The following is a 53,269-nucleotide window of genomic DNA, read 5'->3' on the forward strand; positions in this document are numbered from 1 at the left end:
ACTCACGCCGTACCTCAGAGCGTTTCAGCTTCGTCGCCGAGTCTACCGAAAATCAGGAGAAGAAGCTCTGAAAACCATCCTCGACGCTGCACTATGACTCACCAACAATCTCCGCCACAAGAGCGAAAACCGAATCGCCCGTGGACTAATCCCCGCCGCCGGTGACTGTGGTGGGACGGTCGGTGGTGAGCAGGACCTCCTGTGTGACCGAGCCGAACAGCACCTTGCCGGCGGGCGAGCGTTTGCGACCCCCGAGGACGATGAGGTCGACGTCGAGGGCCTCCGCCTCCTGAATAATGTCGTCGGACACCTCGCCGCTGTCTTCGAGGAGCTGGTAGTCGACACCGGCGTCGTCGAGAGTTTCCTCCGCGCGACGGACCGACGCGACACGCTCGGCGGAGTTGAATCGCTGCAACTCCGCGGGCAGCTCCTCCGAACCTGCCCCCTCGGTAAAGACGAACAGGAGGTGTGCTTCGACCTCTTCGGCAGCGTTCGGAAGGCCGGCAACGAACGATGCTTGTCTGCGTGCGCGATCCTCGTTGTCGTCGATCGGAACAAGTACACGAAACATGTATTATTAGTTGTAAGAATGGATGTGTTCGGCAGTTCGCGTCAGTCGTCGTCGGTCTTCACGTCGGCCGAGAGTCCCTGTGCCAACTCAATCTCGGGGGCGTTGTTGAGCGTCCACGCCGTCCGCTCGGTGACGGCCTCGATGACTTCGCGGGCCGAGGGGTAGCCGTTCCCGGACTTCTTGACGCCGCCGAACGGCAACTGGACCTCCGCGCCGATACACGGGAGATTCCCGTAGGCCAATCCGAGGTCGGCGTGGTCGCGGTAGTAGTTGATCTGCCGGTAGTCCTCCGAGATGATCGAGCCCGCCAGTCCGTAGGGGGTCGCGTTCTGGAGTTCGACGGCGCGCTCGATATCACCCTCGTACTCGATGAGGGCGACGTGGGGGCCGAACACTTCCTCTCGGATGCATTCGAGCGACTCGTCGTACCCGATCTCGTAGACGAACGGGCCGGTCCAGTGGCCATCCTCGTGGCCCTCTGGGATCTCGTCGTCGTCGAGTTCGCCGCGGTCGACCAGAACGTTCGCGCCCTCCTCGCGGGCGCGTTCGTTGCCGGCCAGCACCTTCTCCTTGTGTTCGGCCTCGATCAGCGGGCCCATGAACGTGTCCTCGTCGAGCGGGTCACCAACTGCCACCCGTTCGGCAGCCTCGACGTAGCGTTCCTTGAACTCCTCGTACACATCGGTGTGGACGATCAGCCGCTCGGCCGACACACAGCGCTGGCCCGTCGTTTTGAAGCTCGACAGCACAGCCGCCGGCACGGCGAGGTCGAGATCCGCCTCGTCGGTGATGACGACCGCGTTTTTCCCACCCATCTCACAGGCCGCGAGTTTGCCGGGCGTGCCGCCGACCTGATCGGCGATCTGGTGGCCGACCTCGGCCGACCCGGTAAACAGCACCGTCGCCACGTCGTCGTGGTCGACGATGGCGGCTCCGGCGTCGCCGTATCCCTGCACCATGTTGAACACGCCGTCCGGAATTCCGGCATCGACCATGAGTTCGGCGATGGCCTGCGCACAGCGTGGCGTCTGTTCGGCGGGCTTCCAGACGACCGTGTTGCCCTCGACGAGCGCGACTGCCATGTGCCAAAACGGGATGGCGATGGGGAAGTTCCACGGCGTGATACAGCCGACGACGCCGCGGGGTTTGCGGCGCATGTAGGCGTCTTTCGAGCCGATCTCGCTCGGCACCACGTCGCCGTGTGGATGTCGACCGTTGCCGGCGGCCCACTCGACCATGTGGGCGGCCTCGACGATGTCGGCTTTCCCCTCGTTGATCTCCTTGCCACACTCGCGGGTGACGAGTTCGCCGAGTTCGTCGGTGCGGGCCTTCAGTTCCTCGTAGACGTCCCAGAGGTACTCCGCGCGGTTGGGGTACGACAGGTTCCGCCACTCGTCGGCTGCCTCGTCGGCCGCGGCGATCGCGCGGTCGACGTCCGCCTCGGTCCCGCGTGGGAACTCGCCTAACGCCTCGCCCGTCGCGGGGTTGGTACTGACAAACGTCTCGTCGCCGTCGATCCACTCGCCGTCGATATAGTGTGCAAACGTCTCCATACACAGTGCTAGAGACTATATCGGTGAATAGGCCAGCCCGACCATGGAAGGGGGTTCGCGGTAGCCCGGGAGGCATACGGTATGCGGGGTTGCTGCTCGACCACCGCCCGGTAGGCGATCGATGCGGCAACAGCTACGACGAACAGTCTCAGTCGGCGGTGGCCTCGGCGACCCCGAGTTCCTCCAGTGCGACCTCGATCACCGTCGCCTCGACGAGATCGCGAGTCTCGGTCATGGGGTCGTCGGCTGACTCGAGGACCTCGCGACTCCGTTCGCGGAGCCGGGCTTCGAGTTCGGTCTGGTTCGGTTCCTTGGTCTCGTTCAACAGCGCCTCGAAGTCCTCCCGGAGATCGAAGGAGGCGTAGGCGACGTTACACCGCGAGAGCGGATGGTGGCCCATCTCGAGGGCGAGATCGGCGACGAGCTCCCAGTCGTCGGCACAGAACTGGAGGGTTACCGGGCTGACGATGTCCTGCCACGCGATCGGGCCGCTGTTTTCCATCAGCGTCACTGCTCGCGGCGGGACCTCGATCCGGCTGTCGGTGTTGGCCTGTCCGCAGAGACAACAGGGGGTATCGGTTCGCCCGGTGAACATACGATCAGTAGGGACTCGCTGCCTATGGTCCTTGCGTCGACCTACCGGCTCGTGGCCTTCTCGAAGCGATCCGGCGGCAGCCGCAGGTCGTCGAGGTCGGGACGGTGTTTGATGTTGTAGACGACCTGTAGCTCGTCGGCCGTCGGCCGCCCGTTGCAGGACAGCCGGATTCCCTGGTCGAGCATCTCCTCGGAGAGGATGTGGTCGACCAACTGCGAGAGTTCGCCCTCCAGCAGCGCGACCGCGCAGTTCGCACACGCCCCGCCCCGACAGGCGAACGGCCACGCGAAACCGCTGTTTTCGGCGGCCTCGAGGAGGGTTTCGTCGCCTTCGACCTCGAAGGATCCGTAGTCGGCCTCCGGGAGGTCGACCGCGGCGGCCTTTTCGAAGAGGTCGTCGTCTTCGAGGCTCCAGCCGTAGTCGTCGAACACCTCGTAGTTGAGGAAGTCGACGGTCGTCGGCTCCGGCTCGGGTGCGGTCTCCTGTTCGGCGACGACGGTCTCACCGTCGAGCTGGTCGGTGGCGCTGGCCTCCGAGAGTTGTTCGTAGGCCCGCTCGACCCGTTTGAACGCCGCCTCGCTCCCCCCGAGATCCGGATGGCACTCCTTGACCCGGTCGCGGTAGGCCTGTTTGATCTCCTCGGCGTCGGCATCCGAATCGACCCGGAGAATATCATACGGAGACGCCATAGGGAAGAGTTCTGTTGGTCCAAACGAGGGGTTGAGGTAACCTTAACCCGTCGACTTCCGGCGTCGGCGGTGACAGTCATACCATTTAGGCACCCCCGCCGCGAGCCACCAGTATGAGCTACGCGGACGCCGACGGCTGTGCGATCTACTACGAGCGGACCGACGCCGCCCCCGACGCCGAGACTGTCGTTCTCATCGGCGAGTTGGGGTTCGGCGCGTGGCAGTGGGGCTGGCAGTACGCTGCCCTCGCCGGACTCTTCGAGACGATCGTCTACGACCACCGCGGCTGTGGCCGCTCGGATGCGCCGTCGCGGCCGTATTCGATGCGCGATCTGGTCGGCGATCTGGAAGCGGTCATGCGGGACGCAAACGTCCGCCGCGCCCACCTCGTGGGCTGTGGTCTCGGCGGCTGCGTCGCGCTGGCGGCGGCCCGTCACACCAGTCGCGCCGAGCGCCTGACGCTGATCGGCACCCCGGTTTCGGGTGCGGCGTTCGAGGCGTCCGACCTTCAGGCGGATCCTGCCGATACCGACGCGCTCCGGGATTCGACCGACGGGTTGCTGTCGACCGCGTTCCGCGAGGCCCACCCCGACGTCCCCGACCGGATCGTCGACTGGCGGGCCGAGGAGGACGCCGATCCCGAGGCACAGGCCGCCCAGCAGGCCGCCATCGAGGAGTTCGACGCCGAGCCGCTGTACGAACTGACGCGACCGGCGCTCGTGGTCGGCGGGGGGAGGGATTCGGTGGTCGACGCCGCCGAGAGTCGGCGGCTGGCCGAGGAGTTACCCCGCGGCGAGTATCGCGAATACCCCGAGGCAGGCCACCTCCTGACCGTCGAGCGGTCGGCGGCACTCAACGACGAGTTGGTCGGCTGGCTCGGCGAGTAGCGCGTCGACGAGACCGGCAGCACCCGCAGGCGACGCAAGCCATTTCGTTCGGAGGTTCCTACCCGGTCGTAATGGAACGGTTACGGTTCGGGCTCCTACAGGCGGCCCAAGACAATCCAGACACGACGCGGAACTTCAGGCGCGAACTCGACGCCGACCTTGTCGAGTTCGACGTGAACAACGGCGAGCTCCCGCCACACACCGAGTTCGACGCGCTGGTCGTCACGGGATCGCGGGCCTCAGTCTACTGGGACGACGAGTGGATTGACCCGCTCGTCGAGTACGTCGCCGCGGCCGCCGCCGACGGCGTGCCGATCCTCGGGGTCTGTTACGGACATCAGGTGCTCGCCGAGGCGCTGGGCGGCCGCGTGGCGGGGATGGACGACTTCGAGTTGGGCTACAATACGGTCGAGCGGATCGGCGACGACCCGCTGTTGGCGGGGATCGACGACCGGTTTACGGTCTTTACGAGCCACGGCGACACCGTCGTCGACCTCCCGCCGGGGGCGGAACTGATCGCCCGCAACGACCACGGCGTCCATGGCTTCCGCCGGGGGGACTGCTGGGGCGTCCAGTTCCATCCCGAGTACGATATGGGGACCGCCCGCCGGATCGCCGAGAGCAAACGCGAGCGGCTGGGTGATCCGCAGGTCGACCGTGTCCTCGAAGGGATCTCGCCGGCACAGTACGACGCCGCCTGTGAGGCCAAACGGCTCTTCGAGAACTTCACGGCGTACGTTCGACAGCGGGCCGACGGGCGGGCGATGCCGGAGCCGACCGCCTGAATCGCTACCGCGGAGTCGCCTTTTTGTTCCGGCGGGACCGACGACCGGTATGACAGTTCTCGTTCCCTACGACGGCTCCCGACCGGCACAGCAGGCAGTCGAGTACGCGGTCGACAACTGGGGCGACACGCGGATCGTCCTGTTGCGCGTCATCGAGTTCGCCGACGGCTCGCTGGAGGCGGGCCTCGATCTGATCAAAGAACGGCTCAAAGAGTCCCGCGAGGAGGGGGCCGCCGAGTTGACCGACGAGCTGTTGGAGACACTACACGACGTCGACTACGACGTCGAGACCGTCGTCGGCAAGCCGGCCCGCGAGATCGTCGGCTACGCCGAGGCCAACGACGTCGAGGGGATCGTCATCGGCAGTCACGGCCGAACCGGGGCCTCGCGGGTGCTGCTCGGCAGCGTCGCCCAGACGGTCGTCCGCCGGGCTCCGGTCCCAGTCACGGTCGTCCGGTGACACAAACGGGCGTTTGAGCCTTCCAAACAGGAAGGGTCACCCACACTCGAGTATCGGGTGACAGTCATGCAGCGACACAGACGAATCCTGATCGCGCTGGTGGTCGTCGGTGCCGTAGCGACCATCGGTGCGGTCACAGTGACCGCACAGAGTAGTTCATCGACGAGTGCCGCGACCGCCGGCGAGCCGGTCGACCCCGGCAACTACACCCGGCTCTACGTCGAGGACGGCTACCGGAACGTCGAACTCAAACCCGGCGAGAGTGACACGGTCACAGTGACCGTCGAGAACGGCGAGGACGAATCGGTCGAACTCTCGCCGCAGGTCGCCTCGCCGCCGCCGCAGTCCCAGCGCCCGGTCGACCCCTCGTGGGTCTCGATCGACGCCGGCGACACCAGCCTCGACGCCGGCGAGTCCCGCGAGTTCGAGATCACCGTCGACGTCCCCGACGACGCCGAGATCGGCGACTACCGCGGCGTCATCGCGTTCACCGACGAGACGGTTCGGTACCCCGGTCGGCCCCCACAGCCGGTCCACAGCGTCTCGCTGAGCACCACCGTCTGGCAGGAGCCGACCGTCCAGATCGACTCCGAGACACACGTCTACACCCAGCTACAGGCCGGCGAGACGTTCACCCGCGAGATCACCGTCTCGAACACCGGCGAGCAGGCAGTGCCGGTCGCCCCGCAGTTCGAGGCCGAGAACCAGCGTCGAGGCCGGCCCACCAGCCGCGATACCCTCGATCGGTCGTGGGTCTCGATCGACGCGCCCAGCGAGGTCGGCCCCGGCGAGACCGACACGATCGAACTCACCGTCGAACCGCCGGCCGATGCCGACCGTGGCGACTACCGGGGCACCGTCGACCTCGGGATCACCGACCCCACCCGCGCCGACGACAACAACTACTGGCAGCAGGTCGACCTCAACTTCCAGCTGTGGACCGAACCGGACGAGCCCTTCGAGACGAGCTTCGACGTGAGCGAGTCGGCGACCAACGCCACGCTCGAACTCAGTGCCAACCGGCCGCGAACGCCGTCGGCAAGCGGGACCACTGACTTCGACGTGACGTTCGTCGCCCCCGACGGCAGTGAGGTCGACGCCGAACGGAGCCGGGTGACCGACTCGGGCCGCGTCGGCCTCGGCGCACAGCGTCGGCCGACCCAAGTCGACGATACCTACGCCGCACGCGGCAGCCAGCAGACGTTCACCTACGAGCTGTCGGATCCCGAAGCCGGCGAGTGGTCGGTCCGGATCATGCCCGAAAACACGATGGACTTCGAGTACGAGATCAGCCGCAGCGAGAAACCCTGATCCGACATCGGACCGCGTTTGGCCGCTCCCGCCGACTGATCGATAGCTCGTCGGTCGACTCCCGCCGACGAATCAGCGGTTTTTAGGCCGTCTTCGCCAACTCGTAGTCAATGAGTCACGACGAGTTCCCAACCGACGACCCCGCGGTGGTGACCTGTGGGCTGCCGTACGCCAACGGCGACCTGCACGTCGGCCACCTGCGGACCTACGTCGGCGGCGACGTGTATTCCCGCGCGCTGAAAACCCTCGGCCAGCAGACCGTCTTCGTCTGCGGTTCCGACATGCACGGCACCCCGGTCGCGGTCAACGCCGAACAGGAGGGTGTCTCCCCCGAGGAGTTCGCCCTCGAGTGGCACGAGACCTACAAGGAAACGTTCCCCCGGTTCGACGTCGACTTCGACAACTACGGCCACACCCACGACGCGACGAACGCCGAGACGACGAAATCCATCGTCCGGGCGCTCGATGAGGCGGGTCACGTCTACGAAAAGGAGATCATGGTCGCCTACGACCCCGTCGAGGACCAACACCTTCCGGATCGCTACGTCGAGGGGACCTGCCCGTACTGCGGCGAAAAGGCACGCGGCGACGAGTGCGACGAGGGTTGTCAGCGCCACCTCGAACCCGGCGAGATCGAAGAGCCGGTCTCGACGATCACCGGCAACCCCGCCGAGTACCACGAGCGCAGCCACAAGTTCTTCGCCGTCTCGGCGTTCGAAGACTACCTGTCCGAATTCTTGGACCGCCTCGAAGGCACCTCCAACGCCCGGAACCAGCCGCGGGAGTGGATCGAATCGGGGCTTCAAGACTGGTGTATTACGCGGGATATGGACTGGGGGATCGACTACCCCGGAGAGGGGGACGACGATGGCGAGACCGACCTCGTGCTCTACGTCTGGGTCGACGCCCCGATCGAGTACATCTCCTCGACCAAGCAGTACACCGAGCGCGTGGGGAGCGACACCTACGACTGGGAGGAGCCGTGGCGCGAAGACGGCGAGATCGTCCACGTCATCGGCCGCGATATCATCCAGCACCACTCGATCTTCTGGCCGGCGATGCTCAACGGCGCAGGGTACAACGAGCCACGAGCCATCATGGCCTCCGGTTTTGTCACGCTGGGCGGCAAAGGGTTCTCCACGAGCCGCGACCGGGCAGTGTGGGCCGACGAGTACCTCGACGAGGGGTTCCACCCCGATCTGCTCCGCTACTATCTGGCGACGAACGGTGGCTTCCAGCAGGACGTCGACTTCTCGTGGGACAAGTTCCGCGACCGGGTCAACACCGAACTCGTCGGCACGCTCGGCAACTTCGTCTACCGTTCCCTCCTCTTTGCGGCGCGCAACTACGGCGGGACGCCCGACGCCGAGGTCTCCGAAGAAGTCGACGACCGCATCGCCGAAGCCGTCGACGAGTTCACCGACGCGATCAACGACTACTCGATCCGTGAGGCGGGCAACGCCGCGATCCGACTGGCGCAGTTCGGCAACGAGTACATCCAGCGCAACGAGCCGTGGAAGCTGACCGATGAGGACCCCGAACAGGCCCGACAGGTCATCTACGACTGTGTGCAGATCGCCAAAGCACTCGCGGTCATCTTCCAGCCGATCGCTCCCGAAACCTGTCAGCGGCTCTGGGACCAACTCGGTGAGGACGGCGAGGTGGCCAACACGACCGTCGACGCCGCCCACGAAGCGCCACAGGGAAGCTTCGAGGAACCCGACGAACTCTTCGAGAAGATCGAAGCAGAGCGCGTCGACGAACTCAACACGAAACTCGAACAGCGCGTCGAAGCAGCGACTGCAGACGAAGACGACGAGGACGAATCCATGACCGAAGACACCGACGACGACGCGGACGCACAGCCAGCCGATCTCGAACCGGTCGTCGAAGACCGGATCAGCTTCGAGGAGTTCCAAGACATCGACCTCCGGGTCGGCGAAATCAAAGAAGCAGAGCCCGTCGAGGGCGCGGACAAGCTCGCCAAGCTCCAGGTCGACATCGGCGTCGAGGTCCGCCAACTGGTCGCGGGGATCAAACAGCTCCACGACCTCGAGGAGCTACCGGGCACCCGCGTCATCATCGTCGCCAACCTCGAAGAGGCCGAACTGTTCGGCGTCGAGTCCAACGGGATGCTGCTGGCCGCCGGTGACGAAGCGGATATCCTGACGACTCACGACGACTCGGCCCTCGGGACGCGCGTTCAGTAACCCGGTTCAGCCCCACTTTTCGACGACGGCCTCCTCGACCGGCGCACCCTTCAGCGAGAGCACCGCCACCGCTTCGCCGAGCGCCGCCTCGTCGGCGACGTCGACGGTCGTCGTCTCGGGGTCGCCGCCGTCGTCGGCGTACTGGATCGTGAGTTCGTGGTCATCGGCGTCGACGCTGACATCGGTCATATCGTAGATGTCGACGGTCGATGGTCGGCTCATGAACGGCAGACAGAGCGCGCCGAGAACGCTGAAGAGTGCAGCTACCGAGATCACGTCGATGGTCGACAACGCCCCACCGGAGCCGATGACGGCGTTAGTTACCTCCCGTACTGGGCCGAGTAGACTAATAGCGCTGACGCCGACGCCGAGGGCCCGAAACAGCGCGTGCCAGTTGCGCCGGGTGTAGTTTCCGACTGTGAGACCGCGGAGGGTAGTGCGCCGCCGGAGGCTTCCGTCGACGACGCGGGCGACGCCCGTGGCCGTTCGAAAGCTCCAGACGCCGGCCTGCTTCATGCGGAGGCATCGCCGTTCGTCCCGCAAAAACCCTCGCGTCGGTTGCTGGCCGTGAGACCGACCGCCCTCGACTGTCGCGGCCGTCGACTCTCGGCCAGAGGATTTATTAGTCGGTTCGACAACCGATGAATGTACGCGACGGTGTGCCGCACACCAGGCCCCCGCTGGCAGCCCTGCCCTCTCCCCCCACCTCCCGTTGCTGTCAGTGGTGTCGTTGGCTACCGTCGGGTACCCGCCGTTTTTCGAGGTCGGTCCCGGTAGGGATTTGTACCCTCCGACGTGTACTGTGACACATGATGGCACAACCTCTTGGTGACGGCGCGTGGACGGCCGTCGTCGCCGGAATCGACGGACGTCGACCGCCGGGAGCAACACACTTATCCCCGGACCGAACCGACGCGTCGACCATTCCCGCGAGCAAACTATGAACGAAGTCCAACTGGAGGTGGCGAAAGCCTACCCCAACGATTCGGGACGCGGAATCGCTCGCCTCGACCCCGACACCCTGCTGCATCTCAAACTGTCGCCCGGCGACATCATCGAGATCGAGGGCGGCGAAACGACCGCCGCGAAAGTCTGGCGGGCCGACCGACAGGACTGGAACACCGACACCGTCCGTATCGACGGCTTCACCCGGCAGAACGCCGACGTCGGCATCGGCGAGCGCGTGACGATCCGTAAGGCCGAAGCCGAGAAGGCCGACAAACTCGTGCTCGCACCCCCCGAGGAGGCGAGCGTCCAGTTCGGCTCCGACGCCGCGGGCATGGTCAAACGGCAGATCCTCAAGCGACCGGTGGTCGAACGCGACATCGTCCCCGTGATGAGCAGTACGAACCACCCCTTCATGCGCTCGCCGGGACAGGCGATCCCCCTGATCGCGGTCGAAACCGAGCCCGAGGGCGTCTGTCTCATCACCGAGGATACCGAGGTCGAACTCCGCGAGGAGCCCATCTCCGGCTTCGAAAAGACCGGGGGCGGTATCACCTACGAGGACATCGGCGGCCTGCAAAACGAGATCCAGCGCGTCCGCGAGATGGTCGAGCTGCCGATGAAACACCCCCAGATCTTCAAGAAGCTGGGGATCGAGCCGCCGCAAGGTGTGCTCCTCCACGGCCCGCCGGGCACCGGCAAGACGCTGCTGGCGAAGGCGGTCGCCAACGAGACGTCGGCGAGTTTCTTCTCGATCGCCGGCCCCGAGATCATCTCGAAGTACTACGGGGAAAGCGAACAGCAACTGCGGGAGATCTTCGAGGACGCCAAAGAGGAGTCGCCGTCGATCGTCTTCATCGACGAACTCGACTCCATCGCCCCGAAACGCGAGGACGTCACCGGTGAGGTCGAACGCCGGGTCGTCGCCCAACTGCTGACGATGATGGACGGGCTCGAAGCCCGCGGGCAAGTCATCGTCATCGCCGCGACCAACCGCGTCGACAGCGTCGACCCAGCGCTGCGTCGACCGGGCCGGTTCGATCGGGAGATCGAGATCGGCGTCCCCGACGAGGTCGGTCGCAAGGAGATTCTCCAGATCCACACCCGCGGGATGCCGCTGTCCGACGACGTCTCGTTGGACCACTTGGCCGACGAGACCCACGGCTTCGTCGGCGCGGACATCGAGAGCCTCACCAAGGAGGCCGCGATGAAGGCGCTGCGCCGCTACCTGCCGGAGATCGACCTCGACGAGGAGGACATCCCGCCGAGTCTGATCGACCGGATGATCGTCAAGCGCGACGACTTCAGCGGCGCGCTCAACGAGGTCGAACCCAGTGCGATGCGGGAGGTGCTGGTCGAACTCCCGAAGATCACCTGGGACGACGTCGGCGGGCTGGAATCGCCGAAACAGCAGGTCAAAGAAAGCGTCGAGTGGCCACTGACCAGTCCGGAGAAGTTCGATCGGATGGGCGTCGAAGCGCCCAAGGGCGTGCTGCTGTACGGCCCACCCGGCACCGGCAAGACACTGATGGCGAAGGCCGTCGCCAGCGAGACGAACGCCAACTTCATCTCGGTGCGAGGGCCACAGTTGCTCTCGAAGTGGGTCGGGGAAAGCGAGAAGGCCATTCGTCAGACCTTCCGGAAGGCCCGGCAGGTCAGCCCGACGATCATCTTCTTCGACGAACTCGACAGCCTCGCGCCCGCCCGCGGCCAAGACATGGGCAACAACGTCTCCGAACGGGTCGTCAATCAGCTCCTCACGGAGCTCGACGGCCTCGAAGAGATGGGTAACGTGATGGTGATCGGCGCGACCAACCGGCCGGATATGATCGACCCCGCCCTGCTTCGCTCGGGGCGGTTCGATCGCTTGGTGATGATCGGCCAGCCCGACGAAGAGGGCCGCGAGCAGATCCTCAAGATCCACACCGGCGAGACACCGCTTGCGCCCGACGTGAGCCTCCGGGAGATCGCCGAGATCACCGACGGCTACGTCGGCTCGGACCTCGAATCCATCGCCCGCGAGTCGGCCATCGAGGCCCTGCGGGAGGACGACGACGCCACCGAAGTCGAGATGCAGCACTTCCGCAAGGCGATGGAGTCGGTGCGTCCGACCGTTACTGACGACATCATGACCTACTACGAGGAGGTCGAAGAACAGTTCCGCGGCGGCGGCCGCGACCAACTCGGCGAACGCCGCGACGGCCGGATCGGCTTCCAGTAAGGCCGTCGACGGTCGTTTTACGGCAGTAGACGAGTTAGTAGATCAGTTCGTCGTTGTTCTCGATCATATACAGCGCCCGGGCGGCGATGTTGACCGAGTGGTCGCCGATGCGTTCGATGTCACGGATCGTCAGCAGGAACCGCGAGACGTCCTCCATGTAGGCCTCGATCTCCTCGTCGCCGTCGAGCTGGTCGTGTTCGATCAGCTCGCGGACGACCGTGTCGCTGGCGACCTCACAGAGGTAGTCGAGGTCGTCGTCGCGCTCGTCGACCGCGTAACACTGCTCGCGGTCCTCGTCGGCGTAGGCGGCCATCGACTCCGCCAGCATTTCGAGGGTGACGTCACCGAGCTCTTGGAGGTCGACCTCGGGGAACAACGACGTTTCGCCCGCCTTAGCGTACTCGCCGAGATTGGTGGCCAGATCGGCGATGCGTTCGAGATCGGTGATGATCTTGAACGAGGCGGCGATGAACCGGAGATCACCCGCGACCGGCTGCTGGAGGGCGATCAGGTCGGTACACTGCTTTTCGAGATCGAGGTACATCTGGTTGATTTCGGCGTCACCCTCGATGACCGCCTCGGCTACCGCCTCGTCACCGGTTTCGAGGGCTTCGAGGCCCATCTCGAGCCGTTCGGCGACCGTCTCGCTCATGTCGACGACGTCGGCCCGCAGATCGGCAAGCTGCGATTGATACTCGTTTCGGGGCATATCCCCCTATGTGGAGAGCCGATAGAAAAGAATTGCCCACGGCACATCCGTCACGAAAATAGATAACACATACTCCGGAAAAAACCAGCCGGCCGAGGGGTTAGCCGAACTTGCCGGTAATGTAGTCCTCGACGCGCTGATGCTCGGGGTTCTCGAAGATCTTCTGGGTGTCGTCGAACTCGACGAGCTCGCCGCCGGTGAGGAAGACGCCCGTCTTGTCGGAGATGCGGGCGGCCTGCTGCATGTTATGGGTGACGATGACGACGGTGTAGTCCTCGGCGAGATCACTGATGAGGTCCTCGATCTTCGAGGTCGCCACCGGATCGAGCGCCGAAGCCGGTTCGTCCATCAGCACGACCTCCGGGTCGGGGGCGATAGCGCGAGCGATACAGAGCCGCTGTTGTTGGCCGCCGGAGAGTTCGAGGCCGGACTCGTCGAGTTGGTCTTTCACCTCGTCCCACAGCGCCGCCCCGCGGAGCGCCTCCTCGACGATCTCGTCGGTCACCTCCTGATCCTGTACGCGGAGCCCGTAGGCGACGTTGTCGTAGATCGATTTGGGGAACGGGTTCGGCTGCTGGAACACCATGCCGATCTTTCGCCGCAGCGCGACGGGGTCGACGTCGTCGTCGTAGACGTTCTTGCCGCCGAACAGCAGGTCGCCGTCGACGCGGGCTGCAGAGATCAGGTCGTTCATCCGGTTGATACACCGCAAAAAGGTGGACTTCCCACAGCCCGAGGGGCCGATCAGGGCGGTGACCTGCTTTTCGGGGATCGGCATCGAGACCTCCCGGAGGGCCTGTTCGTCGCCGTAGAAGACGTCGATGTCTTTCGACTCGATAATGGGTTCTTCGATGAGTGATCCCGACGCCGACCCGGTGGCAGCGGCGAGGTCCGAGCCGGGTGTCGGTGACGATACTGCCTCGTCGGTCGCCTCTGGATCAGTGTCGGGTTCACTCATGAACGTATCACGGTGTTATTTCGACCGCAAATAGCTGTTGCGGAACCGTTCGACCCAGCAGACCGGTTGTTTTCCTGTCAGCTCCGGTCTGACGACGGCTCGTCGTCCCCGTGAGTCGGCTCCGGATCGTCGCTGTCGGCCGATCTCTCGGCGGGGCTGTCGGTCGACGCCGCGTCACTGCTGTCGACCCCCTCCGGCGGCTGCCGGTCGGCGAGGAGGTCGAGCGTCGGGTCGGCATCGCCGAGGACCAACAGCCCGTAGTACCGCACGTAGCTCCGGACGGGTGCGGTCACCAGCGCGACGAGATACTGATAGGCGAGGATAGCGACGAAGAGGACAACCACCACCACCGGCTCGAAGGCCGCGTGGAGTTCGGTCAGCGCCGTCGCGAGGAAGACGAAGGCCAACAGGCCGATCACCGAGACGACGAACCCGATCCCGAGCAGCACGACCCAGAGGGTGATCCCGACGACCCACGCCACAAGCAGGAACGCCAGCCCGCCGCTCCAGTGGCCGGCCATCGCACCGCCCAGCCGCCGCCACCCGTCGATCGGTCCGCGGCCCTCTTGGAGCATGATCGGCACCACGAGCCCGTTGGTGAGGGTGTCGACGGCAGTTGCGCCGACGACGGCGACGAACGCGACGCTCCCGATGGCGACCCACTGGAGGCTCTCGACGGCGGCGGGATCGGAGACGCCGCCGGTGAGCAGCCAGCCGACGCCTCCCGCCACGGCGATGGTGGCCAGCCAGACGACCGTCCGGAACACCAAGAGCCGGACGCCCGGCCGGAGGTTCGTGCGGACCGACGCCCACAGCGGGAGCCGCCGGGTCCGCAACGAGTCGACGAAGACGAACTCGAAGACGGCCGCGAGGAACCCGAAGACCGCGTAGATCGCCACGCCAGCCGCGACCGCCGCGGCGACGGCATCGAGCGCGCTGGGAGCGACCTCCTCCGAAAGCAACTCTGGGTTGACGGGGACGTTCGAGAGGACGTTCCCGGCACCGATCCCCCCGAGGAACAGCACGACGATCCCGAGTTTGAGCCAGCCGCCGGCCCCCAGCGCGGCGAGATACGTCCGCGTGAGGCCGCCGGCCTCGGTGATGTTACGTTGGAGCGACATCTATCGGCGTCCGAGGTGCGGGACGGTTCTGTCGACCGGATCGGTCGGCCGGGTCGGTGCGAACTGGACGGTGCCCGTGGCGTCGGCCATCGGGGACCAACCGCCGGACAGGCAGGCTGCACGTAACTCCATACCGACACGTCGACCGACCGGCAGGTAAGTCACCCCGCCGGTTTTCCGGACCTGAAACTGGGGTCGCCGCCGGCCGGCGTCGACGCCACGACTCGAACCATTGAAATCCCTGGTTGGTCAAGGGTCGGTATGGTTCCGCTCACATCCACACCGCTGCCGATCGGGCCGACCGCGGGCGTCGTCCTCGTGGTCAGTATCGTCGTGACGCTGCTGTGGGTTCGCTCGGTGTTCCAGTAGGGCCTCACGGCTCGACGCGCCGGTCGACGTCCGTGGCGGCGTTCGAACACCACCGACCACAACGGTTTTACAGGCCGGATATGTGAACACAGTTATGAGTCCCCAGCGACAGGATCCCGACCCGGTCGAGGATCGCCTCGAAGCGGCGCTGTCGGCCGCCGAAAACAGCCAAGTGAAGTATCACATCCGGGAAGCCCTCCAGTTGACCGACGAGTACCGCTGACCCGAGAGCCGAGGCCGGCGTGTTTTTGCGTCCCCGGCCGGAAGCAGAGGTAATGCGTCTCGGCATCCTCGATACGATCGGGCTGGCGCTGACGGTGATTTTCGCGTTCCCAGTGGCGAACTTCGGCGTTAACCGACTGCTCGCCGGCGAACCGGTCACCGGGGTCGCGCTGATCGGCGTCGCAGTGGCGATGGTCGCCGTCCCTCACTACTTCACCGACCCCCGGACCGTGCTCCGTCGACTCCTCGGCGGACTACTCCCCGCCCGGTTGCGGGACGACCCTTCGACGCCCGCCGAGGTCGACGAGCCACCCGAGCGGTGATCGACGCGTCTGGAACCGCTGCCGAAGCCACCGCTCGGCCGGCAAGCTACGTCTCGACGAACTCGATCAACACGCCGCCGGTCGACGCCGGATGGAGAAACGCCACCTCGTGGCCCCACGCACCGGGCCGGGGCTCCTCGTCGACACGGTCGACGCCGAGTTCGCGGGCGCGGTCGAGCGCCGCGGTGATGTCGTCGGTGCCCAGCGCCAGATGATGAATACCGGGCCCGTGACGGTCTAGATAGTCGGCGATCGCTCCCTCGGTATGGGGTTCGAGTAGTTCGAAGTAACTCCCCTCGACGTCGAGAAAGACCACGTCCATCCCCTCGAACTGCTCTTCGTGGACGACCGGCGCGTCGAACAGCTCCGCGTAGCGCGTGGCGAGCCCCGAGGCGTCGTCGGTCGCGATCCCGGCGTGGTGGAAACGCATACCGACCTCTCGACCGCCGGGGAACTAAAATCACCGCGCCCGGAGCAGTCATATATCCAATACAATTAGTAGCCTTCGCCGAATGTCGGTCGACATGATCGTGACGACGACGGATACGGTCCCCGGTCACAAGGTCACAACGACCCACGGCATCGTCCGTGGCTACACGGAGTTGAGCACGGAGTCCCGCGAGCGCGCCGAGAAACGGATGAAAAAGGAGGCCCGGGCGATGGGTGCGGACGCGATCGTCGCCGTCCGGTTTATGACCGGCAGCGACAGCGATGGTGCCGACGAGGTGCTGGCCTACGGGACGGCCGTCTCGCTGGGCTGATCCGGCCGAGCTGCGGTCGTGGCCCGCTACCGGACTCGACTATCAGCCGCGGCTCTGCCGGCTACACGCCAGGCTGATACTCGCCGAACTCCTCGCGGAACACGTCACAGATCTCTTGGACCGTCGCGTAGGCCTTGACGGCCTCGATGGTCGGCGGCAGGACGTTGTCGTCGCCGGCGGCTGCAGCCGCAACCGCTTCCAGCGCCGCCTCAACGGCCGCCTCGTCGCGGTCGGCCTTCACGTCCTCCAGCCGGTCGACCTGCCGGGCTTCGTCGGCCTCGTCGACCGTCTCGATATCCATCTCGGGGTCGTCGTCGACTTCGAACTCGTTGACGCCGACGATGATCCGCTCGCCGGCTTCGATCTCCTGTTGGCGCTCGTAGGCGACGTCCTGGATCCGCTGTTGGACGTAGCCGGTGTCGACCGCGCGGAGCATCCCGCCACGCTCGTCGACCGTGTCGATGATCTCGCGAGCGTCGGCTTCGACCTCGTCGGTCAGCGACTCGACGTAATAGCTCCCCGCCAGCGGATCGATGGTGTCGGCCGCGCCCGACTCGTGGGCGAGGATCTGCTGGGTCCGGAGGGCGGTTCGGACCGATTTCTCGGTCGGCAACGAGAGGGCTTCGTCCTTGCCGTTCGTATGCAGGCTCTGGGTGCCGCCGAGCACCGCGGCGAGGGCCTGGTAGCCCACCCGGACGACGTTGTTTTCGATCTGCTGGGCGGTCAGGGTAGAGCCACCCGTCTGAGTGTGGAACTTCAGCTGTTTGGATTTCGGGTTCTCCGCGCCGAACCGCTCGTCCATGATCGTCGCCCACAGCCGTCGTGCGGCCCGGAATTTCGCTACTTCCTCGAAGATATTGTTGTGCGCGTTGAAGAAGAAAGAGAGCTGTGGGGCGAACTCGTCGACGTCCTGGCCGGCTTCGATGGCCGCTTCGACGTACTCGATCCCGTTAGCGAGCGTGAAACCGATCTCCTGAGCGGCGGTCGACCCCGCCTCACGGATGTGGTAGCCCGAAATCGAGATCGTGTTGAAGTTCGGCACCTCGTCGGCGGCGAAGGCGAAGGTGTCGGTGATCAGCCGCATCGAGGGCTCCGGCGGGTAGATGAACAAGTTGCGGGCGATGTACTCCTTCATGATGTCGTTTTGGATCGTCCCGCGGAGTTGAGCGCGGTCGACGCCCTGCTTGTCACCCATTGCGATGTACATCGCCAGTAGGACGACCGCGGGGGCGTTGATCGTCATGCTGGTCGAGACCTCGTCGAGCGGGATCCCCTCGAAAACGGTCTCGAAGTCGGCCAGCGTGTCGATGGCGACCCCGGCTTTGCCGACCTCGCCGGCGGCCATCGCGGCACCGGAGTCGTACCCCATCTGCGTCGGGAGGTCGAACGCCATCGACAGGCCGGAAGAGCCCTGATCGATCAGGTACTGGAACCGGTCGTTGGTCTCGCTGGCGGTTCCCATCCCGGCGTACTGCCGCATCGTCCACAGCCGCCCGCGGTGCATCGTCGAGTAGACCCCGCGGGTGTAGGGCTCTTCGCCCGGAAAGCCCAGATCCTCGCCGTAGTCGAGATCGGAGATATCGGCCGGGGTATAGATCCGGTCGACCGTCTGACCGCCGGTATCGGTGTCGAAGCGCTCGCGTCGCTCGCCGAACCGGTCGAGGGTCGGCCCCAGCGTCTCGGCGTCCCACTCGGCTTTGGCCTCGCGGATCGCCGCGAGGTCCTCCTCGTCGAACATGTGCCGACCCACGCGGCGTGGCCTGTTAAACCCAGTTACGGTCCCGCCGCGAGCAGCCCCTCGTCGGTGCCGCCGTCGGCCCGCTCGCCGTCGACGGCGTCCTCGACGACGAGCAACTCGAAGGCCGCCTCCGAGCCCGCCCCGGCGGCCTCGGGGTCGACGTAGCCGATCGCAAACGCCGAGTAGACCGTCCCGCCGGCCGCCGAGAGGTCGACCGACGCGACGGGCTCGTCGCCGTCGGCCGGCAGGATATCGAGGGTGTAGTCGCCGGCCGGCACCGTCGCGGTCCCCGTCTCGCCGAAGGCGAGCCCCGAAACGAGGGGATCGGTCGACCCGCCGGCCGTCTCGTTGCCACCGCCGTCGGCGGGCTGAGGACTGACGTCGACCGGGCCGGCGTCGGGCGAGGCATGGAACAGCCGGAGCCGGCTGTCCTCCTCGCCGGGGTCGGCGATGTCGTCGTCGAGGATCTCGACGGTGAACCCGGTCTCGGGGCCGCCGGCCGCCTCGCCGAAGGCGACGGCGGTGGCGGTGCGGTCGGCCTCGACAGTGATCTCCTCGTCGAAGACGACCGTGTCGGCGTCGCCGGCGGCGGTAACCTGCAGTTGGTAGGTGTTCGGTTCGACCGCCGCGTAGGGACTCACCTCGCCGAAAGCGAGGTCCTCGACGACCGCCTCCTCGTCGAAGTAGACGTCGACGTTCGGCGCGTCCGGCGAGGCGTGGACCGCGCGGAACGCCCCCTCGCCGCTCGGTTCGTCACCCTCACCACCGTTGCCCTCGTCGCCAGTGTCGTCATCCGCACCGCCGTCGGTGTCGTTGCCCGGTTGGCCGTTGCCGGTCCCCTGATCGGCACAGCCTGCCAATCCCCCGATAAAGAGGGTCGCCCCCGCCGTTTTGAGTAGCTCTCTACGTGGTGTGTGGCGCATGCGTGGCTACTACTCCGGAGACACGTGTAAGATTTTTTTCAAAAATGGAGACTATCAGTTCGGCCCGGCTGTCGACGGCGGTCGACGGGCTTCGCCACGCTTTTCGTCGTGCCCCGAGATCCACTAGGTATGTTTGGAGGCGGCGGTATGAACCCGCGGAAGATGCAACAGATGATGAAACAGATGGGGATCGACGTCACCGAGCTCGACGCCGAGACGGTCACCATCACCACGGCCGACGGCGAGCAGCTCGTCTTCGAAGCCCCGGAGGTCACCCGGATGGACGCCCAAGGCACCCAGACCTACCAGATCGTCGGCGAGCCCGAGACGACCGACGCCGACGCGCCGGCGGTCGAGGGCGACGCCGAAGCCGAGGAGGGCATCCCAGAGGACGACGTCGAGCTCGTCGCCTCGCAGGCCAGTGTCTCGAAAAGCGACGCTCGTGAGGCGCTCGAAGCCGAGGACGGCGATCTCGCCGCAGCGATCTCCCGTCTCGGGTGATCCTCCTCACACACGGCGATCGGGAGTACCTCCGTGCGCCGGGCGAGGAACTACAGACCGACCTCGGCGTGCTGACCGTCCCCGAGGACGTCGAGTCGGGCGACACCATCGAGACGCATCTCGGCACCGAGTTCGTCGCCCGCGAACTCCGCGGGCCGGACCTGTTCAACCACCTCGAACGCACCGGCGCGCCGATGATGCCCCGAGACATCGGGCTGGTCGTCGGCCATACCGGCGCGGCCGCCGGCGACCACGTGCTCGACGCCGGCACCGGCACCGGCGTGCTATCGGCGTATCTCGGCCGTCTGGGTGCCGCTGTCACCACCTACGAGCAGGATCCCGAGTTCGCTGAGGTAGCACGCGAAAACATGGAGACGGCGGACGTCACGGAGCAGGTCGACGTCCGGACCGGCGACATCGTCGACGAACTCGACGAACTCACGGCGGGCGAACCGTTCGATCTGCTGACGCTCGACACCGAGGACGCCCCCGAAATCGTCGCCTCGGCTCCCGAGTTGCTGGCCGACGGCGGCTTCCTCGCGGTCTACTCGCCGTTCGTCGAGAACTCCCGGAAAACGGTGGCCGCCGCCGAAGAAGTCGGCCTCTCGGAGATCGAAACGGTCGAGACGATCCAGCGGGAGATGACCTTCGACGACCGGGGCTCCCGGCCCTCGACCGCAGGCGTCGGCCACACGGGCTATCTCACGTTCGCCCGGAACAGTTAGGCCACGACGCCAGACTCTTTGTCGCAGCGGTTCTACTCGACGTACGATGTCGACGAACGACACCAGTAGTGGGGCCGAGGAGACCGAAACGTGGTCGGAGCTCGCCATCGGGCTCTACGAGCGACTCACGGGCCGGGGCGCGGAGATCACCTACGAGTTCGACGAGATGCGGATCGACGTCCCCGATCGGATCGGCGAGGACGCCGACCACGCCGAGTGGCGGCTCGACGGCACCGTCAAGATCCGGGCCCGCGAGCGCGACCCCGACCAGTGAGCAGCAGCCAATGAGCAACGGCGGGCTCCTGATCGACGCCGAGTTGACCGTCGACCTGGCGGGAACGACGCTCCGACTCCACACCGAAGACGACACGTTGTACGTCGAAGCCCCAGACTTCGCCGCGCTCCGCGAACTCCGGGCGACGACCGACAGCGACGCCGTCGCGTCGCTCCGCGCGCTCGGCGTCGAGGGCCCGCTGGCCGTCGCAACGCCGGTGCTCGTTCGCGTTCGCGGGGTACCGGTGGCCCGCTACGACCCCTCGCTGGGTGGCGGCTGGCTCGCCGACCGGTTGGGGATCGACCCGTTTCGGGTCGACCTCGCGGGCGTCCTGCAGGCGGCGATAAGGCGGCGCTAACACGGGGTCGGAAGCGTCTGACAAAGGGTTATACCGTTTCGTTGGTGAACCAGTAGCAATGACAGACTGTACACGCCGTCGGCTGCTGGCGCTGGGCGGCGCGATCACGGCCGGTGCGGTGGCAGGCTGTTCGGGAGCGGACAACGCCGGGACGGCCGCCGAGGGTGGATCGGCCGAGGCGGGGACGGCCCTCGAAACGATCACGCTGGAGAACCTCGACGACACCGCCCGGACGGTCGACGTCATCGTTCAGTGGGGCGACGAGATCGAGTACTGGGAGACACACGAGCTCGGCGCGATCGACGATACCGGCGACAGCAGCCTCACCCTCGAGGAGGGCTGGCCGAGCGATCCCGGCGAGTTCCAACTGACCGTGCGACTCAGCGACGACGACACGCGGGCCGGTGTCTCGTCGACGGCCCTCTCCGAACGGGACTGTCTGGATCTGGTCGTGTTGGTCTCACGGGAGGGCGAGCTGTCGATTCTAACCGACGTGAGTGGCGGCGAGTGTGCGACCGACACGGCAGACGACGGGAGCGGCTCCTGACTCGGCGGCCGATTAGCCAACCGGTCGACGAGCGTGTTCGACGCCGGTTACTGGTCGCCACAGCCGTTGATCAGTGCCACCAGTTCCTCGCGGTCGGCCGTCGGGTCGACCTCGTCCCGGAGTTCAGCCACCAGCCCGTCGGGACCGGCCTCCGGCGAGCCGGCCGGGTACGCACCCCCGGCGACGAGGTAGTCGTCGTCGGCCCAAACGGCCACCAGCGCCTCGACCGGAACCACAAGCGGGTCGCCCGTTTCGGCAGCCGGGTCGACGCGGAGCCGCGCCCGATACCGTTTCCGGACGCCCGCAGAGCCCGCGATCCGGAGCCGTCCGCGCTCCTGGTCGGTGATATCGGTGAGGCCGCGATCGGCGAGCCGGTCGACGAACGCCGAAAAGACCCGCGAGCGGAGCAGCGAACTCAACATCGGGTTCGGCGGTTGGGGCGGATCGAGCCGTACTCGACTACTGAAAAAGAAGCGCCACGGGTGATCGAGACCGGTCGCCTCGCGGATCCGCTCACGCTGTGTCCGTTCCTCGTAGACGACCGTGTGTGTCTCGACCGACACTATCGGCGTCGAAAACGGTGCCTCGATCGTCCGATCGGTCTGCCGCCAGTCGGCCAGCCGGGAGTCGTCGACCGGTGGCGGCGGGATCGGCATCTAATGGTCGTCTTCCCGCCACTTGTGTTCGCACTCGGTACAGACGAAAAACCGCGTTTCGGACTCGTCGGCCGCCCGGATCTGCTGCATATACCAGTAGGCCCGGTCGTTGTCACAGTTCGGACACTGGGCGGTCGTCGTCGGCAGCCCCTTATCCTCGGCATCGCTGACGTCGACGATCTCGGTGTCCTCTTGACCCTGCGTGGTGACCATCGCGGCCTCTTTGGCCTCGTCGCGCAGTCGCTCGAACCCACAGGAGCCACAGACCCATTTGTCGCCCTCGGTCTTCATCATCGAGCCGCAGTCGTCACAAAACTCCATTAGCGGATCGAAAGACGACTGCGATACTTAAACAACGGGGTTCGGGACCGGTCAGGCGTCGCCCTCGGACTGTCCCGGCTCGCCGACGGCCTCGATCGGCATCACGTTGTTGAGTTCGGTGTCGAGATCGTCGGCCGAATCGAACTCCGCTCGGTCGCAGTTGGCGATCAGTTCGCCGAGATTGGCCTCACCGTCGGCGAGGATCAGCGTCACGTCATCGAACTCGGCGGCAGCGGTCTCCCGGTCGAGCGGGTAGTCGACCCGGTCGAGGGCGTTTTTCACACGGTTGATTTTGATACGGGTAGTCACACTATCCCTCACGGTTCCACACGACTTAGCCCCTCTGGAGGATTCCCTGACAGTATCACCGACGAGTCGAACCCGGAACGCCGATATAGGCCGGCGCGGAACAGTCGGCCGATGAGCCTCACGGACGAGGAGCTAGATCGGTTGGGCGACATCGTCGAACTCCAGCCGACGAAGAACAAGGAGCTACAGGACCGGTGGGGGCTCGACAGCGGCAGCGAGGTCCATCAGTATCTGGAGGGCCACCTCAAGGAGTACTACTTCAGGGACGACGACAGCCTCATTCGGTCGACCGCCGAGGCCGTCGAACTCACCGGCGTCGAACCGGGTGTCGAACCCCCCACAGAGGGACAGGGCACCGACGAGCCGCCGAGTTCGATCCGCGTCTCGCCGCTCGAAGCGCAGGTGTTCGAGACCGTCGCCGGCCCCGCCGACCGCTCCGAGAGCGTCGTCAGCGTCCTCAACGGGTTGCGCGAGGTCTACGACATCGACCCCGAAGCCGGCGAGGTCCGGCGCGCCCTCCAGAGCCTCAAACGCAAGGGCGTCGTCGAAGTGATCTACCGCACCGTGCCGACGTTCCGGCGCTGTGTCGAGCGGGATGCGGTCGACGTCGAGACCACCGACGAGTAGCCACCGACTACGGCAGCGTAGGCAGCGACTACTCTCGATTCCAGCGCTCCGCGCGGTCGGCCAACAGCCTCGAGATTCCCTTCCCCGGCCCGCCCTCGATCGGCCAGCCGCGGGTGCGCCACGCCGGCGGCTCGGGCTCGAAATCGTCGCAGCCACTCCCACAGACCAGCGAGGACTGGTGTCGACCTTTGGCCGCACACCACGGCAACAGGGCGCGTCCCGCTCGACGCAGCTCGAAGTACCGACAGTCGGGCCGCATCGTCCGGTCGTAGTTGCGCCATCCCCGACCGTAGGCCCGCTCGGCGAGTTCGAGCCGCCGGGGGTGTCTGTCGTCGGCCTCCTCGACCGCCGAGAGCCGCGTCGGATACCACTCGACCGCGGCGCTGGCGACGTCGACACCGCCCTCGAAATCGGTCGTCAGAATCCCGGCCTCGACCGGCAGCGACTCCAGCAGGGCGGGCTCGACCCGTCGACCCGTCCGTTCGGTGGCAACCCACACCTCGTCAGCGAGGCCGGCCTCGACGTCGTGCTGTAGCTGATCGGCCAACTGCCGGGCAGCGCTGGCGTCGAGATCCGGCTTGTTCTCGACGGCGATCAGTCGGTCGACCCAGTCGGGAAACGGCGCGATTCGCCTGATCTGTATTCTATTGCCGTCCCGCCGCGTGTCGACGATTCCGCGGTCGTCGGCGCGGTGGATCGCCTCCCGGACGTAGCGCCACGGGTAGCCGGGCTCCGGAAGCACGTCGCGGTAAAACGTCCACTCCGCGGGGGCGTGGCGGACGATATGCAGAAGGTCGGAATCGAGTTCGCGGTCGCCGAACTGCCGGCGGGCCGCCAGCGCCTCCGAGGTGGTTTCGACGACGACGGTATCCCAGCGTCGCTGTTTGGTGCCGAGTTGGCGGGCGATGAGGAAGGCCGGCGTCTCACCGTCGGGTGGCCACCCGAGTTCGGCCCACCGACAGACCTGTAGTTCGTAGACGAACTCCGAGCGACCGGTCGACACGGCCTACACGTACTCGCCGTCCTCGTCTTTCAGGTCTTCGAGGTACTCGTGGGCCGCTTCGAGGATCTCCCGGGGACCGTCCTGCGTAATGGTGTTGAGCGCCTGCTCGTAGTCGCGCCACTGGAGATCGCGATGCTCCTTGGAGAGTTCGGCACTCGCCTCGAAGGAGTGGGCGATAAACAGGTGGACCGTCTTGTGGATGGTCTTCCCGTTGGCCTGAAACACGTAGTCGTAATCCTCGCGGAAGCCGTTGATGAGCCTGAACTCCTCGATGCCGGCCTCCTCGGTTACTTCTCGAATCGCGGTTTGCTGGAGCTCTTCGCTTCCCTCGACCCCGCCCTTGGGGAACTCCCAGTCCCCCGGTCGGCTTTTGAGGAGCAAATACTCCCGTCGGCCGCGGGTGTCGCGGAAGAGGATCGCCCCAGCACTGGTCGCCTCTACCGTCATTAGCATCGGGTATGCGAGCCCGTGTTAAGAGGGTGTCGGAGGCTGTACTAGTCGACGGCCGTGAGTACCACGGTGCCTCCGGATCCCTGTGGCGATCCGCGACCATGACGGCGGCCGTAGGCAGTCACTACTCGGCAGTAGTCGGCTGCGACCCGACAGTAGCCGGCCACTACCCCGGGCTATTGGCGGTCGACCCTGCGTGAGAGCGACTCCCACGCCAGCCAGCGGTAGATGCGTTTTTAGTGTTCGCGGTCCCAGTCGGTTGTAGTCATCATGGCGTTCGTCACGAAACTCACCTTTCAGTCGGGCGACCGGGCCGTACTCGAAGACACCGTCACCGACCTCAAGGAGATGGTCGAGCGCAAGGGTGCCGAGTGTAAGGGGCCCCACACCTCGCCGGCCGAACGGATCCGCGTCCCGCAGTACCGCACCCTCCAGCCGGGGTCGACCTTCGAGGGCTGGGATTACACCGTCTACGAGCGTCGCCTCGACATCCACGGCGCGGATCACATCGCCCGCGAGATCGGCCACCGAGAGTTCCACGATTCGATCCACGTCGAGATCGAGGTCGAACGGAAGAAACCGCTCGGCCACAACCAGAACTAACCGGACGAGCGCCGACCGCAGTCAGCAGGCCTTTATTTTCGCTCCCCGCGTCGACGCGGTATGCACGATCCAGCAGTCCATCCCGACGACGACCTCCGGGCCCTCCGCCGTGATCTCCACCGCCACCCCGAGCCCGCGTGGTGTGAGTTCTACACCACTGCCCGACTGATCGAGGAACTCCGGGCCCGCGAGGTCGACATCCAGTACGGCCCCGCGATCCACGCTGCCGACCAGCGACTCAACGTCCCCGAGGCGTCGGTCCGAAACGAGTGGCTCGACCGCGCCCGCGAGGCCGGAGCCGACGCGGAGACGTTGGAGGAGATCGGCGAGAGCTTCACCGGCGCGGTCGCGGTCGCCGAACGCGGGCCGGGGCCGACGATCGCACTGCGGGTCGACATCGACGCCCTGCCCATCACCGAATCCGAGGGCGACGACCACCAGCCAGTCAGCGAGGGGTTCCGCTCCGAGAACGAGGGCTACATGCACGCCTGCGGCCACGACGCCCACGCGACCATCGGGCTGGGCGTTCTCGATGCCGTCCTCGATAGCGACTTTGCGGGCACGTTCAAACTGATCTTTCAGCCCAGCGAGGAACAGATCTCCGGCGGCAAGCCGATGGCCGAGTCCGGGATCCTCGACGACGTCGACTACCTACTGGCTCTCCACATCGGCCTCGATCACCCTTCCGGACAGGTCGTCGCCGGCATCGACGACTTCCTCGCCGTCACACAGTTCCGCGTCGACTTCGTAGGCAAGTCGGCCCACGCCGGGGGCCGCCCCGAGTCGGGGGCGAACGCGGTGCAGGCGATGGCGGCGGCGGTCCAGAACCTCCATGCGATCCCCCGCAACTCCGACGGCGCGACCCGGATCAACACCGGGCTCGTCGGCGGTGGGACGGCCAACAACATCGTCCCCGAACACGCCTTCATCGACGGCGAGGTTCGCGGCGAGACGACCGAGTTGATGGCCTACATGTGGGACCACGCCCAGCGCGTCATCGACTCGGCGGCCGAGATGCACGACTGCGAGGCCGACATCCAGATGCTCGGCGAGGCCCCAAGCGCCGAAAGCGACCAGCGGTTGGTCGACATCGTCGGCGCGGTCGCCCGCGAGACGCCGGGCGTCGAAAGCGTCCTCGACCGCGACAGCCTCGGCGGCAGCGAGGACGCCACCTACCTGATGCAGCACGTCCAGAACCACGGGGGGCTGGCGGCCTACGTCGGCGTCGGCACCGACCACCCCGGCGGCCACCACACCCCGACGTTCGACGTCGACGAACGCGACATCGCGGTCGGGATCGACGTGCTGTCGGCGTCGATCCGCGAGATCGCGGCGAGCGATCCAAACAGGTAACGAGACAGTCGATCGATCCGACCGGTACGAACAGGGAAGCGTGGTCGGCCCGAAGGGCAACCGAATGTCCTCCATGGAGCGTCTGGAGTCGGCCGACTGGCTCACCCTGTCGGCCGACGAACGAATCGAGTGGACCGGTCGACCCTCGCTGTTCACCATCGCGCCACAGTTGGGCCTCGCGGTCGCGGTCGGCGTCGGCGGCGCGCTCGTCGTTGGGGCGGTCGGCGCGGCCGTCGATGGGCCGCTGCCGGCGGTCATCCGGCTGCTGCCGCTACTCGGCGCGAGCGTGTTGCTGGCGGTCGTCCTGCTGCGGTGGTACCGGGTCCGGTACGTGATCACCACCACGCAGGTCTACATCAAGCGAGGGTTCCTCTCGCTGGACGTCGACCGGATCCGGATCGCCCGCATCCAGAACACGCAACTCTCCCAGTCGCTGGTCGAGCGGCTGCTGGGCTACGGCGACGTGACCGCCTACACCGCGGGCAGCGACACGCTGAACATCGAGTTTCGGGCCGTCCCTACCCCCGCGCGGGTCGACGAGACGCTGTCGCGGCTGTTGAGCCGCCCGGAAAACGAGCCCACGGGAGTCCTCTAGGGGGGCTGCCGGGGACACACCTTTTTGCGCTGGCCGGTTGTACTGTGTGTATGAAACTCATTGTCGTTGGCTACGGTCGCGTCGGCTCCCGCACCGCCCGCGTGCTCGCCGAAGAGGGGTACGAGGTCGTCGTGGTCGACAACGACCCCCTCAAGGCCGAACGTGCCAGAAAACAGGGGCTAACGGTCGTCGAAGGCGACGGGACCGACGAGGCGGTGCTCCGGGAGGCCGGCATCGAAACTGCCGACGCTGTCGGCGGGATCACCGGCGACGTCGAGAGCAACCACACCATCTGCCAAATCGGCAACGAGTACGGCTGCCGGACGGTGATGCGGATCAGCGAGGACGTCCCCGCCGAACGCTACGAGACCTACCGTGCCGACAGCGACGAGGTGATCTACCCCCAGCGGCTCGGCGCAGCCGGGGCCAAAACCGCCCTGCTGGGCGGAAGCCTCAACGCCATCGGCGACCTGACCGAACAGCTCCAGTTGACGGTCGTCACCGCCGACGACGATGCCCCCGTGGTCGGCAGCCGGATCTCCGAGATCGAACTGCCGGAGACGGCCCGGCTCTACGCCCACGGGGCCGACGATGAACCGATGACGATCCCGCTGCCGACAACTACGGTCGCGGCCGGCGACCGACTGGCGCTCGTGGTCGACCCCGAAGCCGTCGACGAGGTCCGCTCGCGACTGCTCGGCGAGCAATGAGTTGGGCCGACTGCTTTGCGGCCGTCCCCGACGTCAGCGTCGACGAAATCCGCGAGGCGCTCGCGGCCCGCCGTGCAGCCGGCGACGCCGGAAGCGACGCCGACGAGGGGGCCGTTCGTGAGCCGGCCGAACCGAGTCCGACGCGGATCGTCGCCGACGCGGACGTGCTGGCGGCCGACGTCTGTCTCGACGGCGAGGCGAGAGGCGCACTCGAACCGGTCTACCGCCACTCGTGGACGACACTCGTCGCCAGCGACCCCCTGATCGAGGACGCCGCGGCGGTCATCGAGTCGGTCGCCGACCGGTCGCTGGCGGCCGACTGGCGCGACTGCATCGACGACTGGCGCGAGCCGGTCGACCAGCCGGCCGGCGATCACCCGGCAGTAGCCTCGGCCTACCGAGGTGGGGCGATGCATCTGCTGTCGTTCGACGAGGAGCTGACGGCCTCGGGAACGGGGGTGGCGCTCCACGAGCGGTTCCCGGTCAGCATCCGCCAGCCGGACGCCTTCACGCTGCTGTTCGACCCCGAGAGCCTGTATGCGTCCGAACGCACCGACGCGTATCCCGGTCCGGACCGCGGGCCGCGGGGCTCGACGTAGCTGTACCACCCAAACGGCCGTTTGACCCTTGCGAGGCTCTTTTAAATCGAACGTCGTACTGACAGTATGCGCCGACGAACGCTGCTGGCGGCGATCCCTGCGGGGGCGGTTTCGGTTGCAGGCTGTCTGTCGACCGGCTCCGAGGGAGCCGATTCCGAGTCGGCCGACGGCGACGACCGTCGCTACGAGGAGTGTAATCGCGAGATCGTCCCGTACGACATGTTGCCCGACCCGATTCGGACGGAGGTCGACGCGGCCCGCGAGGACGGGTACGAAGCCGCCCGCATCTATCTGGCCGAGGCGATGGACATCGAGGGGTCGTACGTCTCGGTCGACGGCACCTACTACGACCCGTCGGTGACCGAGACGGACGACCGCAAGCGGCTGACACTCCGGGCGGTCGAACCCAAAGCGCTTCCGACGGAGCGGCCCGTCTACGTCGAACAACTCCGCGACGGCGAACGAACCATCACCGTCTCGCTCACCGCCGAAGACGGGACGACCCTCATCGATGCGACGCGGGACCTCCACCCCGGCGGCGAGGTCGAGTTCGGTACGGTTCGACGTGTCGGGAGCCACGACCTCAGGGTCACAGTCGGCGACGAAGCCGAGGCCGAACTCTCCGAGTCGGTCACGATCAACGAGTCGCGGTTCGATATCCGCGTCGTTATCGAGGACACGGAGAGCTACGTGACCGGAGCTGTCGCTGATATCGGTCGCTGTCAGTTCGACGAGTAGGCCGCGAGACGGCTGCGTCGACCTAGAGGCCGACGTTCAGTGCGTAGGGCCACGGGACGCTGGCGGCGACGAGGAAGGCGACGGCGGCGCCCGTCCCGTAGACGTTTTTGAGGAACTGGGTTAGCTCGGTCTGGACGTCCTCCTCTACGGCCCAGAAATCGTGCATCGTGACGCCAGAGGCCAGCAGGAAGACGGCGAGCGCGCCCGCGCCGATCGTGGGGTAGATCCCGGCGACAACCGAGAGCCCGCCGAAGACCAGCAGCCCGCCGCTCAGTAGCACCGAGGCCCGTGGGGCTGGCAGCCCTTTGAACTCGGCGTAGCCCGCCATCGAGTCGGTGTCGGTGAAGTGGTTCAGACCGGTAAAAGCGAGGACGCCGCCGAACAGCAGCCGCGCGAGCAAAAACAGTTCGCCCGCGCCTGCAGCGTCCAACATCAGGCACTCACCGCCGAAAATGTCGTGTTTACGATGCGATTCTGCCCGGTTGTAGTACGATAGTACATCGTGCGTCGACCGTTAGGCAGCCACTAATATATCGTTTCCCGGACATAAATGCCACCAGCTTACCCTTGTGTCACCGACTCAGAGGCGAAAAACCGTGGAAGATTACTGTCGGTCGTGCCACTCGGCGAACGACGCCAACGCGCGGCCGCGATGGGAAAGTTCGTTTTTTGCCTCGGAGCTACGTTCGGCGAACGTCGACCCGTCGTGTTCGAAGATAGGGTCGTAGCCGAAGCCGCCGTCGCCCCGCGGTGCGACGATCGTCCCCGCGACGTCGCCGACAAACAGCCGCACCGGGAGCTCGCCGTCATCGACTCGCCCTGGCCCCGTCGGGTCGTCGACAGCGCCACCGTCGCAGTAGGCCATCACACACCGGAAGGCAGCGCTCCGGTCCTCGACAGTTTGGGCGAGTTCCCAGACGGTCTCGACGCCGAGGGTGTCCTCGACGTACGCGGAGTAAGGGCCCGGAAAGCCGTCGAAGGCGTCCAGAAACAGTCCCGAATCGTCGACGACGACCGGTTCGCCGACCTCACGGTAGGCCTCGCGGGCCCCTGCGGCGGCGATCGGCTCCAACGAAGCGTGCTGGATCTCGGTGTAGTCGTAGTCGTAGTCGGTGATCGTTTCGTCGCCGAGATACTGGCGGGCCTCCCGGAGTTTGCCGGGATTGGTCGTCACGTAGTGGAGCATACGCGTCGGTTCGACCGGCGGGCCAAAGCGCCGTCGGTTCGGCGACCCGACGCGCGTCTCGCGGCTCAGTCGTCGACGATGACCTCGACGGGCTCGTCGGCCTCGGAGACGTCCTCGGCGTCGTCTTCGGAGCCCGAAGAACGCTCCTGGTAGTAGAGTCCGCCGGCGACCAGCAGGACGACCAGCGACCGCCAGTTGGCGAGGTTCAGCGTGTAGCCGACGCCGAACGGTTTCTTCACGAGCATCCCCTTGCCGGGCTGCCAGTAGGCCGACAGCATGCGGCCGATCGAGGGCCGCTCGAAGTTGTACGGAATGCCGAAGATCTGACCGGTGTCGGATTTGTCTGCCATACTACCCCTAACAGGCTTTGGCGTAATGAAAATTCGCCTTCTCAGGCCGGCGGCTCGTTGTCGACCGCGTCCGTCTCGTCGCTCGTCCCGTCGCCCGCGTCGTCGACCCCGCCTGCCTCGGCTTCCCCGCCCTCGCTATCGGTCGGCCCGTCTTCGGCGTCGACCCCCTCGTCGTGGCTCCGACGTTCGATCTCGCCGGTCTTCGAGAGCACGCCCGCCTCGCGGTCGTACGCGACCCCGGTGAGGTTGTAGGCGGCGACTTCGAGGAGGTCGGGGGAAAGCTGGTTGGCGTCGACCTGTCCCCGGTCGTCGAGAACGGTCCGGAGGCGGTCTTCGAGCGCGGCGAAGCCGTCGACCGCCGCCGCCCGCCGCTCGGCGGTGTCGGCGGCCTCGGCCACCGCCGTCGCCCGGTCGGCCCACGTCTCCGCGAGGGTATCGATCCCCTCGGCGGTCGGCAGCGTCGTCACCGAGGCGTCCTTGAGGATCGCCGGCGGCTCGTCGAACGCCGGCGGGACCGCGACCTCGCTGGCGTCGATCCGGCGGCTGTGCTCGCTGGCCGCCGTGACCGCCGTCGACAGCGCGTCGGTCGACAGCTTCGAGAGCCACTCCCGGAGGGCCCCGACGTCGGGCTCGGTGTAGATGGGATCGAGACTCGACAGCGCCATCTCCGCGGCCCCGAGCAGATCGGGGTAGGGCTCGCCAGCCACCTCGAGCACCGGGTGGTCGGCCGCCTCGCCGACGAACTCCCAGACGCCGACGAAGCCGGGATCACAGAACGTCCGCCGGAGCCGTCGGCTGACGGGAGCGACCTCCGGGGCCCGGTTGTCGGTCGTCTCGGGGACCGACAGCGGCGGCCGCTCGTCGACCGCCTCGGGGGAGGGGTCGTCGGCCAGCTTGGCGACCGCGACCTCCGCGTCCAGCAGTCGGCGGGCGAGTTCGCCGAGTCCGGCGGTCCCCGCGCGGTTGCCGAGAACGTTCAGCCGGTCGGCGACCCGCTCGTAGTGGTCCGCGGCGGCCTCGGGATTGCCCGCTTCGACCATCCCGTCGGCCGTCGAGAGATGCCGGCGGAGTCGGGCGACCGACCGGCCGATCTCGGCGTGCTGGTAACGGTCGTCGGCGAGATCGACCGGCGGTACCGTCGCGTCGATCCGGGTCCGAGTCTCCCGGAGCGTCCGCAGCGTCCGGATGATCGTCCGCCGGGCGTCGGTGTCGACGGTCGGCGGGGGCTGGGCGCCGTAGAGGTCTTCGACGGCGGCGATCACCACCGCCGCGGTGTCGTGACAGACGGCTTCGAGGGCGGTGGCGATCCGGTCGGCTTCGGCGGCGTAGGTCGACGCGTCGGCCTCGACCGTCCGGTCGCCGTCGGTCGTCGCCGGCTCGTCGTCGGGGGCCGCGCGCTCGGCGGTCGCAGTCTTGGCGGCGTCAGTGGCGACGTCGTAGGCCCGGCGGTAGGCCTCGATCGCCCCGACGTAGGCCGTCAGCGCGCGCTGGTAGTTGCCGTCTTCGAGCGCCCCGTCGCCGGCCTGCACCGAGTACCAGCCGTCGGCCGCCGCCGCCCGGATCGTCGACAGCGCGGTGTCGAACCCTTCGCTTTCCTCGCCGATGAGGCGTTCGAGCATCTGCTGGATGTACTGGTACTGGTCGAGGTCATCGGGGTCCTCGGGCGGCGGCTCCTCGGCCAGCAACTGGTCGAGCCGGGCCAGCAGCGGGGCCAGCGCGTCCAACAGTCCCTCGCCGGTCTCCCGCCGGCCGCGGACGATCGCTGCGGCGACCGACCCGATCGTCGGCGCGGCGAGTTCGAGGGCGGCGTCGACCCGCGAGCGGGCGGTCTCGGGATCGTCCTCGCGGCCCGCCTCCTCGGCGGCCGACAGCTGGAGGGCTGCCCCGGCGGTCAGCCCCTCGCGGACGACCGCGCCTTTGAACCGGCCCCAGAAGGCCTCCATCCGTCCGGTGAGTTCCGGTCCGCCGTCGGTCAGTGTTTCGAGCCGCTCGGCGGCCTCGATCACCAGCCCGTGGTCGGCCACCCGGTCGGCCGCGCGGTTGACAAGGTCGCTGGCGGCCGCCAGCGACCCCTCCTCGCCTGCGGCGGCTGCGGGCTCTTCCTCGCTTCGCGCTTCGTCGGCCGACTCCTCGGGGTCGCGCCGGGACCCCCCCTGTCGACGCTCCAACCATCCCCGGATCCGGCTGCCGAGCTGTGAGACCCGCTCGACGTACCGGTCGCGGAGCGCGACGAGCCGGTCGGCGTGGCCCGCCGCGAGCGTCGTGAGCCCGAGGCTGAGCAGCCCGCCGCCGGCGAGCCCGACCGGGAAGCCGGCCGGCCCCCCGTAGCCGAACAGCGCCACCGCCCGCGAGCCGAACGGGACCGTGATCGCCAGCAACGCGATCACCGTCGCCTCGACCCCGAACCGGGTGGCCACACTCATCGAGTCGTCGGCCGCTCGGGCCGACCCGGCCCGGAACAGCGCCGCGACTCGGCCGGACAGCGGGATGACAACGCCGGCGGCCAGCCCGGCGACCAACAGCGCCAGAAACAGCACCGCGTCGTCGACGATCAACAGCCCGACCCCGCCGCCGACGACGGCGAGGCCGAGGCCGCCGACGGCGGCGAACGAACCGAGTTCGTCGAGCGAGACCCCGCTCACCAGCAGCCACGTGGCGAGGATTCCGACGGCGTACCCCAGCGCCGCCGTCGAGATCGCCGGCAGCCACCGGGTGGCCACGACCGTGATCGAGACGGTCGAGACGATCACGCCCGTCGAAAGCGTGACGGCTGCGGTCGGCAGCCGGACCCCCGAGAGGCGGGTGGTGGCGGTGTAGAGCCCGCAGACGGCGACCCCCGCCAGCAGCCCGAGGGCGACGGTCGTGTAGGCGATCATCGTGATCCAGACCGCCGTCGCCGCCAGCCCGCCGATGACGACCCAGACGGCCCCTTCGATGCGCCCGGTCATACTAGAAGACGTCCGTACACCAGCCCCGGTAGACCGCGACCAGTAGCTTCCACTGGCCGCTGTCCGCGTTCGACTCGTTGCGGGTCACCACGGCGTACCGTCCCGGTTCGTCGACCTCGATGATCTCTTCGAGTCGGTCTACGTCCTGCCGCCGGAACACGGGTTCGTCGGCTCCGTCGAAGACACCGACCGCCGCCGCCGGGCCGTCGAGCCGGCGGAACTGGAGATAGAGCCGCTGGCCGGCCGCGACCTCGGCGTCGTAGACGCGCATCTCGCCGGCGGCGACGCGCTCGGTGCCGTCGAAGACGCTCCGACACTCGCCCCCGCCGACACAGCCGGCGAGGGCTGCGGTGCCGGCCGTAGCGGTAAGCAGCGAACGACGGGAGACTAAACGACGGCGCATACCGACTCACGACGGCCGACCGACTTAACCCTCCGACATCCAACAATCAGTTCTGATACTCGATCAGCGGTAGCGACCGCGGTCCTCGACGGCCGCCAGTCGGTCGACGACCGCCTCGTCGCCGGCCTCGCGGTAGCCCGCCAGCATCGCCCGTTCGAGCGGTGCCGGGTCGTCGGCGGTGGCCGCGAGGCTCTGCCGGAAGACGTGGAGGTCCATCGCGTGGTCCTCGACGTGGCCCGTGTGGAAGCCGAGACCGAAATCGATCAGCCACGTCCGGTCGCCGATCCTGACGTTTCGCGTGGTCGGATCGCCGTGGACGAATCCCGCGTCGTGGATCGCCGCAAGATGGCGGCCGACCGCCCGAACGGGCCCCGTCGAGAGGGCGGCCGCCAGATCGGTCTCGCCGACGTGTTCGAACCGGATCGTCGACTCGGCGGTGTCGACGTCCCACACCAGCGGTGTCGGCACGCCCGCCCGGCGGGCCTCGGCGGTGAGTCGGGCCTCGGCGGTCGTCCGCTCGGCCCGGAGCGTCTCGTCGAGTGCGGGGTGGCGGTAGGCCTTCGGCAGCCGACGCTTGCGGACGTACGTCGACGGCAGGCTCACGTCCTCTTCGCCGGGGTCGACCACGTCGACGACCGCCTCCGCGCCGCGTTGGGTGACCGTTCCCTGATCCAATCCACGCGCGACCGAGGGCTCGTCGTCTCGCCACGTCACCGGCACCTGATCGGGCCGGAAGTTGGGGTCGACCGTCGACTCCGCGATGGCGAGGGTATCACCGGCGGCGAACTGTTTGGCACCCAGCACGGCGATCATCCCGGCGTTGTCCCGGAGGAATCGCGGCTCGGGGGCGTGGAACGCCGCACCGCGGGACTCGCACATCGTATCGAGCATCTCCCGAAGCCGGGCGTTCTGCCCGACGCCGCCACCGAGGACGAGTTCGTCGGTGCCGGTGAGCGACAGCGCGCGCTCGGCGACTTCGGTCAGCATCGCGAAGACGTGTTCCTGCAACGAAAAACAGATATCGTCGATCGCCTCGCCGTCGTCCGCCGCCTGCTTGGCGGCGCTCATGATCCCGGAAAACGAGAAGTCCATCCCCTTGACGACGTACGGGAGGTCGATGAACTCTCCTTCGGCGGCCGCTTCCTCGACTTTCGGCCCGCCGGGGTGGCTCCAGCCGATGTGGCGGGTGAACTTGTCGATGGCGTTGCCGACGCCGGTGTCCATCGTCTCGCCCAGCACGCGGTACCGACCGTTGTGGAACCCCAGCAGGTGGGCGTTCGCGCCCGAGGCATTGAGGCAGACCGGCGACTCGAAGCCCGACTGGTGTCGACCGATCTCCAGATGGGCGACCATGTGGTTGACGCCGACGAGCGGGACATCCAGCGCTTGGGCGGCCGCCCGCGCGGCGGTGCCGACGGTCCGCAGACAGGGGCCGAGTCCCGGCCCCCGCGAGAAGGCGACGGCGTCGACGTCGTAAGGGGCACTGGCGCCCTCGGGGGCCGTCTCGGCGGCGTGGCGCAGGGCGCGGTCGACGACCTGCGGCAGGGCCTCGCCCATGTGTTCGGCGGCTTCACGCGGGTGAAGGCCGCCGCTGTCGGGCTGGTAGGGGTCGCTTTCGATAAAAACGGACTCCTCGGCATCGTCGTACACGGCCGCGCTGGCGGCCCACGCGGTGCCTTCGATGCCGAGAACGCGCATTCGGCCGGTTAGGCTTCCTCGACTTCGGCCTCGGGCTCGTCGATCTTGTTGCGGTCGAGCATGTGTTCCTGTTCGACCTCGCGGGCGAACTCGGGGGAGTCGTAGACCTTGGCGTAGCCGACCGTCTTGCGCATGCCGAAGGCCGTATCGAGTTCGTGAACCACGACCTCGTCGGAGTCCTTGTCGAGTTTGGCCGCGAGGCTGTCACGGACCGACAGCCGGGAGGGCGTGGTCTCGTCGTGAACCGTCTCGAACCGGATATCTGTGCGGTGCAGCATCGGATTGTCCTCCTCCGAAATGATGGTAACGTCCATGGTCAGTTGCTCATAACTCCACGGGAACGCTGTAAAAGGATTTCGAAGCCCCCGCTCGCCGGCAGGCGGACCCTCAGTCGACGATCGCCAGTGCGCTCGCGGTGTCGCCGTCGAAGCGGGAGAGCAACGACCGGGCCTCGTCGGTGGCCGCCGCGGTCACCGCGACGTGGACCATCCCGTCGCCGGGCTGCCCGTAGACGACGCTCGCCCCGCGGGGGGCGGCGACGATCGCCGGCAGCGTCGCCAGATCCTCCTCGCCGTCAACGACGAGTCGGATCGGCTCCGGGGAGTCGATCGCTGCGGCCAGCGCCGACAACAGCGCCCGCGAGAGCGTTCCCGGCGGGTTCTCGATTTCGCGGGTGGCGGCATCGGGATCGGCGAGGGTCGAGGCGGTGGTCTCGTCGACCACCTCGCGCTCGGTCTTCCCGTCGACCACCGCCACATCGGGCTGGCGGTCGGCCGCCAGCAGGTGGTGGGTGACGACATCGCCGACAGCGATAAGTGGCGGCTCGTCGGCAGGGGCGTCCGTCACGGCGGCATCCGCCGCGGCCGAGTCGACCGCTGCCAGCAGCTCGTCGGTGTCGGTGTAGACGGGCCCGAACGGCTCTTTAAAAGCATCGCGGAGCGAGTCGGGCAGCCGGAGCACGGCTATCGGACCTTGAGGGCGTAGCTGCCGGGCTCGGTGACGTTCATCTCGGTGGCGATCTCGCTTTCCTCGGGATGGGGGATGATGACGTACCCCGCCCAGTCCTCCGTGAGGCTCGAGGAGCCGCAGTTGACGCAGTTCTGGACGTCGGCGTCGTTGACGTAGTGGCACTCACGGCAGGCGAGCCGTGATTCGACCATTTAGCTCCCCTCCGAGGTGGCTTCCTGGCTCCGCTTTCGGCGGTCGCTCTCCAGCCAGTCGTGTTTGCCGAGGCCGGGCTGTTTGGCCGTCAGGCCGATCTTCGAGTCGCGGGGATTCCGCTCGTCGATACTTTTCGTGACGATTCGCACCCGAACGGGGTCGTCGACGCCGAGGGTCTGGTTCGATTCGGTCGAGGCCAGCTGCTGATTCTCGCCGTCATAGGCGAGGTATTCGTCCGAAATCTGGGAGACGTGGAGCAACCCGTCGACGGGGCCGATCCCGACGAACGCGCCGAACTCGACGACCTCGACGACCGTCCCGTCGACGACCTCCTGCATGTCGGGGTCGAAGGTGATCGCGTCGAACTCCGCTTCGTAGTAGACGCCGGGACGGTTGGGCAGCACCGTTCCCTCCCCGATGTCGTGTACCTCGGCGATACTGACGACACTGCCGACGTCTTCGTCCATCCGTCCTTCCAACTTGTCCTGCAGCAGGTGTTTGACCCGCTGTGGCGTCACGTCCGCCAACTGCTGTGGCGGCACTTCAACCGTGTCTTTGAGTCGTACCCGTTTGTACATGTTATGGTTCCGTTATCCCGAGTCTGTTTCGGCCCCGAAGGCCGACCACGCGCACGCCGCGGGACAGCAGGCGGTCGCGCAGGGGGCGGTCGTTCGTGACGACGGCCGCGAGGTCGCCGTCAACCGCGAGTTCGACCACCGCATCGTCCGCATACGATTCGTTCGTTTCGACTACACGACACCGATCCGCAAGATCTTTTCCCACGCTGGCAGCTTTCGCTGCCTCGCCGCTGCCGGCCGCCAGCGCATCGAGTTCGTCGACGACGGCCCGTGGCACGAGATATTCCGCCGCGCCGGCTCCGAACAGCCGGTCGAGCTCGTCGAACACTCGTACGCCGAGTTCGACCGGCATCATCAGCGCGTTCGTATCCATGCCAACAGCCGTCATCTTACTCCGTCAGCGTGCCGACGCCGATCAGCCGCCACCGCGCGCCGACACGGCGGTTGATAGCGATCTTGGCGCCTGCGGGCGCACAGACCGGCCGTTTGAGGTTGACCTCACACTCGCCGGTCCGCGCGCTCGTCACTGCCCCCACCGTGGTCGCGGTGCCGACAGTGAGCATCAGCGGCTCGCCGGTCGAGATCTCCTCGACCTCGTCGTTTTCGCCGACCACCCGATCGAGGAGGTCGACATCCATCTCGAAGGCCTCACGGGTCGGTGGCAGGCTGCCGGGCGTGCCGGCGACCTGCCCGCCGAGGGCATCACCCTTGGCGAGACTTGGGTCGAGGCCGGTGCCGACGCCGACGAGGCCGCCGGGGGTCACCGAGTCGACGCTCTCGCTGCCGGCCTGCAGCGACCGGATCGAGGTCTCGATCGACTGCCACTCGGTTTTGCCGCCCTCCTCGACCTCGCGGCCGGGACGGAGTTGGATCTCGTCGTCGACCTCGAACTCGCCGGCGACGAGACTCCCGCCGACGACGCCGCCGGAGAGGTTCTCCCACGTCGTGCCGGGGCGATTGATGTCGAAGCTCCGAGCGACGTACATCCGGGCGTCCTCGCCCGCCGTGCGCTCGGGCGTCGGGATCTCGTCTTCGATGGCCTCGATCAGGAGATCGAGGTTGACCTCCTGTTGGGCGCTGATCGGGACGATCGGGGCGTCCTCGGCGACCGTTCCCTCGACGAACTCCTGGATCTGTTCGTAGTTGTCGACCGCCCGGTCGCGGTCGACGAGGTCGACCTTGTTCTGGGCGATGACGATGTTCTCGATGCCGATGATATCTAGCGCCATCAGGTGCTCTTCGGTCTGCGACTGGGGGACGTCTTCAGTCGCACTCACGACGAGCACCGCGCCGTCCATCAGCGAGGCGCCCGACAGCATCGTTGCCATCAGCGTCTCGTGGCCGGGCGCGTCGACGAACGACACCGTCCGCAGCGGTTCGCTTTCGGTGCCGTCGGGACCGCTCTCTTCGACGGTATAACAGGCGGGCGCGTCGACGCCGGGTAGTTTGCGGAACGTGGTGTCCGCATACCCCAGCCGGATCGAGATCCCGCGTTTCATCTCCTCGCTATGCTGATCGGTCCACGACCCACTCAACGCCTGGACGAGCGTCGTCTTACCGTGGTCGACGTGGCCGACGAGTCCGATGTTCACCTCCGGTTGTGTTGTCTCTTGTGTCACCATTGACCTCCTGGAAGTAATCTTGTGAGAAATTCGCCCCGAACGCCTGATAAAGGTGCTGTTCTCCCGGCGGACCGTCACGGTGTGACGTGGGACGGCGGCGACTGTGAGCCACAGCCACACGACCGCGGGAGGTTCATATCCACGGAAACTGATAGGCGAACGATACCATGACACGCTGGATCCGGACGGGCGACGACGGCGAGATACGCGCGGTCACCGACGAGGCATCCGACGACGAGGGGTGGATCGAGATCTCCGAGCTGGCCTACATGAGCGACGCCGCCCCCGACGGCAAGCAGTCGACGCGCTACTACAAACCCGAAGCCGACGAACCCGACGGCGGCTGGGATATCGACTCCGAGACGATCGGCAAGGTATTCCACGCCTAACGCGCCGCAAGCGGCGTTAGGTGTCGCCTACCTCCCCGCGGTAGTGTCGACCGAACGCCCGCCGGCGGACGGTCGCGGCCGCAGCCTCGGGTTCGTGCTGGTAGCTGGCGGCGACGACCGTCTCGGCGAAGCCGACCGGATGCCAGACGACCGACGCGACCGACTCGCTGCCGGCGAGGTCGACCGAGTAGTCGGGATTGTCGTCACACCACTCGTCAAAATCCCCTCGGGAGCCATCGTAGGTGGTCAAAAGCGAGGCGAACATCGCGTCGCGCGCGGTCTCGATCACCGCACCGGTGACCCGTTCGTCGTACTCGGCGTTGTCGAACGCCATTGCCTTCGTGGCCTCCTTGATCACGACCTGCGCGGCTGGCCCGGCAGCCTCGTAGGCCTCGCGGGCAGCGTCGACCGACTCGAACTCGTAGACGCCTGCGGTCTCCATGCGTCGACACCAATGCGACGGATTAGGACTCTTTTCCTTCGTCGTCGGGACCGCGCTGCTGCATCCGTTCGGTTAGCTCCCGGGCTTCGTCGAGGATCGCTTCCGCGTCGGCGTCCAGTTGGGCGGTCTCGGCCGCCGACTCGGTGATCGCCGGCCGGCCCTGCGTGGTGTCCTCGTGGCTCCCGTCGACCGGGTGGGTGTGGCTGTGCTCGCCGGGATGGTCGTGGTCGGTCGTCTCCTCGGCGCGGTCGGCGACCAGATCGGCGAGTTCGGAGCGGGGGATCGACTCCCAGTCGCCGGCCCCCTCGTCGACCGTGTCAACCCCCCCATCGACCGCCTCGTCGACCGCGTCGGCGAGCCACGCATCGTGGTCCTCGCCGTGGAGGATCGCCGTCACTGCCAGATGGTTCGCACACGCTGCCGCGTCGCCGAACGGTTCGGCACACACCGGACAGAGGTAGCCCATTGGCCCCCAGTAGGGAGGAGCTAACTAAAACAGCAGTGGTCGGCCGACCCCCGACCGATCACCGGCGCGACTCGTAGACCAACACGAGGGCGGCCTCGCCGTCGTGGTAGTACCGCGGGATCCGCTTGCGCGGCTCGAACCCCTCTTGGGCGTAGAGGCGTCTGGCGGCGGTGTTGTGCTCGCGAACTTCGAGTTTGATCCGGACGACCCCCTCGACGAGTAGCCGCGAGACGGCCTGCCGCAGCAGCAGCCGTCCGATCCCGTTCCGTTGGGCTTCTGGGTCGACCGCGAGATCCTTGACGTGGCCGAAATCCCGGCCGTTGTTGGCGGTCCGGTCGGCGACGACGTAGCCGAGCAGCCGACCGTCGAGGTCGGCGACGAGGAAGGCGGGCTCGCCGAGGAACTCCTCGAACACTGCGTAGGACCACGGCTCGTCGAACACGCGTTTTTCGAGCCGGTGGATCGACAGCAGATCCGGACGGGTCGCCTGCCGGACCGTAACTGTCTCGGCGTCGACCGTCGGGCTCGGGACCACGGGCAGAGTAGGGAGTGCGGGAGGAAAAGCCCGTGGGGTTCGCCGCCAGTCAGCGTCCCTCGGCGTAGGCGGCGACTAACTTCCGCTCGGCCGCCCGGAGGTGCTGGTGGAACGTCTGGCGGGTGATGTCCATAGTCGCAGCGATCTCGCTGCCGTCGACCGGTCGGGGCCACTCGAAGTAGCCGTTGAGCCGGGCGGCTCGAAGGGCGGCTCCCTGGCGGTCGGTCAGCCGCTCGTCTACAGCCGCGGCGAACTCGGTGTGGTGCCGGTCCCGGCGGTCGCGTTCGGTCCGCCTCCGGAGGTCGACGGTGTCGTACCGCGTCCGGAGGGCCTCTAGCAGGCAGCGAACGTCCTGCTCGGGCGGGACCTCGACGGTGAACTCGGCGGCCTCGGGGGTGGCGCTCGCCGCAGTCACGGTCGCGCCGAACGCCGCGAGTTCGTCGTCGGGATGGACGGTCGACACCGTGACCGAGAGCGTCAGCCGCCGGTCGGTTGCGGCGACGACACGGGTCGACTCGACGAGCGGCAGTTCGCCGACGGTCTCGGGGTCGGTGTCGGCCGCGGTCGCCAGATACAACTCACAGTCGTCGGCACCGGCGGCAGTCGTTCCACACCGCTCGACGCGCCCGCCGGCCGCGGCGGCCAGCCGCGCGAGGCGGGTCTCGGGGTCGCTGACCGTGATCTGCAGCTCGGTGACGTGGTCGGTCGTCAGGATCCGAGCGGTCTCGGCGGCGTGGAGCCCGGCGGCGACGGTCGTCCCCACGGCCGCCAACAGCCCTTCTTCGCCGCCGATGGTCGAGTCGCCGTAGACGCCACACAGCCCGTAGCGCCGGTCGCCGTACCGGAGCGGGACGACCACCAGCCGATCGGCACCGACCGCCGCCGGCGCGACCGTTCCCTCGCGGTCGGCGGCGACACACTGCTGGAGACTGCCGGCCTCGGCGGCCGCCGTCACCGCTGTTGGGAGCGCCTCGGACGACACCGTCTCGGTCGACACCCTCTCGGCAGTCGACAGCCGGAGCGTCCCGTCGTCGAAACGACCGACCCATGCCGCCGCGTAGCCCCCCGTCTCGACGAGCGTCTCACAGATCCCTCGCTCGATCGCCGGCCGGTCGGTCGCGGCCGCGAGCACGCCCGACACCGACTGCAGGAGGTCGGTCGTGTGGGTCGGCACCGACGCGACCCCTCGGTCGGTTGGCAGCGCGACCAGCGGCAGGCTCTCCTCGCCGGCCGGTCGACCCGACGGGCGCACCAACAACACTCGTGGGACGGTCATAGCCGGCTGTTGGCACGTAACTGTGTTAAATATTTCCGCAACATAAAAATACATATATTATGTATGAACTGCCGACCGGTTGGTCAGCACGCATACCGTACCAGTTAGGTCATGCGTTTTAGAGGCCGGGTTGTTAGTATAAATCCAGATTATGATATCGACAGCCGTCGCCGACCTCTCGGTAGCATCGGTAGCCATGACACAGGGAGAACTGTTCCAAGAGATCGCCGCCAACCAGTCGTTGGCACTATCGTTCTGGTCGAACATCGCCCTCGCGGGGCTCTCGATCCTCCTGTTCGTCTATATGGGGCGTAACGTCGAGGATCCACGCTCCCAGCTGATCTTCGTGGCGACGTTGATGGTGCCGCTGGTGTCGATCTCCAGCTACACCGGGCTGGTATCGGGACTGACAGTCGGCTACGTCGACGTTCCCTATCCGGGTGGAGGAACCGAGGAGGCGCTTATCATGTGGGGTCGCTACCTCACGTGGGCGTTCTCGACGCCGATGATCCTCACGGCGCTGGGGCTGTTGGCCGGTTCGAACCTGACGAAGATCTTCACCGCGGTGGCCATGGACATCGGGATGTGTGTCACCGGGCTCGCAGCCGCCCTGACCACCTCCTCGCTCGCGCTGCGGTGGTTCTGGTACTTCATTAGCTGTACGTTCTTCCTGGCGGTCATCTACGTCCTCCTCTACGAGTGGCCCGACGACGCGGCCGCCGCCGGAACGTCGGAGATCTTCGGCACGCTGAAGACCCTGACCGTCGTGCTGTGGTTCGGCTACCCGATCTTCTGGGCGCTCGGCTCGGAGGGGATCAACGTCCTCACGACCACCCAGACCTCGTGGGCCTACAGCCTGCTCGACATCGGCGCGAAGTACTTCTTCGCGTACCTGCTGCTGCGATGGGTTGCGGCCAACGAATCGATCATCGGCAGTGTCGCCTCGGGCGGCCTCGGCTCGGCGACGCCGGCCGACGACTAATCCCGACGACTCCGCCCTCGGTTTTTTGTGGGCTCCGACTCCCGAAGCCTCAGCGTTCCGCCCGGTACCAGTGGTCGACCATGACGGCGGCGACGACGACCACCGGAACGACTCCGAGCGTGTAGACGCCCGAGACGAACAGCAGCCCGAACAACAGCACCGTCGAGACAACTTGCATCGGAAGCTGCTGGTCGCCGAACCACGCGAGATACCGACTGAGAACGGACATACTCCACCGAGGGGCGTCGGTGACAAAGCTCCAGCGGACGAATCGACTGGCGAAAAAATACGGAATCGATCGGCCGAACGGGCGTGATCGATGGTCGACAGCGGGACGGGGCTCAGCAGTGGGTCAGTGTGGGTAGGCTGTGACCGGCTTCACATTGCGCCGCCCATGCCACCCATACCGCCCATGCCGCCCATGCCGCCGCCCATACCGCCGGCAGGCATATCGCCGTCGTCATCGTCGTCGCCGACCTGGCCGCCTGCCAGATCGCCGGCGGCGATCACGTCGTCGATCCGAAGGATCATCACGGCGGCCTCGGTGGCCGACTCGACGGCCTGGGATTTGACCGCCAGCGGCTCGACGACGCCCTCGGCTTCCATGTCGATCACGTCGCCGGTGTAGGCGTCGAGGCCGGCGCCGAACTCGCCGCCGTCGTGCTGCGAGCGGAGTTCGACCAGCGAGTCGATCGTGTCGAGGCCAGCGTTCTCAGCGAGTGTGCGCGGGATGACTTCCAGCGCGTCGGCGAAGGCCTCGACGGCCAGCTGTTCGCGACCCCCGACGGAGTCGGCGAAGTCCCGGAGCTGGAGAGCGAGTTCGGTCTCGGGTGCGCCGCCGCCGGGCAGGACCTGCCCGTCGAGCAGCGTCGACCGAACGACACCCAGCGAGTCTTCGATGGCGCGTTCGACCTCGTCGACGACGTGTTCGGTGCCGCCGCGGACGATCAGGCTGACGCTCTTGGCGTCCTCGACGTCCTCGACGAACAGGCGCTGGTCGCCGCCGACGTCCTTCTGGGCGACGCTCCCGGCGTAGCCGAGGTCGTCGCTGCTGAGGTCGTCGAGGTTCGAGACGACGCGGGCACCGGTCGCGCGGGCGACGGCTTTGAGCTCGGAGCTCTTGACGCGCCGGGCGGCGATGATGCCTTCCTGGGCGAGGTAGTGCTGGGCCATGTCGTCGATCCCGTCGCCGACGAAGACGACGTCGACGTCGGCCGCGACGAGTTGGTCGACGAGCTCTTTGAGCTGTTCTTCTTCCTTGTCGAGGAACTCCTGGAGCTGTTCGGGGTCCGAGACGTTGACCTCGGCGTCGATCTCGGTCTCGGCGACCTCAAAGGCCCCGTCGAAGACGGCGACGTTGGCGTCCTCGGCGAAGTACGGCATGTTCTCGTCGACGCGCTCCTTGCCGACGATGACGCCCTCGACGAGTTCCGACTCGTCGATCGAGCCGCCGACGACCGTCTCGACGGCGACGTTGTCCAGATCGATTCCGTCGTCGTCGTGGACGGCGACGACGGCGTCGACGACGAGGTTGGCCAGCAGGTCCTTTGCGCCTTCCGCGCCCTTACCGGTCATCGCCGTCTCGGCGATCTCGACGAGGGTATCGCGGTCCTCGGTGGAGACGTCGATCGCCCCGTCGTCGAGGATCTCTTTTGCTTTTTCCGCGGCCTGTCGATAGCCTTGGGCGACCGTGGTGGCGTGGATGTCCTGCTCGATGAGCTCCTCGGCCTGATCGAGGAGTTCACCCGCGATAACGACCGCGGAGGTGGTGCCGTCGCCGACCTCGGTCTCCTGTGTCTCGGAGACCTCGACGATCATGTTGGCGGCGGGGTGGTCGATATCCATCTCTTTGAGGATGGTGACACCGTCGTTGGTGACGACGACCGACCCGCCCGAATCGACGAGCATCTTGTCCATTCCTTTCGGACCGAGCGTGGTCCGAACAGACTCGGCGACGGCCTTGCCGGCCGTGATGTTCATCGATTGTGCATCCTTTCCGGAGGTCCGCTGGCTGTCCTCGGAAAGTACGATCATCGGCTGGTTACCCATGCGCTGTCGCTGAGACATATACACCTCCGGATTGTTTGTGATTCTATATAAAACTTGTGAGTGCAGTCGACCGATCCGCTCCCCGTCCGACGGATTTTCGCATGTGAACGTATGACAATACCCTGTTTTAAATACGCATACAGCGAGGAGTGACAGTCCTCGAAACCGGTATAGGTCGTGGCCGCGTCGTTCCGGTCGAGTCGACCGACGATGATGTTGCCTACACACGCGGTAGTCGGGGTGGCGATCGCGGTCCCGCTGGTCACGTTCGCACCCGAGTTCGCCCCGGCGGCGCTGGCCGGCGGTCTCACCGGCGGGATCCTGCCCGATCTGGACCTGTACGCCGGCCACCGGCGGACGCTCCACTACCCGACGGGCTACCTGCTGGCGGCGGTTCCGGCCGGCCTGCTCGCGGCGGCGGTACCGATGGCGCTGACGGTCAGCCTCGCGTTCGCGCTGTTCGGTGCGACCGCTCACTGTCGGATGGACCGCTACGGCGGCGGCCTCGAACTCCGGCCGTGGGAGAAAAGCTCCGAGCAGGCGGTCTACGACCACGTCCGCGGCGAGTGGCGCGCTCCTAAACGTTGGGTCCCCTACGACGGCTCGCCACACGACCTGCTGTTGCTGTCCGCGATGGCCGTCCCCCTGTGGTTCGTCCTCGACGACCCGTTCCGACTCGTCGTCGGCTGTGCGCTGGTCGTCGGCGTCGTCTACGCCGCTCTCCGGCAGTGGTTGGCGTCGATCGCGCCGATCGTCTTCGGCCACGTCCCCGACTGGCTTGCCGACTACGTACCGGACCGATACCGAAACTGACCGGTTGCTCACGAATGGTTTGGTAAGCAAGTGTATTTATCGGGTGCAAACAATACTAGCCGACAGATGGATTCAGACGGGAGCGAGTCGACCGCCCGGATCGAGCCGTGGCCGGAGGACGTTCTCGCGCGGCTGTTCAGAAGCGGCCGGTACAACGCCGTCGTCTCGTGGCTACTGGTCGGGATCCTGTGTTCGGTTATCGTCGAGAGCGTCCTCGACGTCGACCGGCTGTGGATCCTGTTTACGGCCGCAACGGCGGTGATCGTACTGCTGCCGCCGGTGGCCGCCCGTGACTGGCGGATGATGCTGCCGTGGGAGCTACTCACGCTGGCGCTGTTGCCGATCCTCGTGCGCACGCTGGCCGGCGGCGAACTCGGCACCTTCGGCTACTTCCTGTCGGTTGCGGGGCTGGCACTGCTGGTGACGGTCGAACTCCACATGTTTACCCAGCTCACGCTCACCCACTGGTTCGCGGTCCTGTTGGTCGTGTTGACGACGATGGCCTCGGGGGCGGCGTGGGCGGTCGTCCGGTGGAACCTCGACCAGCAGTTCGGTACCAGCTTCCTCCTACAGTCGGGAGTCACACAGGACATGGCCAACGAAGCGCTGATGTACGAGTTCCTGTGGATCATGCTGGCGGGACTCGTCGCCGGCGTGCTGTTCGACGCCTACTTCAGGGGTCGTGGCCGTCAGCTTCGCCGGCGGCTCCGACGGGTGGTGCGGCGATGAGACTACTGCCGCGGCCCTCGGTGCGCAGCCAACGCCGGCTCACCCGTGGAATGCAGTTGGTTCTGGCGGGGATCGTCGTCTACGGGATCGGCTTCGGTGCGCCGAAGGCGATCACCAACGGGAGTATGGGGCTGTTTATCACGCTCGTCCCGGCACTGATGGAACGGAAGTACGACTTTCCGCTCGATCCGTGGCTGGGGCTGTGGATCACGCTGGCCGTCTTCCTCCACACGTTGGGATCAGCCGGACTCTACGCCCAGATCGACGGCTGGGATCACATCACCCACGCCATGTCGGCCTCGCTGATCGCCGCCATCGGCTACACCTTCGTCCGGGCGGTCGACCTCCACAGCGACGAGATCCACATTCCAAAAGAGTTCGCGTTCGTCTTCATCCTGCTCGTGGTGATGTCGTTCGGCGTGGTCTGGGAACTGTTCGAGTTCGGCCTCGATATCGCCTCGGAGACGACCGGGATCACGATGCCGCTGGCCCAACACGGCCTCGACGATACGGTTCGAGACATGATGTTCAACACCCTCGGCGCGATCCTAGTGGCCACCTTCGGCCAAGCCCACCTGCTGGGGGTCGCCGAAAGGGTCGGAGATCGACTGGCAGCAGTCGAGTAAAAACGAGGGCGCTCAGGCCAGATCGGGACCGCTGGTCAGCTCGCGGTGTTTCCGTTCGAGATACGAGTAGACCGCACCATGTGGCGCGCCGTCGAGGATCATCCCCGTCGCCCGCCGAACCGCCTCGACCTCCTCGGGGTCGCCGATCATCCCGATTGTCGACCCGTAAATCACGACGTCCGCGCCCGACAGCTCCTCCATCAACTCGCGGGTGCGGCCGTTCTCGCCGATGAGTCGACCCTTCTGGCGGCGGAGATCGTTGTCGTTGCGCGTTTTGTCGCCCAGATCGATCAGGTCGAACATCCGCATCTCGTCGTCCAGAAGCGAGAGGGCGGCCTCGGGTTTGAAGCCGCGGCCGATCGCCCGGACGATATCAGGTGCCACAAGCGCCGTGACCGGATCACCGACCGACTCGATGGCGACCGAACCCGATTCGGAGTCGATGTCGAGCCGCACCTCCGAGCGGGATTCGATCTCCCGCATCGTCTCGCCACCTTCGCCGATCAGGACCCCGATCCGGTCCTGTGGAACCTTTACGTGTTGCATACCACTGCTACCGGGTGGACGTTTTTAAGCGTGTTCCTCGGAGGGCTCAGCGACTCGGATCGGCCTCGACGTCGGTCACGAAGCCGTGGAGTTCGTCGTCGGTCACCTCGAGCCCCTGTCGACGGAAAAACGACGCCACGTTCGTACAGTCCCGCTGGAGGAAATCGTCCGAGTTGGGGTGGTGGACCGTGACCGCTTGGCCGAGGTCGATGATCACGAGTTCGCCGTCGTGGATGATCATGTTGTACTCCGAGAGGTCGCCGTGGACCAGCCCCGCGCTGTAGAGTCGACGCATGTACTCCCGGACCACCTCGTAGGCCGTCTGGGGGTTTTCGACTTCGACCTCGGCGAGCCGGCGGGCCCGATCATCTACGAGCCCGACGAGTTCCATTACCAGCACGTTGCGTTCGACGGCAATCGGAGTCGGAACCCGGACCCCGGCCCGCTGGGCGCGTTCGAGGTTGGCGTACTCCTTGCGCACCCACGCGAGGACGACCTGCCCCTTGTCGTTGCTGATCCCCTCGAATCGGGGGTCGCCCTCCAAGTAGTCGCGCATCTGTTTGAACGCCGAAGCGTTGATCCGGTAGACTTTGACCGCGACCTCCTCGCCCTCACCGCCGAGGGCCTCGTAGACGTTGGCTTCTTTGCCAGTGGAGATCGGGCCGCCGAAGGCCTCGATGTGGCCGTCGCCGACGAGTTTGTAGAGGGCTCCGAAGGTGGCGTCGTCGAAGACTGACTGTTCGACCTTGAACTGGTCGGCGTCGGTGATCCGCTCGCGGAACTGCTCGAACTCCCGGTCGCGCTTCCGGGCGATGCGGTCGGCCTCGGTGTCGCTGACGTCGATCTGCTCCCACTCGTCGCCGGGTGGGGCCGTTACGTCGGTGTCGACCAGGCCGAACTCGTCGGTCATTGTCCGGTGTAGGAACCGAACGCGGAAAAGTCTCGTCGGTCGCGGCGGCGTTACTGGAGATGGCCTTCGTCGCGGAGCTGTTCGGCCTCGGACTTCTCGTAGCGCCAGGTGATGTCGGCCTTCTCGTCCTGCCAGTCCCACGGTTCGACCAGCACGATGTCGTCTTCGCGGATCCAGATGCGTTTTTGCATCCGGCCGGGGATGCGAGCGGTCCGTTCGACGCCGTCCGCACAGCGAACGGTGACTCGGTTGGCCCCGAGCATGTTCGTGACTTCGGCGAACACCTCGTCGTCGTCCGGCATTCGGAGATCGCGTCGACTCTCGTTTTCGCTCATAATTTGGGGTTGGGAATCGTCCACTGTAAAAACGTGGGTTTGTGGTCCGGAAACGACGAACCTGCCGGATCAATCGATTGTCGACCGCTACGGAACACCACCTGGACCCTCGGTTTGGACCTCGACTTTGTCACCAGTATTGACGATCGTTGTATTGTCGACCCGTCGTTCAGCGTACGTACGAACGGTATAGTTCCGTTCAAACTCCGCGAGGATGTCCGTCGAGTAGGTGGTGTTTTCGGTAACACCCGTTTCGACATCGACTCGTTGAGTCTCACTAGCTTCGTAGATATCGGTGAGACGGATACTGTCGGAGCCAATGGCACCACCGTAGGGTTCTGTCGAGAAGTAGACATTCCCACTACGGGTAGGGACGTCCGTCTCAACGAAGTCCGTTTCGTCCCCAATAGCGTTCTCGTAGAGGATCACGTCGACCGTTGATTCGTCCTCACTGAGTGTGACCTCGATTCGGAACTCACCTTGGGGGAAATCATGATACCACGCCCCACCACGGTAGTAATCACTGCCTACGTAGCCAGTTTCCTCTTCAGCATCTCGAAGATACCAAAGATACCCAGCATTGATTCCCGGGTTGTAGTAGTAGTACGTGCGTGTCTCACCCCCGACGAGCGGTCTGTTATCATGGATGAAGTCGCTATCGTGAGTGTATCCCTCCGGATCGGTTCGCCACTCCCCATCGGTCGTGACGTTGTCACCGTTGTCCGTTTCCAGTTCGTTGAATTTACGATATGGTGTGTATTCGAAAGAGAGATTTGTCTCTTGCAGTGCGCCAATATCGACGAGTTCACCCTCGGCCTCAATTCGGTTGCCGTTGGGATGGGCACTGACAGTTTCGACGGTCGCGGTTTCGGTTCTTGCCGTAACTTCAGCACCGCTGTCGGTGATTGTGACGTTGTCGGCTATCCGTTCGGAGTACGCACGTATCGCGTACTTGTGATCCGGTTTGAGGTTATTTATCTCCGCCGAGTAGTTGGTACTACCAGTGACACCTGTTTTGGCTTCGTGTTGTTCGGAGTCACTGGGTTCGTAGATGTCGGTGAGACGGATGCTGTCGGAGTCGGTGGCCCCTCCGTAGGGATGTGTCGAGAAATAAACGTTCCCGCTGCGGGTAGGGACATCCGTCTCAACGAAGTCCGTTTCGTCCCCAGTGGCGTTCTCGTAGAGGATCACGTCGACCGTTGATTCGTCCTCACTGAGTGTGACCTCGATTCGGAACTCGCCTTGGGGGAAATCATGATACCACGCCCCACCACGGTGGTAATCACTGCCTACGTAGCCAGTTTCCTCTTCCGCATCTCGAAGATACCAAAGATACCCAGCATTGATTCCTGGGTTGTAGTAGTAGTACGTGCGTGTCTCACCCCCGACGAGCGGTCTGTTATCATGGATGAAGTCGCTATCGTGAGTGTATCCCTCCGGATCGGTTCGCCACTCCCCATCGGTCGTGACGTTGTCACCGTTGTCCTCGCGGTCTTTATTGAACGCACGGTATGGGACGGTTTCGAACCACAGGTCCGTCTGGTGTAGATCACCCAAGTCGACGAGTTCACCCTCGGCTTCAACCGAGGTACCGCCGGTTGCGTTTGCTTGGAGTGTCGTGATAGATGGACCGTTGAGATAGGTAGTGTATCGTTCACCAGTGTCGACGATTTCCGTCCCGTTGACCATCTCTTCGGCATAGGCACGGACAGTGTAGTTCCGTCCCGGTCTGAGGCCTGTGATATTCGTGTTGTAGCCGGTCGGTTCGGTAACGTCTCTTTCGGCCGTAACGAATTCAATCTCGGCAGTATCATAAATGTCGGTCAGCCGAATGCTGTTCTCACCGCTGGTTCCGCTCGTGTGCGTCGTGAAGTAGACATCCCCAGATCTCGTAGAAACATCAGTGTCTGCAATGTGTACATCGTCACCGGTCATATTTTTATACGAGATCACGTCGACGGTCGAGCCGTCCTCACTGAGTGTGACCTCGATTCGGAACCCGCCGTCCGGCCAGTCACCATAATAGTACCCACCTCTATAGTAATCGTGATACATAGATCCGGAATCTTCCGGTGCGTCTCGAAGATGCCAAAGATAGTTCCCCCCAACACCGGCAGAGTTATTGTAGTAATATGTACGTGTCTCCCCCTCAACAAGTGGTTTGTTGTCGTGGACGTATCTCCCTGCGTGGGTGTAGCCGGTGGGGTCCGTTCGCCACACACCACTGGCAGTGATGTTGTCCCCGTTGTCATTGCTGTCTTTATTGAAAAACCGGTGTGGGATGTATTCGAACAGTAGATCCGTGCTGTCAAGACTTCCGATGTCAACCAACCGACCAGTCGAATTGATTCTAGTGCCACTGGCTGGCGGGGCACCGACTGTCTCAACGACCTGACTCTCAGTACTGTTCGTGAGTCGATCCCCAGTCGCAGTCACCGTTTCCCCACCGATCTCCGCCCGTGCGTATGCACGAGCGGAATACGTCTGGTCGACGTTGAGGCCGGTAATCTCGGCTGAATAGTTCTTCTCTTTTGTCACATCCGTTTCGGCCTCGGTGAGTTCAGCTTCGCCGGGTTCGCGGATATCAGTGAGTCGGATGCTATTCTCACCGCTGGTTCCACTCGTGTGCGTCGTGAAGTAGACATCACCGTTTCTGGTTGAAACACCCCGATCTGCAATGTGTACGTCATCTCCAGTGACATCCTTGTAGGAGACCACGTCGACGGTCGAGCCGTCCTCACTGAGTGTGACCTCGATTCGGAACCCGCTGTCCGGCCAGTCACCGTAATAGTACCCACCTCTATAGTAATCGTGATACATAGAACCGGAATCTTCCGGTGCATCCCGGAGATGCCAAAGATAATTCCCCCCAACACCGGCGGAGTTATTGTAGTAATATGTACGTGTCTCTCCCTCAACGAGTGGTTTGTTGTCGTGGACGTATCTCCCTGCGTGGGTGTAGCCGGCGGGATCCGTTCGCCACTCTCCGCTGGCAATGATGTTGTCCCCGTTGTCTTCGCTGTCGTTGTTGAACGCTCGGTATGGGATGGTTTCGAACAGCAGATCTACTTCTGGGAGACGACCCATATCAGTCAGCTCACCTTTCGCCTCAATCGAGGTCGGACCTGTTGTGGAGGCGTCATGCGTCTCCACCTCCAAAACCGGTGGATTCTCTAGGATGATGATCTCGGTTTCGTTGGTCGCGTCGTCGACCTCGGCGGTCGCGTTCACCACGGTATCCGCTTCCGTGCCGGTGATCGTCGACGCACCCTCGTCTACACTGAGTTTCGAGCTATCCTCGACAGTGATGTTTGCCTCATTGGTCACGGTTCTGTTGATCTCGCGGTCGCCAAATTCAAAGACTTCCTTGACCGTGTAGTTGGCTGGGTTGTCCTTCAGCACGTAGGCCGGATCGCTCTCGTTGGCGATCTCGAATACCAACCTGTCGGCCGTGGAGTCGAAGTCGTAAGTTTCGCTGTGGACGACCGTCTCGGTCGGATCATGG

65 protein-coding genes and 1 pseudogene (1 of these 66 cut by a window edge) are annotated in these 53,269 nt (G+C 65.8%); 27 read left to right on the forward strand and 39 right to left on the reverse strand.

Features of this window, described 5'->3' with window-relative positions; all coding sequences use genetic code 11:
- Positions 1-97: pseudogene (locus tag NKJ34_RS13535) on the forward strand (IS1595 family transposase); the annotation flags it as partial.
- A gap of 48 nt (positions 98-145) precedes the next feature.
- Here NKJ34_RS13535 and NKJ34_RS13540 read toward each other — a convergent pair.
- From NKJ34_RS13540 to fer, 4 genes are all read right to left on the reverse strand, one after another.
- Positions 146-571, reverse strand: a complete 426-nt coding sequence (locus tag NKJ34_RS13540; RefSeq protein WP_253738849.1) for a universal stress protein — start codon at positions 569-571, stop codon at positions 146-148.
- Between the two features lie 41 nt (positions 572-612).
- The gene (locus NKJ34_RS13545) at positions 613-2,124 is read right to left on the reverse strand and encodes an aldehyde dehydrogenase family protein (RefSeq protein WP_253738850.1); all 1,512 of its coding nucleotides are present in this window, start codon (positions 2,122-2,124) and stop codon (positions 613-615) included.
- A 148-nt stretch (positions 2,125-2,272) separates the two neighbouring features.
- Complete coding sequence (locus NKJ34_RS13550) at positions 2,273-2,719, reverse strand: DUF7960 family protein (RefSeq protein ID WP_253738851.1); 447 nt, start codon at positions 2,717-2,719, stop codon at positions 2,273-2,275.
- Between the two features lie 41 nt (positions 2,720-2,760).
- Positions 2,761-3,408 (reverse strand): ferredoxin Fer, encoded by a 648-nt coding sequence (fer, locus tag NKJ34_RS15785; protein ID WP_256488758.1) that lies wholly within the window; start codon positions 3,406-3,408, stop codon positions 2,761-2,763.
- 113 nt (positions 3,409-3,521) lie between these two features.
- On the opposite strand from fer, the gene NKJ34_RS13565 reads away from it, so the two are divergent.
- From NKJ34_RS13565 to metG, 5 genes are all read left to right on the forward strand, one after another.
- A complete protein-coding gene (locus NKJ34_RS13565; protein ID WP_253738852.1) occupies positions 3,522-4,295 on the forward strand; it encodes an alpha/beta fold hydrolase in 774 nt (257 codons plus the stop codon).
- A 71-nt stretch (positions 4,296-4,366) separates the two neighbouring features.
- Entirely contained in the window at positions 4,367-5,080 is a 714-nt protein-coding gene (locus tag NKJ34_RS13570; RefSeq protein WP_253738853.1) for a type 1 glutamine amidotransferase, read from the forward strand.
- A gap of 49 nt (positions 5,081-5,129) precedes the next feature.
- Positions 5,130-5,540 carry a universal stress protein gene (locus NKJ34_RS13575; protein WP_253738854.1) on the forward strand — a complete coding sequence of 137 codons (411 nt, stop codon included), beginning with the start codon at positions 5,130-5,132 and terminating at the stop codon, positions 5,538-5,540.
- Positions 5,541-5,606: 66 nt separating this feature from the next.
- Positions 5,607-6,851, forward strand: a complete 1,245-nt coding sequence (locus NKJ34_RS13580) for a COG1470 family protein (RefSeq protein ID WP_253738855.1) — start codon at positions 5,607-5,609, stop codon at positions 6,849-6,851.
- A gap of 110 nt (positions 6,852-6,961) precedes the next feature.
- Positions 6,962-9,061 carry a methionine--tRNA ligase gene (gene metG, locus NKJ34_RS13585; protein WP_253738856.1) on the forward strand — a complete coding sequence of 700 codons (2,100 nt, stop codon included), beginning with the start codon at positions 6,962-6,964 and terminating at the stop codon, positions 9,059-9,061.
- Positions 9,062-9,067: 6 nt separating this feature from the next.
- Here the strand turns inward: metG and NKJ34_RS13590 are convergent, their stop codons facing one another.
- Entirely contained in the window at positions 9,068-9,577 is a 510-nt protein-coding gene (locus NKJ34_RS13590) for a hypothetical protein (protein WP_253738857.1), read from the reverse strand.
- A 424-nt stretch (positions 9,578-10,001) separates the two neighbouring features.
- Between NKJ34_RS13590 and NKJ34_RS13595 the strand changes: the two genes are divergently transcribed.
- Positions 10,002-12,227 (forward strand): CDC48 family AAA ATPase, encoded by a 2,226-nt coding sequence (locus tag NKJ34_RS13595; protein WP_253738858.1) that lies wholly within the window; start codon positions 10,002-10,004, stop codon positions 12,225-12,227.
- A 34-nt stretch (positions 12,228-12,261) separates the two neighbouring features.
- Here NKJ34_RS13595 and phoU read toward each other — a convergent pair whose 3' ends face one another.
- The 4 genes from phoU to NKJ34_RS15790 all read right to left on the reverse strand — a co-directional run bounded on the left by phoU (position 12,262) and on the right by NKJ34_RS15790 (position 15,147).
- Positions 12,262-12,936, reverse strand: coding sequence for a phosphate signaling complex protein PhoU (gene phoU / locus NKJ34_RS13600; protein ID WP_253738859.1), 675 nt, complete (start codon positions 12,934-12,936; stop codon positions 12,262-12,264).
- 100 nt (positions 12,937-13,036) lie between these two features.
- Positions 13,037-13,894, reverse strand: a complete 858-nt coding sequence (pstB, locus tag NKJ34_RS13605; RefSeq protein ID WP_253738860.1) for a phosphate ABC transporter ATP-binding protein PstB — start codon at positions 13,892-13,894, stop codon at positions 13,037-13,039.
- 77 nt (positions 13,895-13,971) lie between these two features.
- Positions 13,972-15,015 (reverse strand): DUF7544 domain-containing protein, encoded by a 1,044-nt coding sequence (locus tag NKJ34_RS13610; RefSeq protein ID WP_253738861.1) that lies wholly within the window; start codon positions 15,013-15,015, stop codon positions 13,972-13,974.
- A complete protein-coding gene (locus tag NKJ34_RS15790; RefSeq protein ID WP_256488759.1) occupies positions 15,016-15,147 on the reverse strand; it encodes a hypothetical protein in 132 nt (43 codons plus the stop codon).
- A gap of 331 nt (positions 15,148-15,478) precedes the next feature.
- Between NKJ34_RS15790 and NKJ34_RS15795 the strand changes: the two genes are divergently transcribed.
- Both NKJ34_RS15795 and NKJ34_RS13615 read left to right on the forward strand, forming a co-directional pair.
- Entirely contained in the window at positions 15,479-15,607 is a 129-nt protein-coding gene (locus NKJ34_RS15795; RefSeq protein ID WP_256488760.1) for a hypothetical protein, read from the forward strand.
- Between the two features lie 52 nt (positions 15,608-15,659).
- A complete protein-coding gene (locus NKJ34_RS13615; protein ID WP_253738862.1) occupies positions 15,660-15,929 on the forward strand; it encodes a DUF7533 family protein in 270 nt (89 codons plus the stop codon).
- 46 nt (positions 15,930-15,975) lie between these two features.
- Here NKJ34_RS13615 and mce read toward each other — a convergent pair whose 3' ends face one another.
- Complete coding sequence (mce, locus tag NKJ34_RS13620; RefSeq protein WP_253738863.1) at positions 15,976-16,359, reverse strand: methylmalonyl-CoA epimerase; 384 nt, start codon at positions 16,357-16,359, stop codon at positions 15,976-15,978.
- Positions 16,360-16,441: 82 nt separating this feature from the next.
- Between mce and NKJ34_RS13625 the strand changes: the two genes are divergently transcribed.
- On the forward strand, positions 16,442-16,690 hold the full coding sequence (locus NKJ34_RS13625) for a heavy metal-binding domain-containing protein (protein WP_253738864.1): 249 nt from the start codon (positions 16,442-16,444) through the stop codon (positions 16,688-16,690).
- Between the two features lie 61 nt (positions 16,691-16,751).
- Here the strand turns inward: NKJ34_RS13625 and NKJ34_RS13630 are convergent, their stop codons facing one another.
- Together NKJ34_RS13630 and NKJ34_RS13635 are read right to left on the reverse strand one after the other, a co-directional pair.
- Positions 16,752-18,428 (reverse strand): acyl-CoA mutase large subunit family protein, encoded by a 1,677-nt coding sequence (locus tag NKJ34_RS13630; protein WP_253738865.1) that lies wholly within the window; start codon positions 18,426-18,428, stop codon positions 16,752-16,754.
- A gap of 35 nt (positions 18,429-18,463) precedes the next feature.
- Positions 18,464-19,351: a DUF4397 domain-containing protein gene (locus NKJ34_RS13635; protein ID WP_253738866.1), complete on the reverse strand. Its 888-nt coding sequence runs from the start codon at positions 19,349-19,351 to the stop codon at positions 18,464-18,466.
- A 129-nt stretch (positions 19,352-19,480) separates the two neighbouring features.
- On the opposite strand from NKJ34_RS13635, the gene NKJ34_RS13640 reads away from it, so the two are divergent.
- Genes NKJ34_RS13640 through NKJ34_RS13660 form a run of 5 tightly spaced genes read left to right on the forward strand, consistent with a single transcriptional unit; the run spans position 19,481 to position 21,756 of the window.
- Entirely contained in the window at positions 19,481-19,852 is a 372-nt protein-coding gene (locus NKJ34_RS13640) for a nascent polypeptide-associated complex protein (protein ID WP_253738867.1), read from the forward strand.
- Positions 19,849-20,577 (forward strand): methyltransferase domain-containing protein, encoded by a 729-nt coding sequence (locus NKJ34_RS13645; protein ID WP_253738868.1) that lies wholly within the window; start codon positions 19,849-19,851, stop codon positions 20,575-20,577. Before NKJ34_RS13640 ends, NKJ34_RS13645 begins: the two co-directional genes overlap by 4 nt.
- 46 nt (positions 20,578-20,623) lie before the next feature.
- Complete coding sequence (locus tag NKJ34_RS13650; RefSeq protein WP_253738869.1) at positions 20,624-20,851, forward strand: hypothetical protein; 228 nt, start codon at positions 20,624-20,626, stop codon at positions 20,849-20,851.
- A 10-nt stretch (positions 20,852-20,861) separates the two neighbouring features.
- Positions 20,862-21,209 carry a hypothetical protein gene (locus tag NKJ34_RS13655; RefSeq protein WP_253738870.1) on the forward strand — a complete coding sequence of 116 codons (348 nt, stop codon included), beginning with the start codon at positions 20,862-20,864 and terminating at the stop codon, positions 21,207-21,209.
- A gap of 58 nt (positions 21,210-21,267) precedes the next feature.
- Entirely contained in the window at positions 21,268-21,756 is a 489-nt protein-coding gene (locus NKJ34_RS13660; RefSeq protein ID WP_253738871.1) for a hypothetical protein, read from the forward strand.
- A gap of 47 nt (positions 21,757-21,803) precedes the next feature.
- Here the strand turns inward: NKJ34_RS13660 and NKJ34_RS13665 are convergent, their stop codons facing one another.
- The 3 genes from NKJ34_RS13665 to NKJ34_RS13675 are packed head-to-tail and all read right to left on the reverse strand — an operon-like array spanning position 21,804 to position 23,042.
- On the reverse strand, positions 21,804-22,412 hold the full coding sequence (locus NKJ34_RS13665; protein WP_253738872.1) for a DUF6517 family protein: 609 nt from the start codon (positions 22,410-22,412) through the stop codon (positions 21,804-21,806).
- A complete protein-coding gene (locus NKJ34_RS13670) occupies positions 22,413-22,733 on the reverse strand; it encodes a transcription factor S (protein ID WP_253738873.1) in 321 nt (106 codons plus the stop codon).
- 51 nt (positions 22,734-22,784) lie between these two features.
- On the reverse strand, positions 22,785-23,042 hold the full coding sequence (locus NKJ34_RS13675) for a DUF5789 family protein (RefSeq protein WP_253738874.1): 258 nt from the start codon (positions 23,040-23,042) through the stop codon (positions 22,785-22,787).
- Positions 23,043-23,153: 111 nt separating this feature from the next.
- On the opposite strand from NKJ34_RS13675, the gene NKJ34_RS13680 reads away from it, so the two are divergent.
- On the forward strand, positions 23,154-23,669 hold the full coding sequence (locus NKJ34_RS13680) for a DUF5797 family protein (protein ID WP_253738875.1): 516 nt from the start codon (positions 23,154-23,156) through the stop codon (positions 23,667-23,669).
- 28 nt (positions 23,670-23,697) lie between these two features.
- On the opposite strand, the gene NKJ34_RS13685 is transcribed toward NKJ34_RS13680, so the two are convergent.
- Both NKJ34_RS13685 and NKJ34_RS13690 read right to left on the reverse strand, forming a co-directional pair.
- Positions 23,698-24,672 carry a DUF5787 family protein gene (locus tag NKJ34_RS13685; protein ID WP_253738876.1) on the reverse strand — a complete coding sequence of 325 codons (975 nt, stop codon included), beginning with the start codon at positions 24,670-24,672 and terminating at the stop codon, positions 23,698-23,700.
- Positions 24,673-24,675: 3 nt separating this feature from the next.
- Positions 24,676-25,119 (reverse strand): bis(5'-nucleosyl)-tetraphosphatase, encoded by a 444-nt coding sequence (locus NKJ34_RS13690; RefSeq protein WP_253738877.1) that lies wholly within the window; start codon positions 25,117-25,119, stop codon positions 24,676-24,678.
- Between the two features lie 273 nt (positions 25,120-25,392).
- Here NKJ34_RS13690 and NKJ34_RS13695 point away from each other — a divergent pair, with 273 nt between their 5' ends.
- From NKJ34_RS13695 to NKJ34_RS13720, 6 genes are all read left to right on the forward strand, one after another.
- Entirely contained in the window at positions 25,393-25,725 is a 333-nt protein-coding gene (locus NKJ34_RS13695; protein WP_253738878.1) for an uS10/mL48 family ribosomal protein, read from the forward strand.
- Between the two features lie 60 nt (positions 25,726-25,785).
- Positions 25,786-27,078, forward strand: coding sequence for an amidohydrolase (locus NKJ34_RS13700; protein ID WP_253738879.1), 1,293 nt, complete (start codon positions 25,786-25,788; stop codon positions 27,076-27,078).
- Between the two features lie 73 nt (positions 27,079-27,151).
- The gene (locus NKJ34_RS13705) at positions 27,152-27,673 is read left to right on the forward strand and encodes a PH domain-containing protein (RefSeq protein ID WP_253738880.1); all 522 of its coding nucleotides are present in this window, start codon (positions 27,152-27,154) and stop codon (positions 27,671-27,673) included.
- Positions 27,674-27,723: 50 nt separating this feature from the next.
- The gene (locus NKJ34_RS13710; RefSeq protein ID WP_253738881.1) at positions 27,724-28,383 is read left to right on the forward strand and encodes a potassium channel family protein; all 660 of its coding nucleotides are present in this window, start codon (positions 27,724-27,726) and stop codon (positions 28,381-28,383) included.
- Complete coding sequence (locus NKJ34_RS13715) at positions 28,380-28,982, forward strand: DUF7384 family protein (RefSeq protein ID WP_253738882.1); 603 nt, start codon at positions 28,380-28,382, stop codon at positions 28,980-28,982. Before NKJ34_RS13710 ends, NKJ34_RS13715 begins: the two co-directional genes overlap by 4 nt.
- Positions 28,983-29,048: 66 nt before the next feature.
- Positions 29,049-29,720, forward strand: coding sequence for an Ig-like domain-containing protein (locus tag NKJ34_RS13720; RefSeq protein WP_253738883.1), 672 nt, complete (start codon positions 29,049-29,051; stop codon positions 29,718-29,720).
- A 22-nt stretch (positions 29,721-29,742) separates the two neighbouring features.
- Here NKJ34_RS13720 and NKJ34_RS13725 read toward each other — a convergent pair whose 3' ends face one another.
- The 12 genes from NKJ34_RS13725 to NKJ34_RS13780 all read right to left on the reverse strand — a co-directional run bounded on the left by NKJ34_RS13725 (position 29,743) and on the right by NKJ34_RS13780 (position 39,666).
- Positions 29,743-30,153, reverse strand: coding sequence for a DoxX family protein (locus tag NKJ34_RS13725; protein WP_253738884.1), 411 nt, complete (start codon positions 30,151-30,153; stop codon positions 29,743-29,745).
- A gap of 171 nt (positions 30,154-30,324) precedes the next feature.
- Entirely contained in the window at positions 30,325-30,906 is a 582-nt protein-coding gene (rdgB, locus tag NKJ34_RS13730; protein WP_253738885.1) for an RdgB/HAM1 family non-canonical purine NTP pyrophosphatase, read from the reverse strand.
- 65 nt (positions 30,907-30,971) lie between these two features.
- Entirely contained in the window at positions 30,972-31,256 is a 285-nt protein-coding gene (locus NKJ34_RS13735; protein WP_253738886.1) for a DUF5808 domain-containing protein, read from the reverse strand.
- Positions 31,257-31,297: 41 nt separating this feature from the next.
- On the reverse strand, positions 31,298-34,204 hold the full coding sequence (locus NKJ34_RS13740) for a hypothetical protein (RefSeq protein WP_253738887.1): 2,907 nt from the start codon (positions 34,202-34,204) through the stop codon (positions 31,298-31,300).
- 1 nt (position 34,205) lies between these two features.
- The gene (locus tag NKJ34_RS13745; RefSeq protein ID WP_253738888.1) at positions 34,206-34,607 is read right to left on the reverse strand and encodes a hypothetical protein; all 402 of its coding nucleotides are present in this window, start codon (positions 34,605-34,607) and stop codon (positions 34,206-34,208) included.
- Between the two features lie 63 nt (positions 34,608-34,670).
- On the reverse strand, positions 34,671-36,305 hold the full coding sequence (locus NKJ34_RS13750) for a bifunctional N(6)-L-threonylcarbamoyladenine synthase/serine/threonine protein kinase (protein WP_253738889.1): 1,635 nt from the start codon (positions 36,303-36,305) through the stop codon (positions 34,671-34,673).
- Between the two features lie 8 nt (positions 36,306-36,313).
- Positions 36,314-36,619, reverse strand: a complete 306-nt coding sequence (locus NKJ34_RS13755) for a 30S ribosomal protein S24e (protein ID WP_253738890.1) — start codon at positions 36,617-36,619, stop codon at positions 36,314-36,316.
- Between the two features lie 73 nt (positions 36,620-36,692).
- Positions 36,693-37,265, reverse strand: a complete 573-nt coding sequence (locus tag NKJ34_RS13760) for a GTP-dependent dephospho-CoA kinase family protein (protein WP_253738891.1) — start codon at positions 37,263-37,265, stop codon at positions 36,693-36,695.
- Positions 37,266-37,267: 2 nt separating this feature from the next.
- Complete coding sequence (spt4, locus tag NKJ34_RS13765) at positions 37,268-37,465, reverse strand: transcription elongation factor subunit Spt4 (protein ID WP_253738892.1); 198 nt, start codon at positions 37,463-37,465, stop codon at positions 37,268-37,270.
- Positions 37,466-38,044, reverse strand: coding sequence for a DNA-directed RNA polymerase (locus NKJ34_RS13770; protein ID WP_253738893.1), 579 nt, complete (start codon positions 38,042-38,044; stop codon positions 37,466-37,468).
- A 1-nt stretch (position 38,045) separates the two neighbouring features.
- On the reverse strand, positions 38,046-38,417 hold the full coding sequence (locus NKJ34_RS13775; RefSeq protein ID WP_253738954.1) for a PIN domain-containing protein: 372 nt from the start codon (positions 38,415-38,417) through the stop codon (positions 38,046-38,048).
- A 16-nt stretch (positions 38,418-38,433) separates the two neighbouring features.
- Complete coding sequence (locus NKJ34_RS13780) at positions 38,434-39,666, reverse strand: translation initiation factor IF-2 subunit gamma (RefSeq protein ID WP_253738894.1); 1,233 nt, start codon at positions 39,664-39,666, stop codon at positions 38,434-38,436.
- Positions 39,667-39,833: 167 nt separating this feature from the next.
- Between NKJ34_RS13780 and NKJ34_RS13785 the strand changes: the two genes are divergently transcribed.
- The gene (locus NKJ34_RS13785) at positions 39,834-40,055 is read left to right on the forward strand and encodes a hypothetical protein (protein ID WP_253738895.1); all 222 of its coding nucleotides are present in this window, start codon (positions 39,834-39,836) and stop codon (positions 40,053-40,055) included.
- 16 nt (positions 40,056-40,071) lie between these two features.
- Here the strand turns inward: NKJ34_RS13785 and NKJ34_RS13790 are convergent, their stop codons facing one another.
- The 4 genes from NKJ34_RS13790 to NKJ34_RS13805 are packed head-to-tail and all read right to left on the reverse strand — an operon-like array spanning position 40,072 to position 42,774.
- Entirely contained in the window at positions 40,072-40,497 is a 426-nt protein-coding gene (locus NKJ34_RS13790) for a DUF5809 family protein (protein ID WP_253738896.1), read from the reverse strand.
- 22 nt (positions 40,498-40,519) lie between these two features.
- A complete protein-coding gene (locus NKJ34_RS13795; RefSeq protein WP_253738897.1) occupies positions 40,520-40,963 on the reverse strand; it encodes a DUF5810 domain-containing protein in 444 nt (147 codons plus the stop codon).
- Positions 40,964-41,021: 58 nt separating this feature from the next.
- Positions 41,022-41,498 (reverse strand): ribosomal protein S18-alanine N-acetyltransferase, encoded by a 477-nt coding sequence (rimI, locus tag NKJ34_RS13800; RefSeq protein ID WP_253738898.1) that lies wholly within the window; start codon positions 41,496-41,498, stop codon positions 41,022-41,024.
- 49 nt (positions 41,499-41,547) lie between these two features.
- A complete protein-coding gene (locus NKJ34_RS13805; RefSeq protein WP_253738899.1) occupies positions 41,548-42,774 on the reverse strand; it encodes a bacterio-opsin activator domain-containing protein in 1,227 nt (408 codons plus the stop codon).
- 196 nt (positions 42,775-42,970) lie between these two features.
- Here NKJ34_RS13805 and NKJ34_RS13810 point away from each other — a divergent pair, with 196 nt between their 5' ends.
- Positions 42,971-43,756 carry a bacteriorhodopsin gene (locus tag NKJ34_RS13810; RefSeq protein WP_253738955.1) on the forward strand — a complete coding sequence of 262 codons (786 nt, stop codon included), beginning with the start codon at positions 42,971-42,973 and terminating at the stop codon, positions 43,754-43,756.
- 49 nt (positions 43,757-43,805) lie between these two features.
- Here NKJ34_RS13810 and NKJ34_RS13815 read toward each other — a convergent pair whose 3' ends face one another.
- Both NKJ34_RS13815 and thsA read right to left on the reverse strand, forming a co-directional pair.
- Complete coding sequence (locus tag NKJ34_RS13815) at positions 43,806-43,985, reverse strand: hypothetical protein (protein WP_253738900.1); 180 nt, start codon at positions 43,983-43,985, stop codon at positions 43,806-43,808.
- Between the two features lie 149 nt (positions 43,986-44,134).
- Entirely contained in the window at positions 44,135-45,790 is a 1,656-nt protein-coding gene (gene thsA, locus NKJ34_RS13820) for a thermosome subunit alpha (RefSeq protein WP_253738956.1), read from the reverse strand.
- Positions 45,791-46,015: 225 nt separating this feature from the next.
- Between thsA and NKJ34_RS13825 the strand changes: the two genes are divergently transcribed.
- From NKJ34_RS13825 to NKJ34_RS13835, 3 genes are all read left to right on the forward strand, one after another.
- On the forward strand, positions 46,016-46,618 hold the full coding sequence (locus NKJ34_RS13825) for a metal-dependent hydrolase (RefSeq protein ID WP_321169458.1): 603 nt from the start codon (positions 46,016-46,018) through the stop codon (positions 46,616-46,618).
- Positions 46,619-46,684: 66 nt separating this feature from the next.
- Positions 46,685-47,347: a hypothetical protein gene (locus NKJ34_RS13830; protein ID WP_253738901.1), complete on the forward strand. Its 663-nt coding sequence runs from the start codon at positions 46,685-46,687 to the stop codon at positions 47,345-47,347.
- Entirely contained in the window at positions 47,344-47,973 is a 630-nt protein-coding gene (locus tag NKJ34_RS13835; protein ID WP_253738902.1) for a DUF2238 domain-containing protein, read from the forward strand. Before NKJ34_RS13830 ends, NKJ34_RS13835 begins: the two co-directional genes overlap by 4 nt.
- A 12-nt stretch (positions 47,974-47,985) precedes the next feature.
- On the opposite strand, the gene NKJ34_RS13840 is transcribed toward NKJ34_RS13835, so the two are convergent.
- The 4 genes from NKJ34_RS13840 to NKJ34_RS13855 all read right to left on the reverse strand — a co-directional run.
- Positions 47,986-48,519: a KH domain-containing protein gene (locus NKJ34_RS13840; RefSeq protein WP_253738903.1), complete on the reverse strand. Its 534-nt coding sequence runs from the start codon at positions 48,517-48,519 to the stop codon at positions 47,986-47,988.
- 46 nt (positions 48,520-48,565) lie between these two features.
- On the reverse strand, positions 48,566-49,429 hold the full coding sequence (gene rio1, locus NKJ34_RS13845) for a serine/threonine-protein kinase Rio1 (protein WP_253738904.1): 864 nt from the start codon (positions 49,427-49,429) through the stop codon (positions 48,566-48,568).
- A gap of 50 nt (positions 49,430-49,479) precedes the next feature.
- A complete protein-coding gene (eif1A, locus tag NKJ34_RS13850; RefSeq protein WP_253738905.1) occupies positions 49,480-49,764 on the reverse strand; it encodes a translation initiation factor eIF-1A in 285 nt (94 codons plus the stop codon).
- An 87-nt stretch (positions 49,765-49,851) separates the two neighbouring features.
- Positions 49,852-53,269, reverse strand: partial view of a hypothetical protein gene (locus NKJ34_RS13855; protein ID WP_253738906.1) — the 3' portion only. Its footprint extends 332 nt past the window's final position; 3,418 of the gene's 3,750 nt are visible here — the last part of the coding sequence; its start codon lies off the right edge, out of view — the gene reads right to left on this strand; its stop codon occupies positions 49,852-49,854.

This window comes from Halohasta salina (assembly GCF_024178165.1).
Taxonomy (GTDB): Archaea; Halobacteriota; Halobacteria; order Halobacteriales; family Haloferacaceae; genus Halohasta; species Halohasta salina.

Bases quoted from the DNA above. Each gene is read 5' to 3' on its own strand.
- NKJ34_RS13545 (WP_253738850.1), bottom strand. From the start codon at position 2,124: ATGGAGACGTTTGCACACTATATCGACGGCGAGTGGATCGACGGCGAC.
- NKJ34_RS13785 (WP_253738895.1), top strand. From the start codon at position 39,834: ATGACACGCTGGATCCGGACGGGCGACGACGGCGAGATACGCGCGGTC.
- NKJ34_RS13565 (WP_253738852.1), top strand. From the start codon at position 3,522: ATGAGCTACGCGGACGCCGACGGCTGTGCGATCTACTACGAGCGGACC.
- metG (WP_253738856.1), top strand. From the start codon at position 6,962: ATGAGTCACGACGAGTTCCCAACCGACGACCCCGCGGTGGTGACCTGT.
- NKJ34_RS13830 (WP_253738901.1), top strand. From the start codon at position 46,685: ATGGATTCAGACGGGAGCGAGTCGACCGCCCGGATCGAGCCGTGGCCG.
- NKJ34_RS13835 (WP_253738902.1), top strand. From the start codon at position 47,344: ATGAGACTACTGCCGCGGCCCTCGGTGCGCAGCCAACGCCGGCTCACC.
- NKJ34_RS13780 (WP_253738894.1), bottom strand. From the start codon at position 39,666: ATGGTGACACAAGAGACAACACAACCGGAGGTGAACATCGGACTCGTC.
- NKJ34_RS13750 (WP_253738889.1), bottom strand. From the start codon at position 36,305: ATGCGCGTTCTCGGCATCGAAGGCACCGCGTGGGCCGCCAGCGCGGCC.
- NKJ34_RS13570 (WP_253738853.1), top strand. From the start codon at position 4,367: ATGGAACGGTTACGGTTCGGGCTCCTACAGGCGGCCCAAGACAATCCA.
- fer (WP_256488758.1), bottom strand. From the start codon at position 3,408: ATGGCGTCTCCGTATGATATTCTCCGGGTCGATTCGGATGCCGACGCC.
- NKJ34_RS13690 (WP_253738877.1), bottom strand. From the start codon at position 25,119: ATGACGGTAGAGGCGACCAGTGCTGGGGCGATCCTCTTCCGCGACACC.
- NKJ34_RS13610 (WP_253738861.1), bottom strand. From the start codon at position 15,015: ATGTCGCTCCAACGTAACATCACCGAGGCCGGCGGCCTCACGCGGACG.
- NKJ34_RS13580 (WP_253738855.1), top strand. From the start codon at position 5,607: ATGCAGCGACACAGACGAATCCTGATCGCGCTGGTGGTCGTCGGTGCC.
- NKJ34_RS13745 (WP_253738888.1), bottom strand. From the start codon at position 34,607: ATGCGCCGTCGTTTAGTCTCCCGTCGTTCGCTGCTTACCGCTACGGCC.
- NKJ34_RS13670 (WP_253738873.1), bottom strand. From the start codon at position 22,733: ATGGAGTTTTGTGACGACTGCGGCTCGATGATGAAGACCGAGGGCGAC.
- pstB (WP_253738860.1), bottom strand. From the start codon at position 13,894: ATGAGTGAACCCGACACTGATCCAGAGGCGACCGACGAGGCAGTATCG.
- NKJ34_RS13825 (WP_321169458.1), top strand. From the start codon at position 46,016: ATGATGTTGCCTACACACGCGGTAGTCGGGGTGGCGATCGCGGTCCCG.
- NKJ34_RS13755 (WP_253738890.1), bottom strand. From the start codon at position 36,619: ATGGACGTTACCATCATTTCGGAGGAGGACAATCCGATGCTGCACCGC.
- NKJ34_RS13790 (WP_253738896.1), bottom strand. From the start codon at position 40,497: ATGGAGACCGCAGGCGTCTACGAGTTCGAGTCGGTCGACGCTGCCCGC.
- NKJ34_RS13540 (WP_253738849.1), bottom strand. From the start codon at position 571: ATGTTTCGTGTACTTGTTCCGATCGACGACAACGAGGATCGCGCACGC.
- NKJ34_RS15795 (WP_256488760.1), top strand. From the start codon at position 15,479: ATGAGTCCCCAGCGACAGGATCCCGACCCGGTCGAGGATCGCCTCGAA.
- NKJ34_RS13715 (WP_253738882.1), top strand. From the start codon at position 28,380: ATGAGTTGGGCCGACTGCTTTGCGGCCGTCCCCGACGTCAGCGTCGAC.
- NKJ34_RS13795 (WP_253738897.1), bottom strand. From the start codon at position 40,963: ATGGGCTACCTCTGTCCGGTGTGTGCCGAACCGTTCGGCGACGCGGCA.
- NKJ34_RS13595 (WP_253738858.1), top strand. From the start codon at position 10,002: ATGAACGAAGTCCAACTGGAGGTGGCGAAAGCCTACCCCAACGATTCG.
- eif1A (WP_253738905.1), bottom strand. From the start codon at position 49,764: ATGAGCGAAAACGAGAGTCGACGCGATCTCCGAATGCCGGACGACGAC.
- spt4 (WP_253738892.1), bottom strand. From the start codon at position 37,465: ATGGTCGAATCACGGCTCGCCTGCCGTGAGTGCCACTACGTCAACGAC.
- NKJ34_RS13735 (WP_253738886.1), bottom strand. From the start codon at position 31,256: ATGGCAGACAAATCCGACACCGGTCAGATCTTCGGCATTCCGTACAAC.
- NKJ34_RS13550 (WP_253738851.1), bottom strand. From the start codon at position 2,719: ATGTTCACCGGGCGAACCGATACCCCCTGTTGTCTCTGCGGACAGGCC.
- NKJ34_RS13740 (WP_253738887.1), bottom strand. From the start codon at position 34,204: ATGACCGGGCGCATCGAAGGGGCCGTCTGGGTCGTCATCGGCGGGCTG.
- NKJ34_RS13700 (WP_253738879.1), top strand. From the start codon at position 25,786: ATGCACGATCCAGCAGTCCATCCCGACGACGACCTCCGGGCCCTCCGC.
- NKJ34_RS13590 (WP_253738857.1), bottom strand. From the start codon at position 9,577: ATGAAGCAGGCCGGCGTCTGGAGCTTTCGAACGGCCACGGGCGTCGCC.
- NKJ34_RS13720 (WP_253738883.1), top strand. From the start codon at position 29,049: ATGCGCCGACGAACGCTGCTGGCGGCGATCCCTGCGGGGGCGGTTTCG.
- NKJ34_RS13710 (WP_253738881.1), top strand. From the start codon at position 27,724: ATGAAACTCATTGTCGTTGGCTACGGTCGCGTCGGCTCCCGCACCGCC.
- NKJ34_RS13665 (WP_253738872.1), bottom strand. From the start codon at position 22,412: ATGCCGATCCCGCCGCCACCGGTCGACGACTCCCGGCTGGCCGACTGG.
- mce (WP_253738863.1), bottom strand. From the start codon at position 16,359: ATGCGTTTCCACCACGCCGGGATCGCGACCGACGACGCCTCGGGGCTC.
- NKJ34_RS13815 (WP_253738900.1), bottom strand. From the start codon at position 43,985: ATGTCCGTTCTCAGTCGGTATCTCGCGTGGTTCGGCGACCAGCAGCTT.
- NKJ34_RS13660 (WP_253738871.1), top strand. From the start codon at position 21,268: ATGACAGACTGTACACGCCGTCGGCTGCTGGCGCTGGGCGGCGCGATC.
- phoU (WP_253738859.1), bottom strand. From the start codon at position 12,936: ATGCCCCGAAACGAGTATCAATCGCAGCTTGCCGATCTGCGGGCCGAC.
- NKJ34_RS13680 (WP_253738875.1), top strand. From the start codon at position 23,154: ATGAGCCTCACGGACGAGGAGCTAGATCGGTTGGGCGACATCGTCGAA.
- NKJ34_RS13770 (WP_253738893.1), bottom strand. From the start codon at position 38,044: ATGTACAAACGGGTACGACTCAAAGACACGGTTGAAGTGCCGCCACAG.
- NKJ34_RS13625 (WP_253738864.1), top strand. From the start codon at position 16,442: ATGTCGGTCGACATGATCGTGACGACGACGGATACGGTCCCCGGTCAC.
- NKJ34_RS13705 (WP_253738880.1), top strand. From the start codon at position 27,152: ATGGAGCGTCTGGAGTCGGCCGACTGGCTCACCCTGTCGGCCGACGAA.
- NKJ34_RS13775 (WP_253738954.1), bottom strand. From the start codon at position 38,417: ATGGATACGAACGCGCTGATGATGCCGGTCGAACTCGGCGTACGAGTG.
- NKJ34_RS13575 (WP_253738854.1), top strand. From the start codon at position 5,130: ATGACAGTTCTCGTTCCCTACGACGGCTCCCGACCGGCACAGCAGGCA.
- NKJ34_RS13635 (WP_253738866.1), bottom strand. From the start codon at position 19,351: ATGCGCCACACACCACGTAGAGAGCTACTCAAAACGGCGGGGGCGACC.
- NKJ34_RS13810 (WP_253738955.1), top strand. From the start codon at position 42,971: ATGACACAGGGAGAACTGTTCCAAGAGATCGCCGCCAACCAGTCGTTG.
- NKJ34_RS13615 (WP_253738862.1), top strand. From the start codon at position 15,660: ATGCGTCTCGGCATCCTCGATACGATCGGGCTGGCGCTGACGGTGATT.
- NKJ34_RS13695 (WP_253738878.1), top strand. From the start codon at position 25,393: ATGGCGTTCGTCACGAAACTCACCTTTCAGTCGGGCGACCGGGCCGTA.
- NKJ34_RS13840 (WP_253738903.1), bottom strand. From the start codon at position 48,519: ATGCAACACGTAAAGGTTCCACAGGACCGGATCGGGGTCCTGATCGGC.
- NKJ34_RS13630 (WP_253738865.1), bottom strand. From the start codon at position 18,428: ATGTTCGACGAGGAGGACCTCGCGGCGATCCGCGAGGCCAAAGCCGAG.
- NKJ34_RS13655 (WP_253738870.1), top strand. From the start codon at position 20,862: ATGAGCAACGGCGGGCTCCTGATCGACGCCGAGTTGACCGTCGACCTG.
- NKJ34_RS13805 (WP_253738899.1), bottom strand. From the start codon at position 42,774: ATGACCGTCCCACGAGTGTTGTTGGTGCGCCCGTCGGGTCGACCGGCC.
- NKJ34_RS13725 (WP_253738884.1), bottom strand. From the start codon at position 30,153: ATGTTGGACGCTGCAGGCGCGGGCGAACTGTTTTTGCTCGCGCGGCTG.
- rdgB (WP_253738885.1), bottom strand. From the start codon at position 30,906: ATGCTCCACTACGTGACGACCAATCCCGGCAAACTCCGGGAGGCCCGC.
- NKJ34_RS15790 (WP_256488759.1), bottom strand. From the start codon at position 15,147: ATGGAGTTACGTGCAGCCTGCCTGTCCGGCGGTTGGTCCCCGATGGCC.
- NKJ34_RS13640 (WP_253738867.1), top strand. From the start codon at position 19,481: ATGTTTGGAGGCGGCGGTATGAACCCGCGGAAGATGCAACAGATGATG.
- rio1 (WP_253738904.1), bottom strand. From the start codon at position 49,429: ATGACCGACGAGTTCGGCCTGGTCGACACCGACGTAACGGCCCCACCC.
- thsA (WP_253738956.1), bottom strand. From the start codon at position 45,790: ATGATCGTACTTTCCGAGGACAGCCAGCGGACCTCCGGAAAGGATGCA.
- NKJ34_RS13650 (WP_253738869.1), top strand. From the start codon at position 20,624: ATGTCGACGAACGACACCAGTAGTGGGGCCGAGGAGACCGAAACGTGG.